The organism is Bacteroides sp. OM05-10AA, assembly GCF_003439055.1.
Classification (GTDB): domain Bacteria; phylum Bacteroidota; class Bacteroidia; order Bacteroidales; family Bacteroidaceae; genus Bacteroides; species Bacteroides intestinigallinarum.
In genome coordinates this window covers 1-41,204 of record NZ_QSUR01000047.1, presented here as the reverse complement: position 1 = coordinate 41,204, position 41,204 = coordinate 1, and the positions used below count along the sequence as shown (strand labels likewise).

At 54.8% G+C, this 41,204-nt stretch carries 36 protein-coding genes and 2 pseudogenes; 34 read left to right on the top strand and 4 right to left on the bottom strand.

Going from position 1 to position 41,204, the window contains the following annotated elements; all coding sequences use genetic code 11:
- The first annotated feature begins 156 nt into the window (after window positions 1-156).
- From DXB58_RS24615 to DXB58_RS24585, 7 genes and pseudogenes are all read left to right on the top strand, one after another.
- Window positions 157-498 carry a helix-turn-helix domain-containing protein gene (locus DXB58_RS24615; RefSeq protein WP_122138569.1) on the top strand — a complete coding sequence of 114 codons (342 nt, stop codon included), beginning with the start codon at window positions 157-159 and terminating at the stop codon, window positions 496-498.
- Entirely contained in the window at window positions 495-824 is a 330-nt protein-coding gene (locus DXB58_RS24610; protein ID WP_122138568.1) for a helix-turn-helix domain-containing protein, read from the top strand. The genes DXB58_RS24615 and DXB58_RS24610 overlap by 4 nt, the downstream gene beginning before the upstream one ends.
- Window positions 825-948: 124 nt before the next feature.
- A complete protein-coding gene (locus tag DXB58_RS24605) occupies window positions 949-2,445 on the top strand; it encodes a DUF3945 domain-containing protein (protein WP_122138567.1) in 1,497 nt (498 codons plus the stop codon).
- Window positions 2,446-2,447: 2 nt separating this feature from the next.
- Window positions 2,448-2,654, top strand: coding sequence for a hypothetical protein (locus tag DXB58_RS24600; RefSeq protein WP_122138566.1), 207 nt, complete (start codon window positions 2,448-2,450; stop codon window positions 2,652-2,654).
- A 54-nt stretch (window positions 2,655-2,708) separates the two neighbouring features.
- A complete protein-coding gene (locus DXB58_RS24595; RefSeq protein ID WP_122138565.1) occupies window positions 2,709-4,802 on the top strand; it encodes a type IA DNA topoisomerase in 2,094 nt (697 codons plus the stop codon).
- 157 nt (window positions 4,803-4,959) lie between these two features.
- Window positions 4,960-5,400 (top strand): DUF1896 domain-containing protein, encoded by a 441-nt coding sequence (locus DXB58_RS24590; RefSeq protein ID WP_119965391.1) that lies wholly within the window; start codon window positions 4,960-4,962, stop codon window positions 5,398-5,400.
- Window positions 5,390-10,871: pseudogene (locus DXB58_RS24585) on the top strand (N-6 DNA methylase); the annotation flags it as partial. The gene DXB58_RS24590 and the pseudogene DXB58_RS24585, both read left to right, overlap by 11 nt.
- A gap of 205 nt (window positions 10,872-11,076) precedes the next feature.
- Here the strand turns inward: DXB58_RS24585 and DXB58_RS24580 are convergent.
- The gene (locus tag DXB58_RS24580; RefSeq protein WP_122138563.1) at window positions 11,077-11,982 is read right to left on the bottom strand and encodes an AraC family transcriptional regulator; all 906 of its coding nucleotides are present in this window, start codon (window positions 11,980-11,982) and stop codon (window positions 11,077-11,079) included.
- A 169-nt stretch (window positions 11,983-12,151) separates the two neighbouring features.
- On the opposite strand from DXB58_RS24580, the gene DXB58_RS24575 reads away from it, so the two are divergent.
- The 7 genes from DXB58_RS24575 (at window position 12,152) to DXB58_RS24545 (ending at window position 23,001) form a co-directional block, all read left to right on the top strand.
- Window positions 12,152-13,213 (top strand): efflux RND transporter periplasmic adaptor subunit, encoded by a 1,062-nt coding sequence (locus DXB58_RS24575; protein WP_233527359.1) that lies wholly within the window; start codon window positions 12,152-12,154, stop codon window positions 13,211-13,213.
- Window positions 13,213-16,359 carry an efflux RND transporter permease subunit gene (locus DXB58_RS24570; protein ID WP_122138562.1) on the top strand — a complete coding sequence of 1,049 codons (3,147 nt, stop codon included), beginning with the start codon at window positions 13,213-13,215 and terminating at the stop codon, window positions 16,357-16,359. The genes DXB58_RS24575 and DXB58_RS24570 overlap by 1 nt, the downstream gene beginning before the upstream one ends.
- A gap of 12 nt (window positions 16,360-16,371) precedes the next feature.
- The gene (locus DXB58_RS24565; RefSeq protein WP_122138561.1) at window positions 16,372-17,691 is read left to right on the top strand and encodes a TolC family protein; all 1,320 of its coding nucleotides are present in this window, start codon (window positions 16,372-16,374) and stop codon (window positions 17,689-17,691) included.
- Window positions 17,692-17,797: 106 nt separating this feature from the next.
- On the top strand, window positions 17,798-20,113 hold the full coding sequence (locus DXB58_RS24560) for a hybrid sensor histidine kinase/response regulator (protein ID WP_122138560.1): 2,316 nt from the start codon (window positions 17,798-17,800) through the stop codon (window positions 20,111-20,113).
- Window positions 20,101-21,405, top strand: a complete 1,305-nt coding sequence (locus DXB58_RS24555; RefSeq protein ID WP_122138559.1) for a sigma-54 dependent transcriptional regulator — start codon at window positions 20,101-20,103, stop codon at window positions 21,403-21,405. The genes DXB58_RS24560 and DXB58_RS24555 overlap by 13 nt, the downstream gene beginning before the upstream one ends.
- 342 nt (window positions 21,406-21,747) lie before the next feature.
- Entirely contained in the window at window positions 21,748-22,152 is a 405-nt protein-coding gene (locus DXB58_RS24550) for a dihydrofolate reductase family protein (RefSeq protein WP_122138558.1), read from the top strand.
- A 240-nt stretch (window positions 22,153-22,392) separates the two neighbouring features.
- Window positions 22,393-23,001, top strand: coding sequence for an RteC domain-containing protein (locus DXB58_RS24545; RefSeq protein WP_122138557.1), 609 nt, complete (start codon window positions 22,393-22,395; stop codon window positions 22,999-23,001).
- Window positions 23,002-23,065: 64 nt separating this feature from the next.
- On the opposite strand, the gene mobC is transcribed toward DXB58_RS24545, so the two are convergent.
- Genes mobC through mobA form a run of 3 tightly spaced genes read right to left on the bottom strand, consistent with a single transcriptional unit; the run spans window position 23,066 to window position 26,732 of the window.
- The gene (gene mobC, locus DXB58_RS24540) at window positions 23,066-25,075 is read right to left on the bottom strand and encodes a conjugal transfer protein MobC (protein ID WP_122138556.1); all 2,010 of its coding nucleotides are present in this window, start codon (window positions 25,073-25,075) and stop codon (window positions 23,066-23,068) included.
- Window positions 25,076-25,077: 2 nt separating this feature from the next.
- Window positions 25,078-26,325 carry a conjugal transfer protein MobB gene (gene mobB, locus DXB58_RS24535; protein ID WP_122138555.1) on the bottom strand — a complete coding sequence of 416 codons (1,248 nt, stop codon included), beginning with the start codon at window positions 26,323-26,325 and terminating at the stop codon, window positions 25,078-25,080.
- A complete protein-coding gene (gene mobA / locus DXB58_RS24530) occupies window positions 26,304-26,732 on the bottom strand; it encodes a conjugal transfer protein MobA (RefSeq protein ID WP_119965359.1) in 429 nt (142 codons plus the stop codon). The genes mobB and mobA overlap by 22 nt, the downstream gene beginning before the upstream one ends.
- 436 nt (window positions 26,733-27,168) lie before the next feature.
- Between mobA and DXB58_RS27770 the strand changes: the two genes are divergently transcribed.
- The 20 genes and pseudogenes from DXB58_RS27770 (at window position 27,169) to DXB58_RS24430 (ending at window position 41,106) form a co-directional block, all read left to right on the top strand.
- Window positions 27,169-27,369, top strand: a complete 201-nt coding sequence (locus DXB58_RS27770) for a hypothetical protein (RefSeq protein ID WP_158571584.1) — start codon at window positions 27,169-27,171, stop codon at window positions 27,367-27,369.
- A gap of 13 nt (window positions 27,370-27,382) precedes the next feature.
- A complete protein-coding gene (locus DXB58_RS24520) occupies window positions 27,383-28,138 on the top strand; it encodes a ParA family protein (RefSeq protein WP_122138573.1) in 756 nt (251 codons plus the stop codon).
- A 4-nt stretch (window positions 28,139-28,142) separates the two neighbouring features.
- On the top strand, window positions 28,143-28,565 hold the full coding sequence (locus DXB58_RS24515; protein WP_122138554.1) for a DUF3408 domain-containing protein: 423 nt from the start codon (window positions 28,143-28,145) through the stop codon (window positions 28,563-28,565).
- A gap of 55 nt (window positions 28,566-28,620) precedes the next feature.
- Window positions 28,621-28,875, top strand: a pseudogene (locus DXB58_RS24510) (DUF3408 domain-containing protein); the annotation flags it as partial.
- Window positions 28,876-28,877: 2 nt separating this feature from the next.
- A complete protein-coding gene (locus tag DXB58_RS24505; protein WP_122138552.1) occupies window positions 28,878-29,144 on the top strand; it encodes a DUF3408 domain-containing protein in 267 nt (88 codons plus the stop codon).
- Between the two features lie 6 nt (window positions 29,145-29,150).
- Window positions 29,151-29,840, top strand: a complete 690-nt coding sequence (locus DXB58_RS24500; protein ID WP_122138551.1) for a conjugal transfer protein TraD — start codon at window positions 29,151-29,153, stop codon at window positions 29,838-29,840.
- A gap of 146 nt (window positions 29,841-29,986) precedes the next feature.
- Window positions 29,987-30,286: a DUF4134 domain-containing protein gene (locus DXB58_RS24495; RefSeq protein ID WP_119965349.1), complete on the top strand. Its 300-nt coding sequence runs from the start codon at window positions 29,987-29,989 to the stop codon at window positions 30,284-30,286.
- Between the two features lie 11 nt (window positions 30,287-30,297).
- Entirely contained in the window at window positions 30,298-30,636 is a 339-nt protein-coding gene (locus DXB58_RS24490; protein ID WP_122138550.1) for a DUF4133 domain-containing protein, read from the top strand.
- Window positions 30,620-33,121, top strand: coding sequence for a TraG family conjugative transposon ATPase (locus tag DXB58_RS24485; protein WP_122138549.1), 2,502 nt, complete (start codon window positions 30,620-30,622; stop codon window positions 33,119-33,121). The genes DXB58_RS24490 and DXB58_RS24485 overlap by 17 nt, the downstream gene beginning before the upstream one ends.
- A 23-nt stretch (window positions 33,122-33,144) precedes the next feature.
- Window positions 33,145-33,510, top strand: a complete 366-nt coding sequence (locus DXB58_RS24480) for a DUF3876 domain-containing protein (RefSeq protein ID WP_119965342.1) — start codon at window positions 33,145-33,147, stop codon at window positions 33,508-33,510.
- Window positions 33,511-33,535: 25 nt separating this feature from the next.
- Window positions 33,536-34,165, top strand: coding sequence for a DUF4141 domain-containing protein (locus DXB58_RS24475; protein WP_122138548.1), 630 nt, complete (start codon window positions 33,536-33,538; stop codon window positions 34,163-34,165).
- A gap of 35 nt (window positions 34,166-34,200) precedes the next feature.
- Window positions 34,201-35,259: a conjugative transposon protein TraJ gene (gene traJ / locus DXB58_RS24470; protein ID WP_122138572.1), complete on the top strand. Its 1,059-nt coding sequence runs from the start codon at window positions 34,201-34,203 to the stop codon at window positions 35,257-35,259.
- An 18-nt stretch (window positions 35,260-35,277) separates the two neighbouring features.
- Window positions 35,278-35,901 (top strand): conjugative transposon protein TraK, encoded by a 624-nt coding sequence (gene traK, locus DXB58_RS24465; RefSeq protein WP_122138547.1) that lies wholly within the window; start codon window positions 35,278-35,280, stop codon window positions 35,899-35,901.
- A gap of 16 nt (window positions 35,902-35,917) precedes the next feature.
- The gene (locus DXB58_RS24460; RefSeq protein WP_233527358.1) at window positions 35,918-36,232 is read left to right on the top strand and encodes a TraL conjugative transposon family protein; all 315 of its coding nucleotides are present in this window, start codon (window positions 35,918-35,920) and stop codon (window positions 36,230-36,232) included.
- A complete protein-coding gene (gene traM, locus DXB58_RS24455) occupies window positions 36,174-37,529 on the top strand; it encodes a conjugative transposon protein TraM (protein WP_122138545.1) in 1,356 nt (451 codons plus the stop codon). Before DXB58_RS24460 ends, traM begins: the two co-directional genes overlap by 59 nt.
- A 57-nt stretch (window positions 37,530-37,586) precedes the next feature.
- Complete coding sequence (gene traN / locus DXB58_RS24450) at window positions 37,587-38,621, top strand: conjugative transposon protein TraN (protein WP_122138571.1); 1,035 nt, start codon at window positions 37,587-37,589, stop codon at window positions 38,619-38,621.
- A 2-nt stretch (window positions 38,622-38,623) separates the two neighbouring features.
- Complete coding sequence (locus tag DXB58_RS24445) at window positions 38,624-39,205, top strand: conjugal transfer protein TraO (protein WP_122138544.1); 582 nt, start codon at window positions 38,624-38,626, stop codon at window positions 39,203-39,205.
- A 4-nt stretch (window positions 39,206-39,209) separates the two neighbouring features.
- Window positions 39,210-40,109, top strand: a complete 900-nt coding sequence (locus DXB58_RS24440) for a toprim domain-containing protein (RefSeq protein ID WP_122138543.1) — start codon at window positions 39,210-39,212, stop codon at window positions 40,107-40,109.
- 47 nt (window positions 40,110-40,156) lie between these two features.
- On the top strand, window positions 40,157-40,558 hold the full coding sequence (locus DXB58_RS24435; protein ID WP_122138570.1) for a DUF3872 domain-containing protein: 402 nt from the start codon (window positions 40,157-40,159) through the stop codon (window positions 40,556-40,558).
- Window positions 40,555-41,106: a tRNA (adenine-N(6)-)-methyltransferase gene (locus DXB58_RS24430; protein ID WP_122138542.1), complete on the top strand. Its 552-nt coding sequence runs from the start codon at window positions 40,555-40,557 to the stop codon at window positions 41,104-41,106. The genes DXB58_RS24435 and DXB58_RS24430 overlap by 4 nt, the downstream gene beginning before the upstream one ends.
- Window positions 41,107-41,204: the final 98 nt, after the last annotated feature.

The following is a 41,204-nucleotide window of genomic DNA, read 5'->3' as shown; positions in this document are numbered from 1 at the left end:
GCGAAAGTAGGAAGAAAACTACTTCGTTTTCCTCCTACTCGATTTGTCCCTATATGGATCATTTGGGGATAAAACATTCCCGTGTCGGTAACGACAATGGAAACCGTCTTGCCGCAAACCCGCATATTTGCCGCATAAGAATAAAATGTTGCAAATATGGAAATTATAACATTCGATCACAAGGTATATCAAGACCTGAACGACAAGATCGAGCGCATAGCCGATTACGTCTTCAGAAAAGAGACCAATCCCCGGCAGGAACCTGAAATCTGGCTGACAAGTGAAGAGTTGGCCGATTTGCTGAAAATCAGCACCCGCACACTCCAGCGGATGCGCAAGGAACACGTCATTCCCTTTACCATGTTGCGAAGCAAGTGCCTGTATCGGCTTTCCGATATAGAGGAATGTATAGCCAAACGTATCGTGCATTGCCATCCGAACACGCTGGAGGATTTCAGAAAGAACTATTATCTCACGCATAAACAATTCGGCCTATGATACTTGAAACCGATGTTTTCGAGATGTGGATGGAGAAGATTATGGAACGTTTCGACCGCCACGAACGGCTGCTCGCTTCACTTGCGGGCAAGGAGATAAAAGAGGTGAAATATCTGGATGGCGAGCGTCTGTTGGACAATCAGGACTTGTGCCAACTCCTGCAAGCGAGTAAACGCTCGCTGCAACGCTACCGCAGTTCGGGCGTGCTGCGCTACCAGATGCTCTGGCACAAAATCTATTACAAGGAATCGGACGTGCAGGAGTTTCTGAAATATCATTTCGACGAGTTCGCGGGCTGCCGCAAGGTCGAGAAAAGCAAGGAATGAACGCCAAATGCTGCCATCCCGACGCCACAAGCTGCCACGCGGTGCTAAAACGGATGCGGCGGCGAATCCTCTGCTTACATTCGCAGGGCATCGGCAAGATGCGATCATATAACAACAATAGATTATGGAACAGAAAAAGAAAGAACAAGACGTGCTGATCGTCAGAGACGAGAAGACGGGCGAGATCGGCGTGGTCGCGGGATTGAAACGCGACGGCTCGCCGAACCTGAAAGCCGCCAAAGCGGAGAATACGCAGGATTTCCTGCGTTTCGACCGTCATGGCGATGTGCTGGACAACTTCTTCGCCAATTTCTACCGCCAATGCAAGGAGCCGAAACGCTTCGGCTTCTACCGTGTCGCGGCAGAGGGTGCGGACAAGGTCGTGGAGGTATTGAAAGAGTTGCTGAAGAACCCGAAAAAGAACGAGGAGCTGCTCGCCCCGCACAAGGTCGATACGACCAAGTACGAGCAGGCCGCCGCGCAGCAGCAGACGCAGGAGGGCGAGACGCAAGCAGCCCCCACCGAGCAGGCGGAGGAAACACCGCAGCAGGCCGAACAGTCGTCCGCCGGGGAGCGACAGGGCAACGACGGGGGCTACAAGCCCATCGACGACAGCCGCCTCGACCGTGAGGCGGTCGCCGAACGCTGGGGCATCGACCTCGCGGCGTTGGAGCAGTCGGGCGATCTGGAGCGTATGCGTCATTACGGCAAGTCGCAGCTTGTCGAGTGCAACCCCGATTTCGGCGGCATCCGTGTGCCGATGCAGGCGCGGTTGTCGCTGCGTGAGAATCCCGACGGCACGGTGTCGATTGTCCCGCACCCGATTCGCCGCGAGCCGAACCTCGACGAATACCTGAACGTGAAGTTCACGCCGGAGGATCAGGAAAACCTGAAAAAGACGGGCAACCTCGGACGTGTCGCCGAGGTCGTCGATCCGGCTACGGGCGAACTTATCCCCTCCTTTATCAGCATCGACCGCCTGACCAACGAGACGGTGGCCGTTCCCGTCTCGGCGATTCGTATCCCCGAAGAAGTCAAGGGAGTGACACTCGATCCGGAGCAAAAGGCCGCCCTTTCGCGCGGCGAGGGCGTCTATGTAGAGGGCATGACGGCCAAGAGCGGCAAGAAGTTCAACGCCACGCTCCAAATCAACGCCGACAAACGGGGGCTGGACTTTCATTTCGGCGGCCAGAAGAAAGCCCAGCGGCAGGAGCAGACGCAGACGGCTGACGGAACGCCGAAAGAACGCCGCCTGCGCATCGGCAAAACCCTACTCGGCGCGGAGGTCAAGCCGGAGTACAAGGCGGGCTGGGAGCAGAACAAATGGGTATATATCGAGGGCATGACCGACAAGAAAGGCCAAAAGTTCAACGCTTATGTACGCCCGAACCACGAAAAGGTCAAGTACGACTTCAGCCGCAAGCGGCCGGAGCAGTCGCAGATCTACGAGGTCAAGCCCGATGCCGCCTCCCGCACGCAGGTCGCCGTCAATTCCGAGGGCAAGACAGACGAGGCGACCAAGCACATCGGCGAACCGCTGCAACGGGGGCAGACCGCCCCGGCCAACGAAGAGCAGCAGCGCAGGCAGCAGAACGCGAACAAACCCCGAATGAGGATGTAGCTATGGCGGCCTTTATCATCCTCCTACTCTTCTGCCTTGTATCCGTCGCGGGCGGTTACACCCTGCGGCGTGTCGATTGGCAGGCCATAGAGCGGGACAACGAACGCTACTACACCTCCGACGGGTATCACGTCTATTACGACCGTAAAATCCTGCGCCGCTTGCGAGACAAGGAACAAGAGGCGAAGGAGACGAACGACGAGAATTAAAAACGGGGTTCTTAACCCCGACCACTAAATCCACATTAAATAAATCAATTCAGAATGAAAACAATTATTGCAGAAAAACCGAGCGTGGCGCATGAAATCGCCCGCATCGTGAAAGCGACGAAAAAAGAGAACGGCTATTACACGGGAAACGGCTATAACGTAACGTGGGCGTTCGGGCATCTGGTGCAGCCCGCCCTGCCGGACGGCTACGGCATCAAGGGGTTCCATCGCGACAACCTGCCGATCATCCCTCCCGTCTTCCAGCTCGTGCCGCGTCAGGTCAAGACCGACAAAGGCTATAAGCCGGACAGCAACGTCGCGGCGCAAATCAAGCTGATCGGCAGTCTGTTCCGCAAGAGCGAGCGTATCATCGTGGCGACGGATGCCGGACGCGAGGGAGAGCTGATCTTCCGCTATCTGTACGAATACATCGGCTGTGCCACACCGTTCGACCGCCTCTGGATCAGCTCGCTCACGGACAAGGCCATCCGCGAGGGGCTGGAGCGCCTCGAAAGCGGCAACAAGTACGACAACCTCTACTATGCCGCCAAAGCCCGCAGCGAGGCCGACTGGCTGGTGGGCATCAACGCCACGCAAGCCATCACGCTGGCCGCAGGACGCGGCACGTATTCGCTGGGGCGCGTGCAGACGCCCGCGCTGGCGATGGTGTGCAGCCGCTTCTGGGAGAACAAGCGTTTCACGCCGGAGGATGTCTTTCAGGCGCACTTCTCCACGCCGGGTAGCGAAGCCGATACGGTCGTGAAGTTGTCCTCCGTCGAGAAATGGAAGGAGAAAGCCGCCGCCACCGCCGCCTATCAGTCGCTCAAAGAGCAGGGCGCGGCCACCGTTACCAAAGTCGAACGCAAGGAGACCGTGCAGGAAACGCCCCTGCTGTACGACCTGACGACGCTCCAGAAAGAGGCGAATACCAAACACGGCTTTTCGGCGGACAAGACGCTCTCCATCGCCCAGAAACTCTACGAGGCGAAACTCGTCACCTATCCCCGCACGGGCAGCCGCTATATCCCCGAAGACGTGTTCACGGAAATCCCCTCGCTGCTGCTGACGCTGAAAAACAATCCCACATGGGGCCGCCGCCTTGCGCTGCTGGGCGATGCTCCGACACGCCGCAGCGTGGACGACGGCAAAGTAACCGACCACCATGCCCTGCTGCCGACGGGGGTAAAGCCGAAGATACTCTCTGCCGATGAGCAGACCGTCTATGATATGATCGTCGGGCGTATGCTGGAGGCTTTCGCGGAGCGGTGCATCAAGGATGTAACTACCGTAACGGCGGAGTGCGGAGGCGTGGCGTACACTGCCAAAGGCACGATTGTCCGTCAGGCCGGGTGGCGTGCCGTGTACGGCGAGGAGACGGAGGACACCCTGCTGCCCGAATGGACGGAGGGCACGACGCTGGCCGTCGCAGGCTGCTCGATGACCGAGGCCAAGACGAAGCCCAAACCGCTGCATACGGAAGCCTCGCTGCTCGCGGCAATGGAGACCGCAGGCAAGGAGGTCGAGGACGAGGAGGTGCGGCAGTCGCTCAAAGAGTGCGGCATCGGCACTCCGGCCACTCGTGCTGCCATCATCGAAACTCTCTTTTCACGGGAATACATCGTGCGGCACAAGAAATCGCTCGTACCGACGGAAAAGGGGCTGGCACTCTATTCGGTCGTCAAGCAGATGCGCATCGCCAACGTCGAGATGACGGGGGCATGGGAGGCAGCACTCGCCAAGATCGAACGGGGCGAGCTGCGTGCCGAGACGTTCCGCAAGGAGATCGAGGAGTACACCGCCGAGATTGTCTCCGAACTGCTGACCTGCGACAAGCTCTTCACGAGTGCCGCTTCGGGGTGCATATGCCCCAAGTGCAAGACGGGACGTATGCAGTTCTTCGGAAAGGTCGTGCGCTGCGACAATGCCGCGTGCGGGCTTCCGATATTCCGTGTGAAAGCGGGAAAGACGCTTTCCGACGCGGACATTACGGAACTGCTGACCAACGGGCGCACCTCGCCGATCAAGGGTTTCAACAGCAAACGGGGCAAACCGTTCTCGGCTGTTGTCGCTTTCGACGGGGATTTCAACACTGTCTTCGAGTTCCCTGAAACGAAAAACGGCGGCAAAGACGCAAAGAGAGAGAAATAATGCCTATATTCGCCACTGAATACACGGAAATAGATTGTCTTCCCGGATTTACCGTCGATACCGATTTATTCTCTGTGGATTTAGTGGTGGCACTCGACGGGGACGTTGAGTGCCTTTTTTATCCATCCGTTTTACAATCCACTAAATCCATAGAATTATGAATCAGAAAGAAAAGCCTACGGAGTTGTCCTACTACGGGCTTTACCTGTTATCCCACCTCAAGGAGAACCACCCCGACAAGGCGCACGACGCGGCCTTTATCGAAAGCCGCTCCGACCATGCCGCCGACGTGTACGAACAAGCCCGCCTCGAAGGGTATCTGCCCGAAGGTGCGCACGAGCTGGCGATGGCCGCGCTGCTGGAGGGGCTGCGCTTCTCCAAGTACGACACCATCATCGAGGTGCTCTGGAACGAGTGCTCGGACGAGGTGGCGCAGAGCGACGCCCCGTCCGTCGCGTTGAGATTGCAGCCCTCGCTGGAGGGCATATTCTCCCAATACCCGCTCTCGGACGATTTCGCCTACTCGCCCGAATACGAGCAGCTCTATACGGAGCTTACGGGAGCCATCCTAATCTTGCTGGAAGAGGATGGCATTTAACCGTAAGACCAAGCTGCGGGACAACATCGAGGCGATACGCACGGCGTTCGAGTTAGGCAAGGCAGGGCGGGCGGCCACTCCCGAAGAGCGGGAGCGGCTTGCCCGCTATTGCGGTTTCGGAGGGTTGAAATGTATTCTCAACCCGGCCTCCGACCTGACCGATGCCGTGCAGTGGGCGAAATCCGACCTCGACCTGTTCCCGATGACAGCGGAGCTGCATCGGCTGATTCGCGAGAACAGCGCAAGCGAGAACGAATACAAGCGTTATATCGACAGCCTGAAAAGCTCCGTGCTGACGGCGTTCTACACCCCGTCGGCGGTAACGGAGGCTCTGGCCGACGTACTGCACGACTATAATGTGCGCCCGCTGCGGATGCTCGAACCCTCCGCAGGACACGGGGCGTTCCTCGAAGCCTTTGCCCGCAAGGACACCCGTGCGGACGTGATGGCCTTTGAGAAAGACCTCCTGACGGGTAGGATTCTCGCCTGCCTGCACCCCGACAAGAAAGTGCGTGTGGAGGGTTTCGAGCGTATCGAGAAGCCCTTTAACAACTATTTCGACGTGGCGGCCTCCAACATCCCGTTCGGGGATGTAGCGGTCTTCGATCCGGCGTTCTCCGCAAGCGAGGCATTCGGGCGTCGGACGGCGACCAAAGCCATCCACAACTACTTTTTCCTCAAAGGGCTGGATGCCGTGCGGGACGGCGGTATCGTGGCGTTCATCACCTCGCAGGGCGTGCTGAACTCTCCCCAGAACGAAGCCTCCCGTGTCGAGATGCTCAAACAAGCGGATGTGGTCTCCGTTGTCCGCCTGCCGAACAACCTCTTTGCCGACAACGCCGGAACGGAGGTCGGCAGCGACCTTGTCATCCTGCAAAAGAACGTCCGAAAAGAGATGCTGACCGAGGACGACAAGTCGCTGTGCCGGGTGCATTTCGACAGTCGCGGTTTCAACACCAACGAATATCTGCACCGCCATCCCGAACGGATCATCCATACGAAAGCGGTGCTGGATACCGATCCCTACGGCAAGCCCGCAATGGTCTATCGGCACGAGGGCGGCGCGGAAGGCATCGCAGCGGATCTGCGGCGTATGCTCTCGGAGGATTTCTACAAGCACCTCGACATAGACCGCTACATGGATGTCGCGGGGACGCTCGAAGGTGTCCGCCAGCGGAGAGAGCAGCAAGAGGTGGGTGCGACGCCTGAACCCGTCTTGCAGGAAGAGCCGACAAGGACGGAACAGACGGAGGCCGTCGGGCAACAGACCTTGTGGGGACAAGAGGCCATAGCGGAGGATACGGTACGGCCTGCGCAAACAGATAAGGCGACTACTGCACCCCCGAAAGAGGAGAAACCCGAAATAGAGCCTCCGGTAATGAGCCTTTACGATCTGTTCGGCTTCACGGAAGAGGAGCGGCGCGTCGCCCAGACGGGCGGCAAGCCCCGGCGCAGGAGCAACCGTCCCAAGCTGGCGCAGCCCCGTCAGCCGTCGCTGTTCGACACGCCGATGCAAGCGGCGACGACAGCCACCCGGACGGAGCAGGCGGCGCATACCTCCGGCGCATCCGACACCCTCTATCCCGTTGAAAACGGAGTGACGGAGGAGATGAACCGTCGTATCGGCGAGGTCGAGCGGCAGATGCGTGAGGAGGAGGCGAAGCTCTCGGCGGAAGAGCGGCAGCGCAAGCACGAGGAGGAGATGAAGCCCCGGCCTTTCGAGGGATTGTTGGAGCCGCACCACCGCGAGGGGGCGTTCGTCAAGGTGAACACCGAAGGGACACGCTATCAAGTCGGCTACCTGAAAGACGTTACCCGCTACGGGGCGACGTTCCACCCGCTCGATTTGGACAAGGCGCAGCGCGAGAAGATAGCGGCCTATGTTCCCGTGCGCGACGCTTACGAGCGGCTCTATGCCTACGAAGCCGAATATCACGACGAGGGCGACGCCATGCGTAAAGACCTCAATACCCGTTACGATGCGTTCGTCGCGCGTTACGGCAATCTGAACGCCAAAGCGAACGTCAAGCTCCTTATGATGGACGCATCGGGGCGCGACATCCTCGCCCTCGAACGGGCGGAGAACGGGCAGTTCGTCAAGGCCGACATCTTCGACCATCCCGTTGCTTTTTCATTGAATCAGGTTACGCACGTCGATACGCCGGAAGAGGCGCTCGCAGCCTCGCTCAACCGCTACGGAGGTGTGAATCTCGATTATATGGAATCTTTGTCGGACAACAGCCGCGAGGAGCTGATCGACGAACTGAAAGGGCGCATCTTTTACAATCCGCTTGCCGGAAGTTATGAGATCAAAGACCGCTTCATCGCGGGTAACGTCGTCGATAAGGCGGAGCGCATCGAGGCATGGATGGCCGGAAACCCGCACGGCGAGCGCGAGAAGGAAGCTCTTGCAGCCTTGCAGGAGGCCACGCCGCGACCGATTACGTTCGACGAGTTGGACTTCAACCTCGGCGAGCGGTGGATACCGACGGGAATCTATGCGGCCTACGCCTCCTACCTGTTCGATACCGATGTGCGCATCGGCTTCTCGGAAACGATGGACGAGTATTCGGTCAAGTGCAGCGAGAGGAACGCCAAAATCTCCGACCAATACTGCGTCAAGGGTTACTACCGCACCTACGACGGTGTCGCACTGCTGAAGCACGCCCTTGTGAACACCGTGCCCGACATGACCAAGAGCGTGGGCAAGGACGAGCACGGCAACGACATCAAGGTGCGCGACAGCGAGGGCATACAGCTCGCCAACGCCAAGATCGACGAAATCCGAAACGGGTTTTCCGAATGGCTCGCGGAGCAGTCGCCGGAGTTCCAGAAGAGGCTGACGGATATGTATAACCGCAAGTTCAACTGTTTCGTGCGACCGCAATACGACGGCAGCCACCAGATGTTCCCCGACCTCGACCTGAAAGCCCTCGAACGGCGTTTCGGTATCAAGGATGTGTATCAGAGCCAGAAGGATTGCATCTGGATGCTCAAACAGAACGGCGGCGGTATCTGCGACCATGAGGTCGGCACGGGCAAGACGCTGATCATGTGCGTGGCGGCACACGAGATGAAGCGGCTGGGGCTGGCGCACAAACCGATGATTATCGGGCTGAAAGCCAACGTCGCGGAGATCGCCGAGTGCTATCGCACGGCCTATCCCAACGCGAAGATACTCTATGCCTCGGAAAAGGACTTTACGCCCGCCAACCGCGTGCGGTTCTTCAACAACATCAAGAACAACGACTACGACTGCGTGATCATGTCGCACGACCAGTTCGGCAAGATACCGCAGTCGCCCGAATTGCAGCAGCGCATCCTGCAAGCGGAGCTGGACACGGTGGAGGAGAATCTCGAAGTGCTGCGCAGTCAGGGCAAGGATATTTCCAGAGCGATGCTGCGGGGATTGGAGAAGCGGAAAATAAACCTCTCGGTCAAGCTGGAGACCATCGCGCACGCCATCAAGTCGCGCACGGACGACGTGGTGGACTTCAAGCAGATGGGCATCGACCACATCTTCGTGGACGAGAGCCACCAATTCAAAAACTTGATGTTCAACACGCGCCACGACCGTGTGGCGGGGCTGGGCAATCAGGACGGCAGCCAGAAGGCGCTCAATATGCTTTATGCCATCCGCACCGTTCAAGAGCGGACGGGAAAGGATTTGGGTGCGACATTCCTCTCCGGCACGACGATCTCAAACTCGCTCACGGAGCTGTACCTGCTGTTCAAATACCTGCGGCCGCAGGAGTTGGAGCGCCAGAACATCAACTCGTTCGACGCATGGGCGGCCATCTTCGCCAAGAAAAGCGTGGACTTCGAGTTTTCGGTGACGAACAACATCGTGCAGAAAGAGCGCTTCCGTTACTTTATCAAAGTGCCGGAGCTGGCGGCGTTCTACTCCGAGATTACCGACTACCGCACGGCGGAGGATGTGGGTGTGGATCGTCCCGACAAGAACGAGGTGCTGCACAACATACCGCCTACGCCGCAGCAGGAGGAGTTCATCGGGAAGTTGATGGAGTTCGCCAAGTCGGGCGACGCCACACTACTCGGCAGGGAAAAACTATCGGAAACCGAGGAAAAAGCGAAAATGCTTATCGCAACGGACTATGCCCGCAAGATGGCGCTCGATATGCGTCTGATCGATTCTGCCTTGTACGAAGACCACCCGGACAACAAGGCGAGCCGTTGTGCGAAAATGATTGCGGAGTATTACCACAAATACGACGCGCAGAAAGGAACGCAGTTCGTTTTCTCGGACTTAGGGACATTCCAGCCGGGGCAGTGGAACGTGTACAGCGAGATCAAACGCAAGCTCGTGGAGGATTACGGCATCCCCTCCTCGGAGATACGCTTCATTCAGGAGTGCAAGAACGAAAAGGCACGTAAGGGCGTTATCGACGCGATGAATGAGGGAAAGGTGCGGGTGATCTTCGGTTCGACCTCCATGCTCGGAACGGGCGTAAACGCGCAGAAACGGGCGGTGGCAGTACATCATCTCGATACGCCGTGGCGACCGTCCGACCTCGCGCAGCGTGATGGGCGTGCCGTGCGCAAAGGCAACGAGATAGCCAAGATGTTCGCGGGAGACAAGGTGGACGTGATTATCTATGCGGTGGAGAAGTCGCTCGACAGCTACAAGTTCAACCTGCTGCACTGCAAGCAGACCTTTATCAGTCAGCTTAAAAGCGGCGCGATGGGTGCGCGAACCATCGACGAGGGGGCGATGGACGAGAAATCGGGCATGAATTTCTCGGAGTACATGGCTATTCTTTCAGGGAACACGGATTTGCTCGACAAAGCCCGTTTAGAGAAAAAGGTCGCGGCATTGGAGAGCGAGCGCAAGACGTTCCACAAGGCCAAGAGTACCTCCTTGTGGAAATTGGAGGAGTACACCAAGACACTCGCTTTCAACAATGACTGCATCGCCAAGATGTCCGCCGATTTCGAGACGTTCCTCGCACGGGTACAGACCGACAAGGAGGGTAACAAACTCAATGCCGTGCGGCTCGACGGGCTGGAGGCTACCGATCACAAGAGCGTCGGGACACGCTTGCAGGAGATAGCCAAGAACGCCGCGACGGGCGGCGAGTATGTGCGTATCGGCGAGTTGTACGGTTTCCCGGTGCTCGTGAAAACCGAACCGCTGTTGAAAGACGGCAAGGAGAGCAAGCTAAACCGTTTCTTCGTGGAGGGAGCCTTCAAGTACACCTACAACAACGGGCAGGTGGCGATGGCCGACACCAAAGCGGCCTCGATGAACTTTCTGAACGCGCTGGAGCGCATACCCAAGCTCGTGGAGCAATACAAGGCGCAGAACGTAACCTACGAGCGGGATATTCCGATTTTGCAGGAAACGGTCGGCGGAGTATGGAAAAAAGAGGATGAACTGAAAGCGTTGAAAGCGGACGTCGCGGCGTTGGAGAGAAAGATACAACTTACACTCGCTCCGCCTAAACCCGAAGACGGGCAGGAACAGACCGACGGCGTGCAGCAGGAGAATGGAAAATGCGAACAACCGTCGCAAACAGTCAAACCTGACACGAGCGGCGATTTTATCCGCGATCATGTGCTTGTCGTGAGGCCGGAAATGTCGGATGCACAACGGCAATCAGGTAAGAACATGAAATTGTAACACACAAACAGCCGCTTTACAAGCGGCTGTTTTATTTACGCCTTTTGATATTCAGAAGGTGAACAGCCGACTTTGTCCTTGAAATACTTTCCGAAGAAAGACTGATTGGCGAAGTTCAGCATATCGGCCACCTGCTGTATGGTATATTTGCGGCTTTTGAGTAGTGCTTTCGCTTCGAGAATAACGAAATCGATAATCCAATCGCTCGCAAAACGGCCGCTTACCTTATGAATGACTTGCGATAGATATTTTGGGGTAACACACAATGTTTCCGCGTAATAGGAAATACTGCGCTCTTTGGTGTAGCTTTTCTGCACTTCATGGATAAATTGCGTGTAAAGTTCTTGTTGCCGACTGGCATTCTCTTTCGGTTTCTTATCGTCGGGAGCGGATGTGAGCAGGTATTTATAAGCATTGTAGGTAAGCACCTGCGTATATCCCAATAACGCCCCCTTGCGAAACGGATTGTCCGTTTCCTCGATTTTCGCTTTCATCAAACGGTAGATCGCGATCGACTCTTCCATCGCTTTGTCCGTCAAATGACAAAGAGGTGAAGCGTACAGCCTTCGTTGCAAAGACATGGTCGCTTCGATTTGCAGAGCGGTCTGAAAGTAGTCGGACGCGAAGGCGATCACGGCAATTCGGGTATCATCGTCCATACCCCGACATTCCCCGATTGCTCCTTCCGAAACGACCAGAAGATCGTTTGCCTGAATTTCAAAATCCTGCAAATTGATTTGAAACCGCATCCGACCTGTCAGACAAAAAATCGCAATAGTAAAGGATAATTTAACCGGATGGTTTGCGAACTCCCAATCCGTATTCACCTGCTTCGAACTTTCATCGAAATTATCAATCAAAACGAATGTTTTATCCAAATCGACTGCCGTATTCTCTGCGGACAATCGAATCAAATCAAAATCCCAATAAGCCTGTTTCATATCTTTATATTTAACCTTTCGAGGAGCAAAATTAGTATTTTAGTTGATATTATTTCTATTTGTTGTCCATTAGACCAAATTGATGCTCCATTAGGGGATACGAAGTATCGGATAAATCAGGAACTTTGCAGTGAAATAAAGAACAATCACTAAAAAATAAATCGGAACAATGAAAAGATTGATTACAATGGCTATCACCGTCGGAACGCTCTGCGCCTGCGGCGGAACATCGCACGAAAATTCCGGGATACGGAGCGTTGTGCTGACCGAACCCGTGTTGTTGGAATCCACCCATGTCATAAACCGTTCAGGCGTCGTCCGCGAGGCGCATACGATCAGCCTTGGATTCAAGACGGCCGGACAAATCGAGTGCATCCATGTGCAAGAGGGCGACTATGTTCGTAGAGGACAACTGCTCGCCGAGCTGGATGCCGCCGACTATCGGTTAAGTGTCGAGGCATTGCAGATTCAGTATGACCAACTCGAAGACGAGGTGGCACGCACGAAACAGCTTTTCGAACAGAAGAGCGTATCGGCCAACGATTACGAAAAGGTCGTTGCCGGATTAAAACAGTTGGGCGTGCAGTTGCAGGTGAACAAGAACAAACTCGATTACACGAAACTCTACGCTCCAACAGACGGATACGTGCAGAACGTAAATTTCTCTCCGGCAGAGATGGTCGATGCGGGAACAGCTCTCTTTACGCTGTTGGATGTATCGCACATGGAGGTCGTAGCAGATATTCCGGTCGGCGAGTACGGACAGCGCGACCGCTTTGCCCGTTTTTATTGTAAAGTGGCGGGCATTGAAGAGGAATTGCCGATGAAACTGTCGAGCATCACGCCCAAAGCCGATGGCAATCAGCTCTACCAGTTGCGCCTGATCTTTACGGAGCAACCCGATAAGCGACTGACGGCGGGCATGAATGCCGAAATCGGGATCGTTGTTGCAGATACGGCCTCCGCGCACAGGGTTGCCGTACCGTTGTGCGCCGTTTTTCAAGATAATGACGAAAACAAACCGTGCGTATGGGTATTCAAGCAGGATTCCACCGTATCCAAGCAGCCTGTCGTGCTGAATGGGACAGATGCCGAAGGCCGTGCCGTCGTCGTCGAAGGATTGACGGGCAAGGAACATATCGTCCGAGCCGGAGTGAATGTGCTCCGGGAGGGAGAGCATGTATGTGTTGTGAAAAAAACGAGTGAAACCAACATAGGAGGATTATTGTAATGAAGATGACTGAATTTTTCATGCGGCGGCCATTGCTTTTTTGGTCGCTTATGGCGGCAATACTGATTGCAGGCGTGTTGGCATTCGTGCAGATGCCCAAACTGGAAGACCCTGCCGTATCTACCAAACAAGCGATGGTTGTGGTTCCGTGGCCGGGAGCCAGTGCACACGAGATGGAACTGAAAGTCGCACAACTGATGGAGGATGAATTGAGGGCCTTACCCAATGTAAAAAAAGTAAAGACCGAATGTCAGAATGGTTCTGCCATGTTTACCATCGAGTTTCAGACGACCGTGCTGGAAAAGGAGTTGGAGCAGCATTTCGACTTGCTGCGCCGTAAAGTGAACGATGCTGCTTCGCGTCTTCCGCAAGGGTGTTACACTCCGGTTGTGGTGGATGATATGATGGATGTATATGGTATTTTCTATGCACTGACAGCCGACGGATACGACTATCCCGAAATGTACCGATACGCCAAATACCTCCGCCGCGAGCTGCTCGACGTGAAAGGTGTCAAGCGTATCAACATCATAGGCAACCGCAACGAGGTAATCAACATCATCCTTTCCAAAGAGCAGATTACCCGTAACGGAATCGTTCCCACGCAAATCATGTCCGCATTGCAGGCGGCCGGAAAAACGGTTGATGCGGGAAAATACCGCAGCGACGACGAGCAGATTGCACTCTACGTCGATTCAGCAGTCGAAAACGAGGAGGATATTCGCAATTTGCTGATCCGAACGCTGGACGGAAAACGCATCCGTCTCGGTGATATTGCCCGTGTGCAACGCACCTTTGCCGAACCGCAACGGAACGGATTTTTTGTGAACGGAAAGTCGGCGCTGGCCATCTGTATTGCGATGGAAAAGTCGGCCATCGTTCCCGATGTGGGTAAAGCCGTCGATGCCCGGCTGTCCGAGGCGATGAAGCACGTTCCTGCAGGATTCGAGACCGAGAAAATCTTTTTTCAACCCGACAAGGTGGACGAAGCCATCTCCTCCTTTATGTGGAATCTCGTCGAATCGGTGGCCATCGTTATTTTGGTGTTGATATTCACGATGGGATGGCGCAGCGGAGTGATTATTGGGTTTGGGCTGGTGCTGACGGTCGCCGTGTCGTTTCCGATCCTGCTTGTCTGCGGCACGACGCTGCAACGTATTTCGCTCGGTGCGTTCATCGTGGCGATGGGTATGCTGGTGGATAATGCCGTCGTGATTATGGACGGCATCTTGATCGATAAAAAAAGGGGGTTGGGGCCGAAAACCTATCTCTACCGCATCGGACGCAATACGGCCATGCCGCTGTTGGGCGCGACCGTGATCGCTGCTTCGACCTTCCTCTGCGTTTACCTTTCGCCCGATACGGCCGGAGAATATGCAAGAGACCTATTTTTAGTCTTGTGCGTCAGCCTGCTGGCAAGTTGGATATTGGCTTTGGTACAGGTTCCAGTCTGCGCTAAATCATGGCTGCCGAAGCGGGAGAAATCGACCGGAAGCGATTCCGAAGCGGTCATGAACTCGCCCGTACACCGTTTCATTCGCCGAGCCATCGGTTTTTTGGTCGGTTATAAAAAGACGACTATCGTCGTAGCGTTCAGTCTGCTGGCTCTCTGCCTTGTCGGAATGACACGTGTCAAGAATCTCTTTTTCCCCGATTTCGACTACAAACAGTTCGTCGTCGAGTGTTTCTTTCCTGCGGCCACCGATGCCGATGTCGTGCGTAACCGATTGCTGGAGATGAGCGACCGCCTTTCGGACAATCCCGCCATCGAACGAGTTGCGATCAGTCAAGGCAGTGCTCCGGCGCACTACTGTCTGGTACGTCCGATGACTTCGGGCGGCGATTGCTACGGCGAGTTGATCGTGGACTGCAAGGATTACAATACCGTGCTGGAACAGATTCCGACCATCCGGCAACAACTGCGTGAGGAATTTCCGGAAACCTCTGTCCGTATCCGCAAATACAACTTCTCTATTTCGACTTCGCACACCGTCGAAGTGGAGTTCGCTGGCCCCGATCCGGCTGTGCTGCGCGATTTGAGCACCCAAGCCGAAGCCGTCATGCGACGCTCGCCTTACGTGGATGCCTATTCGGTACAAAACAATTGGAAGCCGAAAGGCAAAGCGCTCGTGGCGAAATACATGCAGGAAGATGCCCTTCGTTCGGGGATTGAGCGCGGAGACGTAGCGGGTGCGCTGTTGGCCGCCACGAACGGAATGACGGTCGGTACGCTGAACGATCAGGAACGCATGGTCATGCTGAATCTGCAAGTCCGCAATGACGACGGCAGCCGTATCCGAAACCTCGAAGAGATTCCCGTCTGGAGCATGATGAATGTGCATCTGTCGAACGAAGAGCTGCAAGGAGCGCTTGCCGGAGGCAAGGCGATGAGCGAATTGCAAGATAAGGTATTCCGTGCCATGCCGCTCGGCAACGTCGTCGATAGCCTGCGGCTCGATTGGGACGAAGACCTCGTACTACGCCTGAACGGACGGCGTGTGATCGAAGCGGAGTGCGATCCGAATCCCGACCGCGACGATGCCACACCCGCCAAAGTCGTCGCTTCCATTCAAGATGAAATCGAAGCCATTCCGCTACCTGACGGCTATACGATGCGCTGGGTTGGCGAAGGCGAAGTACAAGGGGAAGCCATCGGCAACCTGATGAAATTCGTACCGATTACCATTTTCCTGATTCTTGCCATTTTGTTGTTCCTATTCAACAGTTGGCGTAAAGTCATTCTGATTCTGCTTTGTTTCCCGTTCGTGTTCTGCGGCATCACCCCTTCGTTGCTGCTGAGCGGTCAGCCGATGACTTTTATGGCCATCATCGGAATGTTGGGATTGATCGGTATGATGGTTAAGAATGCCATCGTGCTTGTGGATGAAATCAACCGCCTTCAAACCGAAGAGAAAGCGGCTCCCTACACGGCGATCGTCGAGGCTACCGTATCGCGTGTGCGCCCCGTTCTGATGGCTTCGCTGACCACCATAGTCGGCATGATTCCGCTCGTCGGCGATCCGATGTACAGCTCGATGGCCATTACGATCATGGGCGGGCTTACGGTCGGTACGATTATCACGCTCGTCCTGCTGCCGCTGTTCTATGCCGCAATGTTCCGTATTCATAAACCTGCTAACATATAAAACGATAATCATATGAACAAGAAAAATATAATTATTTCATGTTGTGCCGCCCTATGCTCCTTTTCCGGTGTTTCGGCACAACAAACACTTCGGATTTCGCAGGCAGAGTGCCGCGAAATGGCATTGGCGCATAGCGAAGAACTGCAAAAGTCGGATAATGCGCTCCGGCAGGCGGAACTCGACCGGAAAATAGCGCAAACGGCTTTTCTCCCGAAGATCGAAGGCTCGGCGATGGGTGCTTACGCACTTCCCGATATGGACATGATGGGGATGGAGCTGCGTATGCGCGGTACGTATATAGCCGGGGTCAGTCTGACGCAACCTATCTACACGGGAGGTAAAATCTCGACCGGGCATAGGTTGGCCCGTATCGGTGAAGAGGCCGCTGCCGAGCAGCTTCGTATGACACGCATGGACGTGCTTGTCGAGGCCGACAATGCTTATTGGACTTATATTGCCGTCGGACGCAAAGCACGTATGTTGGGAAGCTATCATGCGCAGATGGATACGCTCTACCGCCAAACGGAAACTGCACTCGCGGCAGGGCTGGCGACCGAAAACGAGTTGCTGCGTATCGAAGCCAAACGCAGCGACATCCGCTATCAATTGCAAAAGGTACGAAACGGAGCCGACCTGTGCCGCATGTCGCTCTGTCGGATCGTTGGCGCCGATTTCGATACGGCGATAGAGGCTACCGATACGGCTTTCGTCGTTTCGCAGCCAGACCGACTTTCGGCGGAAACGGCAGCCCGTCCCGAACTGCACTTGCTTGAAAAGCAGGTCGCAGCCGGGAAAGAGCAAATCCGCATGGCACGTGCCGATATGCTGCCCACCGTCGGGCTGTCGGTCGGCTACTCCTACTACGGCAACATCAAGCTCAATGGTATGACCGATGTCGGCGGCGGTACGATGAAGCCTTATTCGCAGGAATTTCGGGATGGAATGGGATTAGCTATGCTGGCCGTGAAAATTCCGATTTTCCATTGGGGCGAAAACCGCAAAAAGGTACGCAAAGCACGATACGAACTGCGCAATGCGGAACTCGACCTGCAAAAAAACACCCGTCTGCTTAATATCGAGGTACAGCAGGCGATCCGTAATCTACAAGACGGTTACGAACTGATCCATACGGCAGAGAAAGGGTTGCGGCAGGCGGATGAAAACCTGCGTGTGATGCGCAACCGTTATGCGGCGTCGATGGCTCCGCTGACCGATCTCTTGGACGCCCAGTCGCAGTGGCAGCAGGCCGAAAGCAATCTGATCGAAGCACAAACCCAATATAAAATCTATGAAACGGAATATCTGCGGGCGACGGGAGCATTGAATTTTTGATTATTATCTTGCCTTAAAGGAAGATTATATTAGCAATTTTATTTAGCAAATCTGTAATGTGCGTTCGACTGAAACATAGTAAAAGATTTAGCATAAAAAAGTTAAGATGAAATTATCACTTCAACACCGAATACTTATAGGGTACATCATATTGATAGCAGTCATCGGCAGTATGGCTGCTATCATGTTCTATGAACGAAACCGAGTACAAAATATCGAATCGGAAATAACCGAAATCCGGGAGGCCAACCGTACCATAAACGCTGCCCATCGGCATATTACCGTCCTTGCCACGTTGGGAGAATCCGCGATAACATGGGATGAAGAGGATTATCAAAAGTATCAGGTACGGCGGTTGCGAATAGACAGCCTCTTGCAGATTTTGCTGCGGGATTATGAAGAGTTCGTCCCGACCAGACAAATAGACACGCTCCGTCTTCTGCTGGCCAATAAGGAAAAGCACCTGCATCAAGCCATGCAGGTGTTTCAACAGCACGACAGCCTCTTGTCGGAACACCTGCCCGTCCTTGCCCGACAAACAAGAAGTTTCCGCGCCGTAACCCGAAAAAAGAGAGGCCTTGCCGGACTTTTCGGAGGCAAGGAGACCGTACAGATTCCGACCACTCCAAACACGCTTCACTCCCTGAACGAGCAGTTGATTTCGATGGAGGAGGCACGGCAACAGGCAATCGACGCTTATACGGACAGCCTGCGTGTTCAAAACCGGGAGTTGAACCGCAAGCTGTATGTGTTGATTCAAGACATGGACGAGCAAACGCAAGCCACATTTCAAGGCAAGGAGTTGTATCTCCAACAATCCTATGACCGTTCGACCATGATTATAACCGGGCTGATCGTAAGTGCTATCATTCTTCTGGTCGTGTCGTATTGGATTATCCAACGGGATATTCGGGAGAAAGCGCGAACCAAACGGGAATTGGAGGAACTGATCGAGAAGTTACGCCAGAGCGTGAAAAAGAACAAGGAGCTGCTCACGGCTCGCCGCCAAACCATGCAGACCATCATCCATGAATTGCGTTCTCCTCTGTCCGCCATCAGCGGCAATACGGAGTTGATTATCGCCGATACCGACGAGGCGGAACGCACCCGACATATTCAAGTCGTCCGGCAGTCCGTCCGTCGTATGGCCATCATGCTCGCCGACCTGCTGAATTTCTTTCGGCTGGATAACGGTAAGGAGCAGGTATGCCCCAAGCCGTTCCAATTACAATGTATCGCCAACGCGCTGAAACACGAGTTCACGCCGAGGACGGAGAAGAAACACCTTGCCTTTCACATCGAGGCTTGCGAAACCGATGTAGTGGTCGGCGACAAGAACATGATCCTCCGAATCGGGAGCAATCTGCTGTCCAATGCCGTGAAATTTACGGATAAGGGTTCTGTTTCATTGAAAACGAGTTACTCGGACGGAGTATTCACACTCGAAGTTACGGACACGGGGTTCGGAATTGCCGAGGCACAACAGAAAAAGATTTTCCATCCTTTTGAACGCCTGACCAATGCCGCCACACAAGACGGCTTCGGGCTTGGGTTGCCTATCGTGTGCGACCTCGCAAAGTTGATGGGCGGTAAAGTTTCGCTGGAGAGCGTGGTAGGCATCGGCAGTCATTTCACGGTACGCATACCGCTCAAAAAGGCGGAGGATGAATTTGCCGGGGAAACGCCTGCATCTCCAATATCCCGATACCTGCGCAATGCCTCCGTGCTGGTATTGGACAACGATGCGGTACAATGCACGATGACACGGGATATGTTGGCCCGATACGAAATCGGGTGCGACACCTGCCGCAATGTGGGCGAGTTGCTGAACATGATGCGGGAGAGGAATTACGACCTGTTGATTACGGATTTGAAGATGCCGGATATGAACGGCTACGAGGTGTTGGAACTGTTGCGCTCGTCTGAAATCGGCAACTCACGGAGTATTCCGATTGTCGTGGCAACGGCATTGGACAGCAGTTCGGAAGAGGAGTTGCTCGCCAACGGATTTAGCGGCTGCCTGTTCAAACCGTTCTCCGCAACGGAGCTGTTGGAGGCGGTCTCCCGTTGCATTGAGAATGGAGAGCAAAAGCGAGAAATCACGCTGTCGCCGCTGCTCGCTTATGGGAATAACGAGGAGATCTTGGAGCGGTTGATAACCGAGACCGAGAAAGAGATGGCGGAATTACGTGAAGCCCACGAGAAAAGAGAGATGGTCGAATTGGATAACTTGCTCCACCACCTGCGCAGTTCGTGGATGCTGATCAATGCCGACGAGCCTTTGCGGGAGCTGTACGAGTTGATACATCGGCCGCAATACGACGATGCCTTGTTGAATGGAAAGGTGCAGGCCGTGTTGAATAACGGGGAGCGGATCATCCGTCTGGCACGAGAAACAAAGGAGGGATTATGGGCAGAGTGATTATCATCGACGACAATGTGGTCTATTGCGACCATGTGGGCAATCTTCTGGCAAAAGAGGGAATTGAAACGGAGAGGATATACAGTCTGTCGGCTGCCAAGAAAGCCGTCTTGTCCGTTTCGGATGACGATATAATTCTTTCCGATTTGCGCTTTCCCGACGGGAACGGCATAGACCTTTTGAAATATATGCGTGAAAACGGTCGGCGTAACCCGTTCTTTATTATGACCGACTACGACGAAGTTCCGACTGCCGTCCGTTCCATGAAATCGGGGGCGGACGACTATATCAGCAAACGGACATTGGAAGAGGAGCTGCTGCCCACCATCCGCAGTTTGCTGAAACGAAATAGCCGCAGCCTTGTGAAACGGGAGCATATACTCGACCGCGAGAGCGAGGCGTTTCAGGCAATCGACCACCGCATCCGGCTGGTCGCTCCGACCAATATCAGCGTCCTTATATTGGGAGAGAACGGTACGGGCAAGGAACATATCGCAGCAAAAATACACCGCCGGAGCGACCGGGCGGATAAACCGTTCGTCGCCGTCGATTGCGGTCTGTTATCCTCGTCGCTGGCCTCCTCCATCCTTTTCGGGCATGAAAAAGGGGCGTTCACGGGTGCTACCGACAACAAGGCGGGTTATTTCGGAGAGGCCGACGGCGGTACGCTGTTTCTCGACGAGATAGGCAATCTGCCGATGGAAGTGCAACAGATGTTTCTCCGTGCCATACAAAGCAAGACCTATCGCTCTGTCGGAGGAAATCGGGACAAGGCGTCCGATGTGCGTATCATCGCCGCCACCAACGAAGATTTGAATAAGGCGGTCGAGGAAAGAAGGTTTCGCCGAGACCTCTACTATCGGATTCGGGAGTTCGTCGTCGAACTCCCGCCGCTTCGGAAATGCCGGGAAGACATCCTGCCGTTGGCGGAGTTCTTCATCGGCGAGATGAACGCGGAGCTGAAGAAGTCCGTATCGGGGTTCGATGCGGAGGCAAAGAAACTGTTAGCCCTTTATCATTGGCCGGGCAATGTCCGAGAGCTACGGCAGGTCGTACAGACCGCCGTACTAATGACCGGAGAGGGATTGATTCTGTCCGATGCATTGGGGCTCGATGCAACGGAGGCGGAAAGCGGAGTTTCGGACTTCGCGCTGATCGATGAGACGATGCAGAAAGACCGTATCATAAAGGCGTTAAAACAGACGGACGGGAACAAACGGCAGGCGGCCAAGCTGCTCGGCATAAGCCCGCCGACGCTGTATAAGAAGATGGAACAATATAACATACAGTAGAAAAGAGATGAAACATGAAAGATATTCCGTAGAAAAAGAATATATTTGCAATACGATTGCGGAAGTGGCCTATCCACTTTTGCATGACATTTGAGAAAAAGCGGACAGAAAGCCTATGCTCTCTGTCCGACTATATATAGACATAAGACCGCAAGGCGTTTCAAGTGTAAATCTGGTAAATTGAAACTAAACGAAGCTAATTGCGTGATGCTTATGCTATGCTTTTGCATAGCGTGCACTCACGTATTTCGTTTAGGGGCTTACCAGAGCCTACACTTGAAGTAGTGTGTTTGCACGCTTCTTTTTTGCGACTTCCGGTTGAAACCCTAAAAACCGGATGATATGGCAAAAGTACAGATGCTCGCCCTCCAATCCATCGACGGATACATGATAGATAACCGTCCCGAATTGTCCGCTGTCCTTTCCGACGAGATAGCGAAGTTAAGAACTGCCGCCACTCACTTGTTGAATAAAGACGTTTCGCTGACCATGTTGGGCGATTGGGCGGACAATGAGGCGGCGAACATCACCTATCTTATCGAGGCCGACAACCAAACGGCGGCCACCACCGACGGAATGTTCCGGATGGGATTGATCGACGAGATTGTTCTCTACACGATACCCGTCATTCTCGGTCGCGGCAAACGGCTGTACCAATCTCCACTGCCCGAAATTTCTTGGAAATGTACCTCCACCCGTATCTGCACGGACGGCACGGTGCAGGCCGTTTTTCGTCGGAGCAACTGACAGAGGCTTAACGCATTTTACACCATATAGGCGTTAAGAAACTTAACGCCGTTAAATAATTTTACGCTTTTTTCTCCTCCGAAAAAGCGACCTCAAAATATTTTTCGCATTTATATTGCTGTTTATCAGTATTATGTAAATAACTTATTGCAATTTGTCATTGGCTGGAACTCCGTTTGTTCTAAACACTTACGTGCGCATACAGAAAACAGAGTCAATAACCGAAAAAAGAAATGACAAATGGAATATATCGTACTGACGGAAACGGATTTCTTCCGTCGCATCAATGAGGCCGACAGCCTGAACGACCTGTGTTCGTCTTATCGGGACTTTACCGATAGAGTGATACAACTCTGTATGGGAGGAATGAACCTGCACCATGCCGTCCTCGCCCTTATCCATGTGGAGACGGAGCTGCAATTCCACCAAAAGTTTTACGGCGTGGAAACGGACAGCGTTTCGGGATTGTATATCCGCAAAGCCCTCGCTTTCGTGCGAAGGACGCAAAAGATTCTTGTACCCCAAGTGCCACCACTATCCACCCCGCAAACCGATTCGCAACCGACAAGCTCTTTCCGTTGGACGGGCAGCCTTGTCGAATTGATTGAAATTATCTACGCCCTCGACGAGCTGGGCTGTATCAATGACGGGCAGAACAATATCAAGGAGCTGGCGGCCTTCTTCGGTTCGCTGCTCGGTCTGGAAATTAAGGACAGACATTGCTACGACGCCTATCTGGATATGAAACGCCGCAAGAACGAGAGCCGGACTTACTTTCTCGACAAGTTGAGCGAACGTCTGAATCTGCGGATGCAACGCGATGATGCACGGGAGCGGCAGCGTCGGTAAGTACCACATTATTATATATAGAAAAGGCGGTAACATTCAAATTACCGCCTTTTTTATGATTATGCTATTTCTGCTGTAACAGATGCGCCAGCGCCGGATCGTTCTGTATGCGTTGCAATTCGTCGGCGACAATCTGCCGTACGTCGGCTTTGATACGGTTGTAGTTCTCTTGTATCTGCTCTTTCATGCAGTCCTTGCCGTTCTCGTCCGTGAAATCGGTAATAACGGGTATCGGCTTATAGGCTTTCTCCTCCCGTTTTACTTTTTCAGCGTCCACGACAATTTCGCAGTGGAAAATCTTTTGCTCGATGCGCTCGTCGAAGGTGTCCGCTACGGAGCCGACGAACATTCCCTGCGTCAGAGAGGAAATTTTCGAGGGCGGGATAAGCGAATCCATCTGGGTGTTGATGGAGGTGGACTTGTCGTTGCGGTTGATCGTGATGCTCTGCCGCCTCTGCAAGATTTTTCCGAAACGCTCGGAGAGCGTCTTGGCCGTCTCTCCGACAACCTGACCGGAGAAGATATTGCCGACGGTGTTCATCACGACTTTGGCCTCCTTGTCGCCATAGTCGCGGACTAATTGGGAGAAATCCTGAAAGCCTAACAGCACGGCCACCTTGTTGCTTCGCGCCGTCGCTATCAAATTGTCCAAACCCTTGAAATATATGGTCGGCAACTCGTCGATGATGATCGAGGATTTGAGCTTTCCTTTCTTATTGACGAGTTTCACGATGCGCGAGTTATACAAACCGAGCGCCGCGCCATAGATGTTTTGGCGGTCTGGATTATTGCCCACGCAGAGGATTTTCGGCTCCTGTGGATTGTTGATGTCGAGCGTAAACTCGCTGTCCGACATCACCCAATAGAGTTGCGGTGAAATCATCCTCGAAAGCGGAATTTTGGCCGATGCGATCTGCCCCTGAAGCTGCTCGGCAGCGCCGCCGAGCCATGCGTCCATGAAGGGCGAAAGGTAGTTTTCGAGTTCGGGGTAAGAGGATAGTATCGGGAAAATATCCTCGTACCGACGGTTCAGAAACTCGACGGCGTGCGGAAAGGTGCAATACTTTCCGTTCTGGTATATTTTGAGATACCAAATAATTGCAGCAAAGAGGATTATGGGCGATTCTACGAAGAAGTCGCCCTGCTTTTGCACCCACGTCTTGTTCAAATTTAATAGGATTGTGTATGCGCTCTCGTAGGCGTCCGTAATGTCCTCCATGAAGTCGGGATGTATGGGGTTGCAGCGGTGGCTGCGCCTCGGATCGTCGAAATTGATTACATAGAATTTCGGCTTTACCTCGTACCCGTCCAAATGGTTCAGCAGGTGGTTGTAGGCAATGGTCGAAAGGTCTGGGAACTTAAAGTCGTAGATATACATCGAGTAGCCCTTTTCGATCTGTTGCTTGATGTAGGAATTGACTACGGCATAGGATTTTCCGCTGCCGGGCGTGCCTAATACGATGGATGCACGCTGCGGCAAAAGAATGTTGATCCAGCCGTTGTTCCACCTCTTTTTATAGTAGAAACGGGTGGGCAGGTTCACGGAGTATTCGTTGGTCAGAAGGCGTGTCTCCTGCATGAAGCTCTCGTTCTCGTTGTTGAACGGATCGTCCATGAGGTTGTTCTTCAAAAGGCGGCTCGCCCACAACCCGGCCATCAGGAGGCAGACGTATCCCGCCGCCACCGTTGCGATGTAGAGTGTTACGGTCGCCGTGAGCGGCAGGGGCAGGTCGAGCAGCCACCAGTTCAGGAAGAACAGCACGAAGCCCGCCACGAGTGCCGTGCCGATTTTCGGCCACGTAATCTTCTCGTCCTTTACGCCCGTCGTGCCCAGACACGAGAGCGCGAGCAGCACGACGGCAAAGAGTTTCGTATAGAGTATGGAGTGGAACAGATGCGCCGTGCGGTCGAAGTTCATCAGAATCTTATCGACCACGCCGATATTCACGCCCCACGCGAGTATCGCTTCATAACAATACCAATACACGTTCATTACTACTAATAATATACTTACGGCACGCAGAAAATCCATGATTTTCGCCAATGCCCTCAAATCGTCTTCTTGTTGCATAATGATTAGATTTTACGATGTTTTCTTTTTTTCTTCTTTCTCCGCTGCATCTCGTGCATGAACGCCTGCTCCTCGGCATCCGCCCCGCCTGCCGACGGCGAGAACAGTCCCAAAGCGTCCGGCAGCTCTTCATAGCCGGCCGCCTGCGAGGTGTTGTCCGCCGTTTCTGCTACGGGTTGCGGCAGGTCGATAGAGAGCGGAATCCCCGGAGCGGGAGGTGCGAAATGTTCCTGCAAGGCGTTTGCTGAAAGCTCCTTGCCCATGCGCGAGCCATTCAGGACGCAGCCCGTGCGGTGGTCGATGAACGTCGCGCCGTATATGCGCCCTGTGTCGGTCTCGCGCAGTACCACGTTCACGCCTTTGGCTTCGAGTGCCGCGACAAACTCCGTCCTCTCTTTCGTGCGCCGCATGGCGGCAAGCACGGTCGCCTTTGTCATGTCGCCCGTCTTCTGCTTCTTGATCTGCGCCTTGCTTGTCTCGCACCACCTCCCGAACGCCTCGTACCCGTAGCGTTTGCCGAAACGGGAGGCTTTGATCGGTGTGCCGACCTTTTCCCCCTGCGCGTCGATGGCCGAATAGACGAAGCCGTGATATTCGCGTCCCTGCATCTCGCCCCTGCACTCCTCGACGGTTATGCCGTAGAGCGACAGCAGGGCGCGGTATTCTCCGAGCGACTGAAAGCGGTACTTGCCGGATATGCCTTTCAGCACGTTTCCGATCTGCTTCTTCACGTCGCCCTGCGCCGCATCCACGCGCCGCAGCGGTTCGCACTGCGTCTGCCGCTTGCGCTCGGCAGGATGCAGGCCGTACTGCTGCTCCAAAGCACGGGTGATGTTCTTGCTGCGGCGGTGCAGAAAGCTGTCGCCGATTTTCTTCCCTTGCTCGTCCACGCATAGCGTCACGATGTGCACGTGGTGGCGGTCGATGTCCTCGTGCTTGAAGATCGCATAGGGCTGGTCGCCGTAACCGAGTCTTGCGAGATACTCCTCGGCGATGGCCGTCAGCTCCGTGTCGCCCAGACGGTCGTCGGGATGCGGGTTCAGGGAGATATGAACGACGGGTTTCGCCGTCCGCACCTGCTCCGGCAGACAGCGTGCGAAGTCCTCCGCAGCCTGCCGGATGTCGAGGCAGCCTGTCCCCTCGTCGAAGATTCTGTTGGTCGCCAGCAACCGCCCCTGCCCCTCGTTTACCTTCTCGCCGTTGTACGCCAAAGCCCCGTAAAGGGAGCTTCCTACGTTAATTTTGGCAACCATTGCTGCTGAAATTCGTGGGTTAGGGCGAGAATCCGACGGCTTATTTCGGCGAGTTCCACCGTCAGGCGCTCCAATTTATAGAGCAGCGCCATCGCCTTTTTCTCCGAAAAGCGGCTCTTCAGCTCCTTTACGGTCTGGTTGTAATTGACGCCTACGGCACGGTATTGGGCGTGCAGCGAGGAGAGTTTCGTGTAATAATCGACGAGCGTCCTATCGACTTTCAGCACGCGAAACTCCGCGCCGAATACGCGGGCTTTGATGAATACCGCTTTGGCATACACGCCCGATTGCTCGTACAGAGCGAGGAAACGGGCGTATTCCTCGTCCGTGAAGCGCACCATGACCGGATGCGCGGCCTTGTCGGGTTTGGGCGGCTTGCCCCCGACGTTTCTTGTCTTACCTTTCATATACTTATGGATTTAGTGGTTGCGCGACATAAGCCACCACACGGATGCAGACCGCAGGTCTCCTCTTTGTGGCTGCCCGACTTCGGAGGGACAGCCCGGCCCCCTGCAAGGGCAAGGTTTTCGGGAGTAACCCGAAAAGTATCGAGTTACTCGATACACACCTTGCTATGTTCCGATGAACATAAAAATCCGTCCGGGGACGGATTGCGGGAGAACCGATTTCGACCGCAGCATGAAGCCGCGTGGTGCGCCCTGTCGCTTGGGTGCAAATGTAGAGGTTTCCGGCGTCGGATTCCAGAGGCCGAAAACGCCAAACACTGCCATCCCGACGCCACAAGCTGCCACATGGGACGCAAACGATACAAGCGACATTTTTTCCTTGTTTATTTGCGGCATAAACCAATATGCGGCGGGCGGAACATTCGGAAGTAGATAGGTGCAGACCGAGGTACGGACGGACAATCCGAGCAACCCGCACATGTCGGGCAGACGGTTGCAGCAACCAGCCCAATGTTGGTTGGTTGCGACGTTGGGCTGTCCGTCGGGATATACGCCCGTCAGGACGGCCAAACATCGGAACGGCGATAAGGCTGACCGAATGTTTGTAAAAACAGATAACTCAATGTATAACGATTAAAATGTATGACAGTATGAACAAACCGATTTACGTGGCTTTCTCCACACAAAAGGGAGGAGCCGGAAAAACAACCATCACGGCGCTCGTCGCAAGTTACCTGCACTATGTCAAAGGATACAACGTCGCGGTTGTCGATTGCGACTTTCCGCAGTACAGCATCCATGATATGCGCAGGCGCGATATGGACACGACCATGAAGGACGAGCATTATAAGGCGATGGCCTACGAGCAGTTCAAACGGCTCGACAAGAAAGCCTATCCCGTGCTGTGCTGCAAGCCGGAGGATGCGGCGGAAACGGCGGCGAAGCAGGCCGGAACGGGGCGACCTCTGGACATCGTGTTTTTCGACCTGCCGGGCACGATCAACAACCCGAATATCGTAAAGGCCATCGCCGCGATGGATTATATTATCTGCCCGATCATCGCCGACCGTGTCGTGATGACCAGCTCCATGCAGTTCGCCACGGTCATCAACGAGCACATGATCAGCACGGGAAAGACCGACATCAAGGGGCTGTATATGCTCTGGAACATGGTGGACGGACGCGAAAAGACGGAGATCTACTCCGCCTACGAAAAAATCTGTGCGGAGCTGGCGCTTCCGATACTGAAAACCTATCTGCCGGACAGCAAGCGTTTCCGCAAAGAGGCCGCCTCGGAGCGCAAGGCGGTATTCCGCTCGACGCTCTTCCCTGCGGACAGAACACTCGTAAGGGGCAGCAACCTCGATGCACTGGTCGATGAAATCCTGACAATCGTAAAGCAGTAAGTCTATGGCGAAAAAAACGAATGTCGAGGGTATCGACGAGAATTTTATCATCAACTCGTTCCGGCAGGACGACTTGACGCTTCCGCCGTCGGCACGGGCGACAGAAAGTCCGACCGACGAGGCGGCGGCAGCTCCCGAACCCCTGCCGCCGGAGGAGCAGCGGGAAGAGCCTCGCCGCCGAAAGGCCAGAAACAAAGAGCAGGATTACGGAGCACTCTTTCTGAAAGAGGCGACTATACCTGCAAGGATCGGCAAGACAGTTTACATCCGTAAGGAGTATCACGAACGCATACAGCTTATTCTGCGGGTAATCGGCAAAGACGAAGTGTCGCTGTTCAGCTATATCGACAACGTGCTGGCGCATCACTTCGATATGTTTCAAGAGGAGATAAAAAAACGCTATGAGATGAATAACAATATTTTCTAATAAATAAAAACGGATAATCATGAGTAAGAAAAATTATTTCGGGCCTTCATTCGAGGAAATGTCGGAAACGAAAGCCGCCGCTGCCGACTACCGAGGCAAATATCTAAAACGCAATGAGATCAAAACGCGCCAATGCGTCTATATCAGCAGGGAAATTCATACCAAGATTTCCAAAATCGTGAATATCCTTGCCGCCGAAAAAGGTATTTCCATCGGCGGATATATTGACACGGTTCTCGCGCAACATCTCAAAGAACATCGGGAAGCGATTAACATCCTTTATAAAAAACAACTCAATAATTTGATTTAGCTATGATTTGGAAAAGATGGAACAAGCGGGAGGCGAAGAAGAATTACCGCTCGCGTTATTTGAAGAAAGCCGATACGGTCGCCCGTCAGGGCAAGCTGGTCTATGTACGCAGGGAGTACCACGAGCGAATCAGGCGTATCGCCCGCGTTATCGGCGGCGACGATGTTACGCTGTTCAGCTACATCGACAATGTGCTGGCGGAGCATTTCGCCTCTCACAAGGAGGTCATCGCCTCGCTGTACGACGAACATAACCGTCCTATTTTTTAGACGGCTATGGAGACGCTTTTAGTATGCCTGCTTGTCGGCTACGGGATATGGCTGGCCGCCTACCTTTGCTGGGAGAAGCATCAGGCGGGGAAAAATCCGCAGTCGGATGCGACACTCGCCGTACCGCCGCAGGAGCGGCCGGACATCGTGGGGAAAAGCACCTTTCGGATAAGGCCGAGAACGCCAGATGCTGCCATCCCGACGCCACAAGCTGCCACGAAACCGGAAAACGAGAAACCGATGGAAAATGCGGCTACATTTGTCCCCGAAACCGAAAAACGGACTTCCGCGCGTATCCCCGACGAGAAGCTGGACGAGGCTTTCGAGCATCTGGAAATTCCCGATGTACCGCTCGAATACGAGGAGGAGGAGACGTGGGAAGAAGAGGAGGAGATGCCGCTCGCGGCAGGCCGCCAGCGCTACGCTTCGGGAGCGAGCTTCGAGGAGATCGCCCGTGCGGTCAAGACCGCAGGCGACAGCTCGGCCACCGACACGGAGCGCAGGCAGGCGGGGCAGGTTTTCGGACAGCTCGGCGGCACGGAGTTTTTCGAGCGGCTGTCGAACGGTTCGGCAGCCATCGGAGCGAAAATATCGGGATTGATGGACTATTATTTAAGCCCGCCTGCCGTGGCGGTGGCCCCGTCGCCCGATATGCCGGACGAGGCCGTCGGTTTCGACATTCGGGATTTTGTATAACGATTAAAAGAGTAATGAACGATGAAAGAAAAAGAGTACGGGTAGCTGCACCCCTGAAATGCAGATCACTAAATCCACAAAGTTAAAATCAGTATCAACCCGCCGGGCGGCCTATCCAACCGTCCGGAACAATCCGAAAACAATTTATGAACAAGAGACATCTTCTTTTCTCGGCAGCCCTTCTTCTGGCTGCATCTTCGGCCTTTGCACAAGGCAACGGCATGGCGGGCATTACCGAAGCCACCAATATGGTGACGAGCTATTTCGATCCGGCAACGAAGTTGATTTACGCTTGCGGAGCGGTCATCGGTCTGATCGGCGGCGTCAAGGTCTATGGCAAATTCTCGTCGGGCGATCCCGACACGTCGAAAACCGCCGCGAGCTGGTTTGGAGCGTGCATTTTCTTGATTGTCGCCGCGACCATCTTACGCTCGTTCTTCCTGTAAAAACGCGCATCATGGCAGAGTTCCCTATCAACAAGGGGATCGGCCGTTCGGTTGAGTTCAAGGGGCTGAAAGCGCAGTACCTTTTCATTTTCTGCGGAGGTCTGCTCGTCGTATTCGTCCTCTTCATCATCCTCTACATGGTCGGTATCGACCAATGGTTCTGTATCGGCTTCGGGGTGATTTCTGCGTCCGTTCTGGTCTGGCAGACATTCGCCCTGAATGCCCGATACGGGCAACATGGATTGATGAAGCTGGGCGCAGTACGCAGCCACCCGCGCTATCTGATCAACCGTCGCCGCATCGCCCGATTATTTACCCGTAAAAAAGAGAAGAATGAGAAACATACTTAAAGCATCGACGCTCGAATCGAAATTTCCGCTGCTGGCTGTCGAGCACGGCTGCATCCTCTCCAAAGAAGCGGACATCACGGTGGCCTTCGAGGTCGAGTTGCCGGAGCTGTACACCGTGACCTCCGCCGAATACGAGGCCATACATTCGGCATGGTGCAAGGCCATCAAGGTCTTGCCCGATTACAGCATCGTCCACAAGCAGGACTGGTTCGTGCGCGAGCAGTACCGCCCCGAACTGCAAAAGGACGACATGAGCTTTCTGTCGCGTTCGTTCGAGCGTCATTTCAACGAACGTCCGTACCTGAACCACTCGTGCTTTCTGTTCCTGACGAAAACCACGAAGGAGCGCAGCCGCCAGCAGAGTAATTTCAACACCCTCTGCCGGGGGCATATCATCCCGAAGGAGATACGCGACAAGGACGCTGCGGCCAAATTCATCGAGGCGACCGAGCAGTTCGAGCGCATTATGAACGACAGCGGCTTCGTCCGCCTGCGACGCCTTACTTCCGATGAGATTACCGGAACGGCCACGAGTGCGGGATTGATCGAGAAATACTTTTCCCTTTCATTGGAGGATACCGCCTGCTTGCAGGACATCTCCCTCTCGGCCGGGGAGATGCGCATCGGCGACAATATCCTGTGCCTGCACACGCTCTCCGACGCGGAAGACCTGCCGGGCTATGTGGCTACCGATACCCGTTACGAGAAGCTCTCCACCGACCGCTCGGACTGCCGTCTGTCGTTCGCTTCGCCCGTCGGCTTGCTGTTGCCGTGCAACCACATTTATAACCAATATCTGCTGATCGACAACAGCGAGGAAAATTTGCAGCGTTTCGAGAAAAGCGCCCGCAATATGCAGTCGCTCTCGCGCTATTCGCGTTCCAACCAGATAAACAAGGAGTGGATCGACGAGTATCTCAACGAGGCGCATAGCCTTGGCCTTACCTCCGTGCGTGCCCACTTCAACGTGATGGCATGGTCGGACGATAGGGAGGAGCTGAAGCACATCAAGAACGACACGGGCAGCCAGCTCGCGGCGATGGAGTGCACCCCGCGCCATAACACGGTGGACTGCCCGACGCTGTTCTGGGCGGCCATACCGGGCGGAGAGGGTGATTTCCCCGCCGAGGAGAGCTACTACACGTTCATCGAGCAGGCGGTCTGCCTCTTTACCGGTGAGACCAACTACCGCTCGTCGCTCTCGCCGTTCGGCATCAAGATGGTCGATAGGCTCACGGGCAAGCCGCTGCATCTGGACATCAGCGACCTGCCGATGAAGAAAGGCGTGATCACGAATAGGAACAAGTTCATTTTAGGGCCTTCGGGCAGCGGCAAGTCGTTTTTTACGAACCACCTCACGCGGCAATACTACGAGCAGGGGACGCATATCGTGTTGATCGACACGGGTAACTCTTATCAGGGATTGTGCGAGATGATCCGCCGCAAGACCGCAGGCGAGGACGGAATCTATTTCACGTACACCGATGAAAGCCCCATCGCGTTCAATCCGTTCTACACCGACGACAAGGTGTTCGACATCGAGAAGCGCGAGAGCATCAAGACGCTACTCCTGACGCTCTGGAAAAAGGACACCGAGCCTGCCACGCGCTCCGAGGAGGTCGCCCTCTCGAACGCCGTGGCGCTCTACATTGAGCGTATCAAGCGGGATGCGGGGATCGAGCCGTCGTTCAACACCTTCTACGAATTTGTAAAGAGCGACTACCGCGCCGTGCTGGAGGAGAAAAAGGTGCGCGAGAAAGATTTCGACCTCGCTAATTTCCTCAATGTGCTGGAGCCGTATTATCGCGGCGGGGAGTACGACTACCTGCTGAACAGCGACAAGCAGTTAGACCTGCTGCAAAAGCGGTTCATCGTCTTCGAGATCGATGCCATCAAAGACCACCCGATCCTTTTTCCGGTAACGACGATTATCATCATGGAGCTGTTCATCAACAAGATGCGCCGTCTGAAAGGCATCCGTAAGATGATACTTATCGAGGAGGCGTGGAAGGCCATCGCCTCGGCGAACATGGCCTCCTACATCAAGTACCTCTATAAGACGGTTCGTAAGTTCTACGGCGAGGCCGTCGTGGTCACGCAAGAGGTGGACGACATCATCGCCTCGCCGATTGTCAAGGAGAGTATCATCAACAACTCGGATTGCAAAATCCTCTTGGATCAGCGCAAATATATCAACAAGTTCGACCAGATACAAGCGCTCTTGGGGCTGACCGACAAGGAGAAGGGACAGATTCTCTCGATCAACATGGCCAACCACCCCTCGCGCCTCTATAAAGAGGTCTGGATCGGGCTGGGCGGCACGCAGTCGGCGGTCTATGCCACCGAGGTCAGCGCCGAAGAGTATCTGGCCTACACGACGGAGGAGAGCGAGAAGATGGAGGTATATGCCCTTGCCGAGAAGCTGGGCGGCGACATCGAGGCGGCGATACGGCAGCTCGCCGAGAGCCGCAGAAATAAAAAGTAATCACATCAAAAAACGAAAAGTATATGAATATAAGCAGAGAAAAGTGGCTCACATTGAGCAGTTGTATGGTCTCGCTTGCGGCTTTGATGCTGCAAGCCTGCACCGAAGTAAAGGAGACGGATTGCAGCAAGCTGTGCGGAAATTGGGTAAGCGTGGGCAGGAAACCCGACGTGCTGATCTACCGCGAGGGCGACGCCTACAAGGTTACGGTATTCAAGCGCGGCGGCCTCTCGCGCCGCATGAAGCCCGAAACCTACCTGTTGCGCGAGGAGAACGGCAATCTTTTCATCAACACGGGCTACCGTATCGACATCGCCTATAACGAGGCGGCGGACGTGCTGACCTTCTCGCCGCACGGCGACTATACCCGCGTGAGCGAACAACAGTAAACAAACCGCTAAATCCCAAAAGAGAATGAAAACAAGAATCATCCTACTACTCGGCGCGTGCCTGCTCCTTGCGGGCACGGCGCGGGCGCAGTGGGTTGTCAGCGATCCGGGCAACCTCGCGCAAGGCATCATCAATGCCTCGAAGAACATCATCCACACCTCGAAGACGGCGACCAATATGGTGTCGAATTTTCAGGAGACGGTGAAAATCTACGAGCAGGGCAAGAAATATTACGACGCCCTCAAATCGGTAAACAATCTGGTCAAGGATGCCGTCAAGGTCAAGAACACGATTTTGATGATCGGCGAAATCTCGGACATCTACGTGTCGAACTTCCAGCTTATGCTGCGCGATGAGAATTACACGCCCGAAGAGCTTTCGGCCATCGCTTTCGGCTACACGAAGCTGCTGGAGGAGAGCAACGACGTGCTCAAAGAGATGAAGGACGTGGTGAACATCACGACGCTCTCGATGACCGACAAGGAGCGCATGGACGTAGTGGACAGATGCTACAACCGTGTGCGCAACTACCGCAATCTGGTGATGTACTATACCAACAAGAACATCTCGGTGAGCTACCTGCGAGCACGGAAAAAGAACGATATGGACAGAGTGCTGTCTCTGTACGGCAGCGGCAGCGAACGCTATTGGTAAACCTTTGACACGATACGCTTATGATGTTAATGGCAATAGAATTTGACAACCTGCATACCATCCTGCGCTCGCTCTATTCCGAGATGATGCCGCTCTGCGCGGACATGGCGGGCGTGGCCAAAGGTATCGCGGGCTTGGGAGCGCTCTTTTATGTGGCCGTGCGCGTGTGGCAGTCGCTCGCCCGCGCCGAGGCCATAGACGTGTATCCCCTCCTGCGGCCTTTCGCCGTCGGCTTTTGTATCATGTTCTTCCCGACCGTCGTCCTCGGCACGCTTAACGCGGTGTTAAGTCCTGTCGTGCAGGGTACGAACCGGATGCTCGAAACGCAGACGCTCGACATGAACGAGTACCGCGAGCAGAAGGACAAGCTCGAATACGAGGCGATGATGCGCAACCCCGAAACGGCCTACCTCGTCTCGAACGAGGAGTTCGACCGACAGCTCGAAGAACTGGGCTGGTCGCCGAGCGACATGATCGCGATGGCCGGAATGTATGTCGAGCGCGGTGCTTACAACATGAAGAAGAACATCCGCGACTTCTTCCGCGAGGTGCTGGAGTTGCTGTTCGCCGCTGCCGCCCTGCTGATCGACACGCTGCGGACGTTCTTTCTGATCGTGTTGAGCATACTCGGCCCGATAGCCTTTGCGATCTCCGTCTGGGACGGCTTCCACTCCACGCTCACGCAGTGGATATGCCGCTACATACAGATTTATCTGTGGCTGCCCGTTTCAGACCTTTTCAGTTCCGTGCTGGCGAAGATTCAGGTGTTGATGCTGCAAAACGACATTTCGGAGTTGCAGAACAACCCGAACTTCTCGCTCGAAGCCTCCAACGGCGTGTATATCGTGTTCCTAATCATCGGGATCATCGGCTATTTCACGATTCCGACCGTTGCCGGATGGATTATCCAAGCCGGAGGTTCGGGAAGCTACGGACGTGCCGTGACGCAGCTCGCGGGCAAGGGAGCCGGAGTTGTGGGTGGCGTCGCCGGAGCAGCCGTGGGCAATGTGGCCGGGCGTGCCGGACGCGCGGGCATGAACATGGGTAAGGCCGCATGGAAGCACACCGCAGGCAGACTGTTCAAACGAAAATAATCCTATAAAAGTAACAAGATGGAATTTAAGTCATTGAAAAATATCGAAACATCGTTCAGGCAGATACGTCTGTTCGGTATCGTCTTCATCTCGCTGTGCGCCCTCGTCGCCGTCTATTCGGTGTTCAGCGCCTACGGCTTTGCCGAGAAGCAGCGCGAGAAGATCTACGTGCTCGACGGCGGCAAATCCTTGATGCTCGCCTTGTCGCAGGACTTGTCCCAAAACCGCCCTGCGGAGGCACGCGAGCACGTCCGCCGCTTTCACGAGCTGTTTTTTACACTCTCCCCGGAAAAGAGCGCCATCGAGCACAACCTCAAACGCGCCCTGCTGCTCTCGGACAAGAGCGCCTACAACTACTATGTGGACTTCGCCGAGAAAGGGTATTACAACCGCATCATCGCGGGCAATATCAATCAGGCGTTGCAGGTCGATTCTGTGGTCTGCAATTTCGACCGCTATCCCTACGAGGTCAATACCTACGCGCGGCAGATGATTATCCGCGAGAGCAACGTGACGGAGCGCAGCCTCGTAACGCGCTGCCGTCTGCTGAACGCCTCGCGCTCGGACGACAACCCGAACGGGTTTACTATCGAGGGCTTCACGATTCTGGAAAACCGCGACCTGCAAACATTGGAGAGATAGGCGTATGGGAAAGTGTATGAAACGTGTCCGCGATTGGACGGACAAGCAGGATGAGCGGCTGCGCCGAAAGTTGGAGGCGCTGCCGCAGCGGACGAAACTCGCCGTTGTTCTGGTGATCTTTACCTTTTTCGCCGTCTGCGCCCTCTTTACGTTCGGGACGGCACTCTACCAGATCGGACGGGAAAACGGACGGCAGATAGAGATCGAACATATCAGAGAGTTAAACCTGCCCCAAAAGCAGGACAGTATCAACCTTTATAAATATTACGATTATGGAACAAAAGGAACAGAACAAAAATCCGACTTCCTCCCCGAAAGATGCGAAGCCTGAACAGACGCTTACGCCGCAGCAGCGGCAAAAGCGCCGAAAGATGCTCGTGTACCCGCTTATGGGGTTGCTCTTTGCGGGTTCGATGTGGCTGATCTTCGCACCCTCCGAAAAGGAGAAGGCCGAGGCGACGCAGGGCATGGGATTCAATACCGAAATGCCGCAGCCCGCAGAGTCGGGCATCATCGCCGACAAACGCACCGCCTACGAGCAGGCGCGGATGGAGGAGAAACAGCAGGAGCGCCGCTCGCAGATGCACGACCTCGCCTCCTTGTTCTCGGACAAGGAGGAAGAGCCGCAGGACGGGCATGACGACTTCGACCTGCTGAATCCCGAACCCGAACAGCCCGCCCGTGCCTATGGCGGCGGCAGTTCCCGACAGACGATCCGCTCCTCGGCCTCGGCGTATCAGGACATCAACCGCACGCTGGGCGGCTTCTACGAACAGCCTGCCGACGATCCAGAAAAGGAGGAGCTGCGCGAGCGCGTCGAGGAGCTGGAGGCGATGATGGTGCAGCAGGCCGCGCCCTCCGGTGCGTCGCTCGACGATCAGGTAGCCCTGCTGGAGAAGTCCTACGAGCTGGCGGCCAAGTATATGCCTGCGGGACAGAACGGTGTGCAGCAGCCCTCCCCGGCAGGCGACGGCAAAAACCAAAAGGCGCATACCCGCAACGGCAAGGCGGTGGCGATGCCCGTGCAGCAGGTAACGACGCGGGTGGTGTCGGCACTGACGCAGCCGATGAGCGACGCGGAGTTTATCGAGGCGCATAGCGGGGAGCGCAATTACGGTTTCCACACAGCTATCGGGAGCGCAAGCACCGCCGAAAAGAATACCATCGCGGCTTGTGTACACTCTGACCAGACCGTAACCGACGGGCAGACCGTTCGCCTGCGGCTGCTGGAGCGGATGGAGGTGGCAGGAATACGCATCCCGCGCAACACCATAGTCGTGGGTACGGCACGGGTACAGGGCGAACGCCTCGGCGTGGAGATTACCTCGCTCGAATACGGGGGGACAATCATTCCGGTCGAACTCGCCGTATTCGACAGCGACGGGCAGGAGGGCATCTTCATCCCCAGCTCGATGGAAATCAGCGCGGTCAAGGAGATTGCCGCCAACATGGGTTCGTCGCTCGGTTCGAGTATCAACATCTCCACCGACGCCGGGGCGCAGCTCGCCTCCGACCTCGGAAAAGGAGTGATACAAGGGACGAGCCAGTACATCGCCCAGAAGATGCGCGTCGTCAAGGTGCATCTGAAAGCCGGATACAAGGTAATGCTTTACCAGCCGGAGAATTAACAGACAACCGATTATTAAACCGGGGTTCTTAACCCCACCACTAAATCCACAATGAAAATGAAAAAGATTTTTGTAATGATGTTCGCCCTTTTAACGGGCATCGGTGCAGTCCATGCACAAGAGCAGGTAACGACGGAGAACGGCACGCAGCAGGCTGCCGATAATGCGGAGCAAAGCATCGAAACAGAGCAGGAGCCGGAGAAGATCGCCTTGCAGAAAGAGGTCTATCCGCAGGCGGAGGTCGACGGCGACCTCTATCACGGCCTCACGAAGAAACTCACGTTCGACCGCATGATTCCCCCGCACGGGCTGGAGATTACCTACGACAAGACCGTCCATGTCATCTTTCCGGCGGCGGTGCGCTACGTCGATCTCGGCTCGCCGAACCTTATCGCGGGCAAGGCCGAAGGCGCGGAGAATGTGATCCGTGTGAAGGCCACCGTGCGCGATTTCCGCACGGAAACCAATATGTCGGTCATCACCGAGGACGGTTCGTTCTATACCTTCAATGTGAAGTATGCCGCCGAACCGCTGCTGCTCAATGTCGAGATGTGCGACTTCATCCATGACGGCAGCGCCGTGAACCGCCCGAACAACGCGATGGAGATTTACCTCTCGGAGTTGGGGAGCGAATCGCCGCTACTCGTGCGTCTTATCATGCAGTCCATCCACAAGCAGGACAAGCGCGAAGTGAAGCATATCGGTTGCAAGCGCTTCGGGATTCAGTATCTTCTCAAAGGTATCTACACGCACAACGGGCTGCTCTATTTCCACACCCAGATTAAGAACGCCTCCAACGTGCCGTTCGACGTGGATTTCATCACGTTCAAAATCGTCGATAAGAAAGTGGCCAAGCGCACGGCCATCCAAGAGCAGGTCATTTTTCCGCTGCGTGCCCACAACTACGCCACACGCGTGGCCGGAAAGAGGGACGAGCGCACTGTATTCACGATGGCGAAGTTTACCATCCCCGACGACAAGTGTCTCGTTGTGGAGCTGAACGAGAAGAACGGAGGCCGCCATCAGTCGTTTACCATCGAGAATGAAGACCTCGTGCGTGCGAATGTCATCGACGAACTCAAAGTGAAATAGCCATGAAGCGGTTTTTAATCATCCTCGTTGCGTCGCTCGCCCTCTGTGTGGGGCGGGCCGACGCTCAACGATGCCTCCCCAAGATGCGGGGCATCGAACTGAAGGCGGGCATGGCCGACGGGTTCTACTCGCACGCGAGCCGTGCCGAAACGGGTTACTATTTCGGGGCGGCGCTTGCCACCTACACCAAAGGCGGCAACAAGTGGGTGTTCGGCGGCGAATACCTGCAACGCTATAATCCTTATAAGGAGAACCGCATCCCGACGGCGCAGTTCACGGCGGAGGGAGGATTCTACTACAATTTCCTTTCCGACGCGCGAAAAATTTTCTTCGTCTATATCGGCGGTTCGGCACTCGCCGGATATGAAACGGTGAATTGGGGCGAAAAGGTGCTGTTCGACGGTTCGCGCCTTGCGAGCAAGGACGCTTTCATCTACGGCGGGGCGCTCTCGCTCGAAGTGGAAACCTACCTCGCCGACCGCATCGCCCTTTTGGTAAATGTCCGCGAGAGGTGTTTATGGGGCGGCTCGACGGGGCATTTCCATACGCAATACGGGATCGGCCTTAAATTCATCATCAACTGACGGCATGACGATAGATGAAATACGGCAGTTGCCTTTGGAAACCTTTCTGCAACGGCTGGGGTATCATCCTGCCATGCAGAAACGAAACGATCTGTGGTACAACGCTCCCTACCGCGAGGAAAAGACGCCGTCGTTCAAAGTCAATACGGACAGAAATATCTGGTTCGATTTCGGGGCGGGACACGGAGGCGATATTTTCACCCTTGCCGGAGAGTTGATCCGCAGCACGGATTTTCTCACGCAGGCGAAATACATCTCGGACACCGTAGGCGGGAATTTCGTGCCGCTCCCTGCGCCGCGACCTGCAAAGGAGCGTGCCGCCGAGCCTGCATTTCACGAGGTCGAGCAAAAGACGCTGATCTACGGCGTGCTGAAAGACTATCTCGCGCAACGGGGCATCTCCCCGGAGGTGGCCGCCCGACATTGTCGGCAGATCAGCTACCGCGTACACGGAAAACCCTATTTCGCTATCGGGTTCCCGAACGTGTCGGGAGGATGGGAGCTGCGCAGCAAGTTGTTCAAGGGCTGTGTTCCCCCGAAGGACATCTCCCTCGTCTCGCATCGGAAGACACCGACGGATGCCTGCGACGTGTTCGAGGGGTTCTTCGACTTCCTATCCGCCGCGACGCTCGGAGTGGCCGAAGGTAACGATGTGGTGGTACTCAATTCGGTCGGCAATCTGGCCAAGTCGTTTCCCCATCTGGACGGTTACGCGAAAATCAACTGCTGGCTGGACAACGACGAGGCGGGACGAAAGACGTTCGAGGCGCTGCGTGCCCGCTACAAGGAGAAGGTAGTCGATTGTTCGGGGCTTTATGCCGGATGCAAAGACCTCAATGAACACCTGCAAAAGAAATTGCAGGAGAAAATGACGAATAACAAAACATTAAAATTCAGGTTATGATTAGAAGTTTCAATATCACAAGATTAGGTTTTTCTTTTTTCATCGGGATGATGGCTTGTCTGCTTTCGTCCTGCGACAATGAGCTGGAGGTTCGGCAGGCGTACCCGTTTACGTTGGAGACGATGCCCGTGCAGACGAAGATCGTAAAGGGCGAGACCGCCGAGATACGATGCACGCTCCACCGCGAGGGGCGCTACGACGAGGCGCGGTACACGATCCGCTACTTTCAGCCCGACGGCAAGGGAACGCTCCGCATGGATGACGGCACGGTATTCCTGCCCAACGACCGTTATCCGCTCGACCGCGAGGTGTTCCGTCTCTACTACACCTCCGCATCGACTGACCAGCAGACCATCGACATCTACGTCGAGGACAATTTTGGGCAGGTCGTGCAACTTACGTTCGATTTCAACAACGAGAGTAAAGACGAGGAAGAGGTGCAGGTATGATTTACGCAGGATACAAGAAACATCCGCTCGGCGACGAGCAATACACGCCGCGTCATGCGGTGCTGCCGATTATCAAGTTCCTGCCACGACACGCCGTCGTCTGGTGTCCGTTCGATACCGAGAACAGCGAGTTTGTCATCGCGCTGAAAGAGGCGGGGCACGAGGTCGTCTTCTCGCATATCTTTACGGGGCAGGACTTCTTCGAGTATGAGCCGCCGAAGTGGGATATGATCGTTTCCAATCCACCGTTCAGCCGCAAGCAGCAGGTCGTGGAACGCTGCCTTGCGCTGGGCAAGCCGTTCGCACTTCTGTTGTCGAATTTATGGTTGAACAGCAGTGCTCCCTGCCGATTTTTCAAAGAGCGGGAGATGCAGATACTTCTGTTCGACAAACGGATAAACTACTCGGAAAAGAACGCCGTGTATTTCGGTTCGAGCTACTTTTGCCACAAGGTGCTGCCCAAGCAAATCGTGTTTGAACACCTTGCGACGGTCAAGGGGGAAAAGAGCCGGATGTGGGCGGATATGAAGAAAGTAAAGGCATTGTAATATCGGCTATGCTATATAGACAATACCTCCGGCAGTTCGGGCTGTCGGAGGTATTCTTTGTACGCTCGGCATGAGCATTATCTAACGGGTGTAAGTCC

Excerpts from the sequence above, each read along its gene's own strand:
- DXB58_RS24615 (WP_122138569.1), top strand. The coding sequence starts at position 157 with ATGGAAATTATAACATTCGATCACAAGGTATATCAAGACCTGAACGAC.
- DXB58_RS24610 (WP_122138568.1), top strand. The coding sequence starts at position 495 with ATGATACTTGAAACCGATGTTTTCGAGATGTGGATGGAGAAGATTATG.
- DXB58_RS24605 (WP_122138567.1), top strand. The coding sequence starts at position 949 with ATGGAACAGAAAAAGAAAGAACAAGACGTGCTGATCGTCAGAGACGAG.
- DXB58_RS24600 (WP_122138566.1), top strand. The coding sequence starts at position 2,448 with ATGGCGGCCTTTATCATCCTCCTACTCTTCTGCCTTGTATCCGTCGCG.
- DXB58_RS24595 (WP_122138565.1), top strand. The coding sequence starts at position 2,709 with ATGAAAACAATTATTGCAGAAAAACCGAGCGTGGCGCATGAAATCGCC.
- DXB58_RS24590 (WP_119965391.1), top strand. The coding sequence starts at position 4,960 with ATGAATCAGAAAGAAAAGCCTACGGAGTTGTCCTACTACGGGCTTTAC.
- DXB58_RS24580 (WP_122138563.1), bottom strand. The coding sequence starts at position 11,982 with ATGAAACAGGCTTATTGGGATTTTGATTTGATTCGATTGTCCGCAGAG.
- DXB58_RS24575 (WP_233527359.1), top strand. The coding sequence starts at position 12,152 with ATGAAAAGATTGATTACAATGGCTATCACCGTCGGAACGCTCTGCGCC.
- DXB58_RS24570 (WP_122138562.1), top strand. The coding sequence starts at position 13,213 with ATGAAGATGACTGAATTTTTCATGCGGCGGCCATTGCTTTTTTGGTCG.
- DXB58_RS24565 (WP_122138561.1), top strand. The coding sequence starts at position 16,372 with ATGAACAAGAAAAATATAATTATTTCATGTTGTGCCGCCCTATGCTCC.
- DXB58_RS24560 (WP_122138560.1), top strand. The coding sequence starts at position 17,798 with ATGAAATTATCACTTCAACACCGAATACTTATAGGGTACATCATATTG.
- DXB58_RS24555 (WP_122138559.1), top strand. The coding sequence starts at position 20,101 with ATGGGCAGAGTGATTATCATCGACGACAATGTGGTCTATTGCGACCAT.
- DXB58_RS24550 (WP_122138558.1), top strand. The coding sequence starts at position 21,748 with ATGGCAAAAGTACAGATGCTCGCCCTCCAATCCATCGACGGATACATG.
- DXB58_RS24545 (WP_122138557.1), top strand. The coding sequence starts at position 22,393 with ATGGAATATATCGTACTGACGGAAACGGATTTCTTCCGTCGCATCAAT.
- mobB (WP_122138555.1), bottom strand. The coding sequence starts at position 26,325 with ATGGTTGCCAAAATTAACGTAGGAAGCTCCCTTTACGGGGCTTTGGCG.
- mobA (WP_119965359.1), bottom strand. The coding sequence starts at position 26,732 with ATGAAAGGTAAGACAAGAAACGTCGGGGGCAAGCCGCCCAAACCCGAC.
- DXB58_RS24520 (WP_122138573.1), top strand. The coding sequence starts at position 27,383 with ATGAACAAACCGATTTACGTGGCTTTCTCCACACAAAAGGGAGGAGCC.
- DXB58_RS24515 (WP_122138554.1), top strand. The coding sequence starts at position 28,143 with ATGGCGAAAAAAACGAATGTCGAGGGTATCGACGAGAATTTTATCATC.
- DXB58_RS24505 (WP_122138552.1), top strand. The coding sequence starts at position 28,878 with ATGATTTGGAAAAGATGGAACAAGCGGGAGGCGAAGAAGAATTACCGC.
- DXB58_RS24500 (WP_122138551.1), top strand. The coding sequence starts at position 29,151 with ATGGAGACGCTTTTAGTATGCCTGCTTGTCGGCTACGGGATATGGCTG.
- DXB58_RS24495 (WP_119965349.1), top strand. The coding sequence starts at position 29,987 with ATGAACAAGAGACATCTTCTTTTCTCGGCAGCCCTTCTTCTGGCTGCA.
- DXB58_RS24490 (WP_122138550.1), top strand. The coding sequence starts at position 30,298 with ATGGCAGAGTTCCCTATCAACAAGGGGATCGGCCGTTCGGTTGAGTTC.
- DXB58_RS24485 (WP_122138549.1), top strand. The coding sequence starts at position 30,620 with ATGAGAAACATACTTAAAGCATCGACGCTCGAATCGAAATTTCCGCTG.
- DXB58_RS24480 (WP_119965342.1), top strand. The coding sequence starts at position 33,145 with ATGAATATAAGCAGAGAAAAGTGGCTCACATTGAGCAGTTGTATGGTC.
- DXB58_RS24475 (WP_122138548.1), top strand. The coding sequence starts at position 33,536 with ATGAAAACAAGAATCATCCTACTACTCGGCGCGTGCCTGCTCCTTGCG.
- traK (WP_122138547.1), top strand. The coding sequence starts at position 35,278 with ATGGAATTTAAGTCATTGAAAAATATCGAAACATCGTTCAGGCAGATA.
- DXB58_RS24460 (WP_233527358.1), top strand. The coding sequence starts at position 35,918 with ATGAAACGTGTCCGCGATTGGACGGACAAGCAGGATGAGCGGCTGCGC.
- traM (WP_122138545.1), top strand. The coding sequence starts at position 36,174 with ATGGAACAAAAGGAACAGAACAAAAATCCGACTTCCTCCCCGAAAGAT.
- traN (WP_122138571.1), top strand. The coding sequence starts at position 37,587 with ATGAAAAAGATTTTTGTAATGATGTTCGCCCTTTTAACGGGCATCGGT.
- DXB58_RS24445 (WP_122138544.1), top strand. The coding sequence starts at position 38,624 with ATGAAGCGGTTTTTAATCATCCTCGTTGCGTCGCTCGCCCTCTGTGTG.
- DXB58_RS24440 (WP_122138543.1), top strand. The coding sequence starts at position 39,210 with ATGACGATAGATGAAATACGGCAGTTGCCTTTGGAAACCTTTCTGCAA.
- DXB58_RS24435 (WP_122138570.1), top strand. The coding sequence starts at position 40,157 with ATGATGGCTTGTCTGCTTTCGTCCTGCGACAATGAGCTGGAGGTTCGG.
- DXB58_RS24430 (WP_122138542.1), top strand. The coding sequence starts at position 40,555 with ATGATTTACGCAGGATACAAGAAACATCCGCTCGGCGACGAGCAATAC.